Below are 56,094 nucleotides of genomic sequence, written 5' to 3'. Positions count from 1 at the left end.
GGTCCGGGTGCTCCTCCACCACGATGTCCAGCGTGTGCTCCTGCAAGCGGGCGGCGACGCGCGCGGGGTGGCCCACGCGGATGGCGCGCAGGCCCTGCTCCAGGCAGAGCTCCAGCAGGTGGTCCACCGCGGCGTTGCTGGCCGCTGTGCACAACAGTCGCTCGCCGCGCGCGACGGCCTGGGCCGCCACCTCCGCCAGCACGGTGGACTTGCCGGTGCCGGGCGGGCCGTGGATCAGGAAGAAGTCCTCCGCGGCGAGCGCGCGCTTCGCGGCGTCCTGCTGCTCCGGGTTGAGCGGGCGGGTGGGGGTGAAGTCCTTGGTGTTGTCGAAGCGCGGGGGCTCGTTGCCCAGCAGCACCTCGCGCTTGTGTCGCTCCTGGCCCTTGTCCATCGCCTTCACGCGCTGGAGGCCCGCGCGCACGCGCTCGTAGGTGACGTCGTTGGGGACGACGTCCAGGCGCAGGAGGCCTTCGGACAGGTAGGCGGGCGGCTCGCGGTCGAAGGCCAGCTGGATGCGGGTGGAGGTGGCGCGCGACACGAGCGCCTTCGCCGGGTCCTTCACCTCCGCGCGGCGGGGCAGCACCGCCACCAGGTCGCCGTTGGACACGCGCGTGGGCAGCTTGCCCCGGTCCGCGCGGGCGAGCGTGAGGAGGATGCGGCCGCCCAGGCCCACCTCCTCCTCGACGGTCTCCAGGTCCAGCACGGACAGGCCCTGCTCTTCACGCTCGCGCAGGGTGAGCCCCTGCGCGAGCGAAGTCATGCGAGCCTTCTCGGCCTCGCGCTCCTGGGCGAGCAGCGAGCCGAGCTTGTCGAAGAACGAAACGTCACGGGCCATGCCCCGGTCATGCCATCCCGGGGCGCCCGCCGTCACGGCCCGTGTGCCGGACTGTCCAGCCTACTGGCAGGAGTACGTGTACGAGGACGGCGTGCTCCAGGTGCCGTCCGGGTTGATGGCGCGCACGGTGTAGCCGCTCGCCGGGTAGGTGGTTCCCCAGCAGTCGCGGGCGCGCACGTCGTTGCGCAGGGCGGTGCCCAGGTCCCAGTTGCCCACTCGGCGCTGCTTCTCGTACGCGGCCACGCGGTCCACCGCCTCCACCCAGGTGGGGTCCGCCGCCAGCACGTCGCGGCGCTTCTCCAGGAACTTCTGGAGCCACGCCGTCTCCGTGATGCCGTTGTAGCCAATCACCGGCGCCACCTGGCCGCTGTTGCCCAGGGCCGTGTTGGCCTTGCGGATGAGGTCCTTCATGCCGTCGAAGCCGTGGTTGATGGACGCGTCGTAGAGCGCGGCCTTGGTGAGCGCCTGGGTGAGGCCCCACTTCGCGGCCTCGGTGAGGGTGGGCGTGTAATAGAGCGCGTCGCTCACCTGGTCCTGGCACTGCTTGAAGTCCGCCTTGGTGGCGGCGGTGTTGAAGCTGGCCGCCCAGTCGGAGGTCCAGTTGCCTACGGCATCCAGCTCCGCCGTGGACGCCTGGGATTGGCCGGTGGACAGGAAGCGGTTGTTGATGACGGTGAGCGCGTTCCAGTACTTCGCCAGGCGGTTGCCATTGGCTTCGGTGCGCAGGGCCCGGTAGCACTGCACCACCTGGATGGCGTCTCCCGTGCCGGTGCAGAAGCCCGCGCGCCCGTTGGTGTAGCCGCGCCCGTCGTTGATGTTCTCCGAATAGGCGTAGTCCATCGTGGGCGTGTCGTTCTCCCAGATGCTCGTCAGCCCTTCCGCCACCTTCTTCTGGTTCGCGGTGAGGCCGGAACCGCCAGGGGACGTGCCGCCGCAGCTGTCGGACTGGACCTTCACGTTGGTCGCGGTGAAGGACGTGTTGGAGGTGGAGGAGTAGTTGAACGTGTAGGACGCGTTCACGGCCACCGTCAGCGACGACGTGCGCGTGAAGGTGCACGTGCGGCCCGACTGCGTGTGCGTCCAGCCGGGTTGATCATCGTCACACGTCACGCCCGTAGGCACGTCGAGCGCGATGACCGGGTTGGCGATGGCCACCGTCCCCGTGTTCTTGAAGACGAGCGTGCCCCAGTAGTCCGGCCCGTTGTACGTGTTCGTCGTCACCGAGTGCGTGCACGCGCCCAGCGCCTGCGCTGCCTCGGCCATCGCGGGAGACTCCGCGTCTGTCGCCGGGCCACAGCCGCTGGCCAGCGCCACCGTGAGGCCCATCATCCACGTCCGTGAAGCCGCCATGTGCCTGCCCCCGCTTGGGTATGGGGATGCCCGCGCTCGGCGAGCATCCCGGATAGAGCAGGAATAGCTGTTTTTGCTGTGATTCGCCAGGGGCGCTCAGCCCTGCACGTCCGGCAGCGGCAACACCCGCCACAGCTGCGGCTTGTCGTACTGCGGCGGAATCATCCCCAGCGGCCAGCCTTCGGCGGTGAGCTCCGCGTACTGGTACCCGCGCCCTCCGAAGGGGATGCGGGTGCCGGTGCCGGGCAGTCCCACGCCGATGGCCGCGTGCGCGAGCGCATCCGAATAGAGCATCACCGCGTCCACGCCCACCTGCCTGAGCAGCATCAGCGCCAGCACCGCCTTGGAATCGCAGTCGCCCCGGTCCTGCGCGGGCACCAGTCCCGGCGGGACGATGCCGAAGGGCTCGTCGCCGGGCAGCTCGTAGCGGATGCGGCGCACGAAGCCGAGGATGAGCTCGGTGGCCTGCGCCGCGTCCAGGTCACGCTCGCGGATGGAGGTGGCGAAGCGTTCGCCCAGCACGCGCACCGGCTCCGCGTTGCTGCGCATCAGCTCCGCGTAGATGCAGCGCATGTCCGTGCCGCAGCCCGGAGGCGCCACGTAGGTGAAGCGCTCCGGGCCCATGGCTCGGTAGCGCAGTCGCACGCTGTAGTCGCGGTGGGCCTGCGCCAACCCGCGCTCCACCGTTTCGCCCAGTCCGTAGGCCAGCTGCTGACGGGCGGGCTCCATGCCTTCCACGCGCCAGTCATAGGACTTCGCGCGCTCCAGCGGCGTGTCCTCCGGCACCAGCACGATGCCCAGATCCCGCATCGCCTCCTGCGGGTCCGCCGGGGGAACCTCCGTCCCCGGCTGGGGAGGATCCGGAAGCCGGCCCGCCTTCCGGGTCAGCACGAGCTCCCAGCTGGCGAAGGCCATGAGCGCGCCCATCAGCACCAGCGACAGCAGCGTCTTCCACGAGCGCACGGCCATGGCGGCTTCAGGCGGGCGCGCGCAGCACGCCAGTGGGCAGCTGCGGGAAGGGGATGAGTCCGTTGAGCGCGGCCTGGAGGCCCGGCGCGGTGAGCAGCGCGATGACCAGCAGGAAGGCGCACAAGAGGAGCGCGGCGGCGATGTTGCCCCTGCGCACCTCCGCCAGCTCCTCGATGCCCGGCGTCATCTTGTCGAACAGCCGCACGCCCAGGGCGAGCACCGCCACGCCCACCGCCAGCGACAGCGCCACGTGCACCAGCGCCAGGCCCATCAGCTGGAGCACCGAGACGGCGGACACGGGCGGGTTCTGCACCGCCAGGTCCACCGCGTCGCTGGTGGCTTTCAGTGCGTGTTGCACGAGCAGGCCCAGCGACACGAGGCTCGTCGCGTGCACCAGCCCGGCGGCGACGTTGCCCTGGCGCAGCTCCTCCACGGGGTGGCTGTCCAGGAGGCGGCTCAGGCCGCGCATGCTCAAGCCGATGCCGAGCGCGGCCACGAGTCCACCGAGGACGACCTTTACGAGTCCGACGACGAAGAGGATGAGGTCCATGGGGCGCCGGGGGACTGTAGCGGAAGTCCCCCTCGCCGCCACGGCTCATGGCTCACCCGCGCGGCTTGCCGTCCTTCAGACGGCGGCTGAGCGTCCAGGCGAGGGCGACGAGCGCGACCCAGCCCATCGCCGACTCCGGGCTGCTGCCCACCGAGCAGCCCAGGCCCTGCCGCATGCCGCTCGTCGGGTCGTACTCCACGGTCAGCTGGAAGTTGCAGAGCGACGCGTTGCCGGCCGCGTCGATGGCGGTGACCTGCACCGAGTGCAGGCCCGGCGCGAGCGGCGTGCCCACGACGGGGCTGTAGAGGAGCTCCGCTTCGGAGACGCTGTCGCTGGCGCTGGCGGACGGGTACTCCGCGCGGGTGCCGGACATCACCGCGGTGGTGAGCGTCTGGTCCTCCGGGCAGGTGAGCACGGGCGGGCGCGAGTCGCGCACCCGGACCTGGATTTCGCACGTGCTGCTGTTGCCCGCGTCGTCCGTGCTGACGACGGCCACGCGGGTGAGGCCCAGCGGGAACAGGTCGCCGGACGCGTGCGTGCTGGTGACGGTGACCTGGCTGGAGATGCTGTCGCCAGGCGTGAGGTCCGGCCAGAACGCGTGCGCGCCCTCGGGCCCTTCCGCCTCCACGCGGACCTCGTTCACCTTGCAGGCCCGGCCGGGCGCCTGGTTGTCGCGCACGGTGATGGGGAAGGAGCAGGTGCTCTCGTTGCCGGACGCGTCCCTCGCCGTCACGTTCGCCTGGGTGGTGCCCAGGGGCAGCACGCTGCCGTTCGTCGGGCTGAAGGTGATGACGACGTCCCGGCTCGTCTCATCCCCGATGCCCAGGTCCGGATAGTAGAAGGTCGTGCCCCGGGGCGACTGCGCGTTCAGGATGAGCGCCGTCGGGCAGCTGTGGATGGCCGGCGCCGTCAGGTCCCGCGACGTCAGCACCGTGGTGCAGTACGTGAGGCGGCCCTGCGCATCCCCGGCCTGGTAGGTGATGGCGATGGGCAGGTTGAGCGGAAGCAGGTGGCCGTCAATGAAGGTGGTGCGGATCCACGCCTGCTCCGGTCCGGTGCGCAGCTCGGGCCGGTAGTGGATCAGGTCCGTGCCCTCCGGACGGTTGGATGGCATGTCCTGGGCGGCCGGGCACAGGAAGGTCGGCGCCGCTTCATCCTGCTCCATGCGCCACAGCGCATGGGGCGTCCACGGGTCTCCGGCCGTCGTCAGCAGCGCGCCCTGGAACGGCACCAGCCCCGTGGGCAGCGCGAACTCCTTGCCCGACGGCAGCCGCGTCAGCCGGGACGTGCCCGCGTCGGTGCCGTCCGTGCGCCACAGCTCGCTCGCCCCCGTTTCCGTCGTCACGATGACGGCGAGCCCTTCCTCCCACGGCGCGACGCCGCGCACGGACTCATGCCCGTACGCGGTAGGGTGCGGCAGGCGCCGGGTGCCCGCGGCTGTTCCGTCCGTCACCCACAGCGAGTCCCCAAGCGTGGCTCCCCGGGACACGAAGTAGAGGCGGTTGCCCGCCGTGACGAAGAACTGGCCAGAATAACCGTGGAGCATCGCGTTGGGCAGCTGCGCCAACTGCTGCGTCCCCGCGTCAGTGCCGTCCGTGCGCCACAGCTGGGAGGCCTCCTCCGAGCTGCGCACGAGGAAGACGAGCGCGTCGCCCAGGGCGGCGAGCACGGTGGGCATGCGGCCCGTGGCGGCGGTATTGAAGCCCTTGACGAGCACGGTGCCGGCCTCCGTGCCGTCGGACTTCCAGACCGCGCGGCCATGCTGGCCGTCATCCGCGGTGAAGTAGAGCGTGTCGCCCACCGCGGTGAGGTTCTCGGGATACGCGTCGCCGACGCCGGCCTTGATGTCGCGCACGAGCGTTGTGCCCGCTTCGGTGCCATCCGTGCGCCACAGCTCGAAGCCCAGCTCGTTCTCCGCGGCGAAGAAGACCGTGTCCCCCACGCGCGCGAAGCCCCCGGCGTTCGCTCGGGCGAAGCCCGGGTAGATGTCCTTGATGGGCACGGTGCCCTCGGCCGTGCCGTCCGACCTCCAGAGGTCGGCTTGCGTGTCCGCCGGAGCGAAGAGCACGGAGTCCCCGAAGACGAAGACGGGCGTCTGGGAGGCGATGCCATGGATCGGGCCGGGGTTGAGCTCGCGCGTGACGTAGGTGCCCTCGCGCGTGCCGTCGCTCGTCCACAGCTCGCGTCCGGTCTCCGCCGACGTCGCGATGAAGAACAGGCGGTGCGGCGTGGCGCGCAGCGAGCCCGGGTCGATGCGCGCACCCGCGGGCAGCAGCTCCTCCTGTACGGAGCGGGTGCCCGCGGACGTCCCGTCCGTCACCCACAGCTCCCGGACGTCGGATCCGGAGCCGGCGTTGCCCGGGGTGGCGAGGAAATAGAGGCGCCCGTTCAGCTCGACGGTGGGCCGCGTGTCAGGCCCCCGGGAGTCCAGCTCCAGGCGGGGCTCGGAGAGGACGTCCGCCACCCGGCGCACCGTCATCGGATCCATCTGGACGGAGGAGCTCTGCGCGAACGCCGGGGCCGCGCCCACCGCCAACGCCAACGCCGAAAGCCACGCACGACCGCTGACCATCCCCATGCCCGCCTCCACGCCCGCCTGCCCGCCAACTGTCCTGCTGGGGGCGCACCGTCATCACGCCCCCGCCGGGCTACAACCCGCGCCCGGTCCGACTGTCCGACAGCTTGCGCACTGCCGGTGTCACACCTGTTTCATGTGTTCACCACTGGCCGCCGCCCTCGCGAACCCACATGAGTGCTGCCGGCTTCTGTCGCACGCCTCCGGCCCCCACTACAGTGCGGATGACGCAGGGTGTCGTATGTCTTGTGGGGTGCTGGTGTGCCAGGGGGCGATCCTCGTGGAGGTGCTGCCGCCGGAGGCGGGAGGGCAGGACACGGTGGCGCCCATGATGGCGGCGGAGTTCGAGGCGCGAAGCCGCCTGCGCCGTCCGCCGGAGATGCCGGTGCGGGTGGTGGACGTGTTGCACCGCACGGTCTACCGCTACGCGAAGCCGGTGGAGCGCAGCTCGCACCTGTTGCGGCTGACGCCCATGCATGACCGGCTCCAGTCGCTGCTGTCGCATGACGTGACGCTGTCGGTGGGGGTGACGCTGTCGGAGTACGAAGACGTCTTCGGCAACCGCGTGCGCCGGGCGGTGGTGGACACGCCCTACACGGAGCTGGTGATGGAGGCCCGCTCGCGCGTGGAGCCGCGGGACACGGAGCCGCTGGGATACCGGCCGCTGCACATGTGCTCGGTGCTGCCGCTGGTGTGGATGCCGTGGCAGGCGAACATGCTCCAGCCGTACCTGCTGCCACCGGAGCTGCCGGACACGCAGCTGGAGGAGTTGCTGGAGTACGCGATGAGCTTCGCGCGCCGCAACGACTTCGACCTCTTGGACACGCTGCTGGACATCAACTACTCCATCTTCAAGGAGTACCAGTACGCGCAGGGCACCACGACGCTGAACACCACGGCCTTCAGCGTGTATTCGGCGCGCAAGGGCGTGTGTCAGGACTTCGCCAACGTGTTCATCTGCCTGGCGCGCCTCTTGGGAGTGCCTGCGCGCTACGTGTGCGGGTACCTCTACACGGGGCCCAAGCACGCGAACGCGGTGATGGCGGAAGCCTCTCACGCGTGGGTGCAGGTCTACCTGCCGGAGGTGGGGTGGAAGGGCTTCGACCCCACGAACGGCATCCTCACGCAGACGCACCACGTGCGGGTGGCGGTGGGGCGCCAGTACTCGGATGCGACGCCCACGACAGGCACCCTCTACCTGGGTGGTGGCGGGGAGTAGCTGGAGGTGCTGGTCCGCTGCGAACCGGTGTCTCCCGAGGGGCAGTAAGCCGGTTGTCCCAATTCAAGACCTGCTTTGATGGGTTCACTTGGGGTATGGCTGGAACGGGGTGAACATGGTCTGCTGCTCCTCTCTCGAACCCGTACGAGGAGTGATGTCCATGAAGCGCATCCTGTCATTGATGATTGCCACGTTCGCCCTGGCCTGCTCGGGCCCTGAGTTCCAGGAGCCAGGAGAGGAGGGGGCATCCGTCGAAGGGGCTGGGAGCGAATCCATCGCGACCCAGGAGAACGCCGTCACCTATTCCCTCTGCGGTTCCCATACGCTCAATTGCCCGGTCGGCTACACCCGTGTCGGTCAACTCTGTTCGTCGCACTGCTCGGCGCTGGGCTACTCGTGTTCGCCCTTGGGCTACAACGAAACCCTCTGCTTCAAGCCGGATCCCATCGTCGGAACCATCAGCGCGACGCCCACGAATGTGCGCATCAACCTGGATGTGACGCAGACGGGGACGACGAACATCTGCTTCGATGTCAGCGGCGTCACCGAGGGAGAGGTCTGGCTGAGCGTGAACAACCAGTCCGAGGTGCTCTTCGCGCGTGGCGACAACTTCTGCCAGGCCGCGCCCTGGATCACGGCGGGCAACACCTTCGCGTTCAAGCTCTACTCGGGCAGGGCGCACACCACGCTGCTCGCCACCGCGACCGTGACGGGTGAGGGCTACCGCGGAGGCACCAATCCGCCCCCGCAGTGTGGCCCCTGCCAGTCGGGCTACTCCTGCTTCTGCGGCGACCGCGTGTGCCGCCGCGAAGGCACGCTCTGTCCGTGACGTGAGTGCATTGCCACGCCCTCGGGGCTCCCGGGGGCGTGCATTGCGCGTGTCAGCTCAGTCCCTGGTGGTCTTGGATTCTCTCAGCCGCCACACCGTGAACGTGTGCAGCCGTCGCCTCCGGAAGACCCCCGTGAGCTTCACCGGGCCCTCCACGGAACCAAAGCGTTGCACCAGTTCCTCCGGAGGCGCCGCGCCGTTCTCCGAACACCACAGCACGTCCTGTCCCGGCTTCAATTCCAGCTCAGGCCAGAGGTCATACTGGCTCTTGCGCCGTGACGGCCCCACCGTGTCCGTCTCCACGCCCGCCGTGTACGCGACCTGCGAAGCCAGCTGGTACGTGGGCGCGTAGACCGCCGTGGGCCCCGGCACCATGCCCGGGAACAACTGCTCCGGCGTCCTCAGCCGCTCCAGCACGCCCCAGCCGTGCGTCCGCGCCAGCACCACGTCGCGCTCGAACGTCAGCACCGGGAACAACAGGTGCGACGTCACCGCCAGCACCACCGCCATCCCGCTCCACGCCGCCGCCCGCTGCCACACCGGCCGCATCCCCGCGACCCCAATGCACGCCGCCACGTATGCCGCCGCAGGCCAGTTCGCCTCGCCCCGCGTCTTTGCCGCCGCGTAGCCGAAGAACAACAGCGGAATCACCGCCGCCATGCGCAGCAGGAACTGCTCCCTCGGCCCGCGCACCGCGTACACCAGCGCCAGTGGGAACAGCACAGGCCCGCCCATGGCGAACTGTCCCGCCACGTACTCGCCGAACGTCGCCCACCCTCCGCGCCCGCCCAGGCCGTGGTTCAGCTGGAACTTGAAGCCCACCCACTCATGGCTCGCGTTCCACAACACCACCGGCAGGAAGCACAGCAACCCAAGCCCCGCCGTCACCCACGCTCCCGCCGGCAACCGCCGAGCCCGCAGCGCCGCGACCATGAACGCCAGCCCCAGCAGCACGGACGGATACTTGGACAGCAGCGCCAGGCCACACGTCAGCCCCGCCAGCACCCACTTCTCGCGGTAGAGCGCCCACAACCCCAGCGCCCAGAACAGCAGCATGGGCGAATCCGGCGTGGCCCAGACTCCGGAGAGGATGCCCACCGGCACCGCGCTCCACAGCGCCAGCGCCCTCCAGGCCGCGTCCCTGGACCGATACACGTCCAGCGCCAGCCCCCACACCGCCACGCCCGTCCCCAGCCCGCACAGGAGCGCCGTCCCCCGGATGCCCAGCGCGGCGATGAGCCACGCCACCATCGGCGGATGGTCGAAATATCCCCATGCGAGATGCCGGGCCCATTGCCAGTAATAGGTTTCGTCGAAGTAGACGTCCGTTCCCATCGCCAGCGCGAGCCGCACCCCCACGCCCATCGCCACCAGGACGAGGCACGCCTTCATTCCCGGGCCGGGGCTGGAGTGGGCGGACGCACGCACGCCCCTGGACAAAGCGCACCGGAGGGCCGTTGGCCAGCGGGGAGTGAGACCATTTCAGCTTGCCCCCGCGAACCCAGGCTCACAATGTGAAGGGCCGCGAAGCCGCAGCACACCGGGAGTACCCCATGGCAGACCATCCCCCCTCCGCTCATACCAACCGTCTGGCCCAGGAGCCGTCGCCGTACCTGCGCCAGCACGCCACGAATCCCGTGGACTGGTACCCCTGGGGGGACGAAGCCCTGGCCCGCGCTCGCGCGGAGAACAAGCCCATCCTGCTCTCCGTGGGCTACTCCGCGTGCCACTGGTGCCACGTCATGGCCCACGAGTCCTTCGAGCACCCGGACATCGCGCGCCTGATGAACGAGGGCTTCATCAACATCAAGGTCGACCGCGAGGAGCGCCCCGACCTGGATCAAATCTACCAGGGCGTCGTGCAGCTCATGGGGCAGGGCGGTGGCTGGCCCCTCACCGTGTTCCTCACTCCCGACCTGCGCCCGTTCTACGGCGGCACCTACTTTCCGCCCTCGGACCGCTACGGCCGGCCCGGCTTCCCGCGCCTGCTCACCGCGCTGCGCGACGCCTGGGAGAACAAGGCGGACGAAATCGAGGAGCAGGCCCGGCGCTTCCAGGAGGGCCTGGGAGAACTGTCCACCCACGGACTGGACGCCGCTCCCGCGCACCTGTCCGCGGAGGACATCGTCGCCATGGGCCAGTCCATGCTGAAACGCATGGATCCGGTGAACGGTGGCTTCGGCGGCGCCCCCAAGTTCCCCAACCCCATGAACGTGGCGCTGCTCCTGCGCGCGTGGCGGCGCGGCGGCGGCGAGCCCCTCAAGGCCGCGGTGTTCCGCACGCTGGAGCGCATGGCGCTGGGCGGCATCTACGACCAGCTGGGTGGCGGCTTCCACCGCTACTCCGTGGACGAGCGCTGGCTGGTGCCCCACTTCGAGAAGATGCTCTACGACAACGCCCAGCTCCTGCACCTGTACTCGGAAGCAGAGCAGGTGGAGTCACGGCCGCTCTGGCGCAAGGTCGTGGAGGAGACCGTCGAGTACGTCCGCCGCGAGATGACCGACCCGGACGGCGGCTTCTACGCCACGCAGGACGCGGACAGCGAAGGCGAGGAGGGGAAGTTCTTCGTCTGGCATCCCGAGGAGGTCCGCGCGGCCCTGTCCGTGGGCCAGCAGTCGGACACCGTGCTGCGCCACTTCGGCATCAAGCCCGGCGGCAACTTCGAGCACGGCGCCACGGTGCTGGAGGTCGTCGTCCCCGTGGAGCAGCTCGCGAAGGAGCAGGGCCGCTCCGTGGAGGCGGTGGAGAAGGAGCTGGCCGAAGCGCGCCGCGTCCTCTTCCTCCTGCGCGAGCAGCGCGTGAAGCCGGGCCGTGACGACAAGATTCTGGCGGGCTGGAACGGACTGATGATCCGCGGGCTCGCGCTGGCGTCGCGCGTGTTCGACCGTCCGGACTGGGCGAAGCTGGCGGCGGGCGCGGCGGACTTCGTGCTCGCGAAGATGTGGGACGGCAAGCGGCTGTTGCGCTCGTACCAGCACGGCCAGGGCCGCATCGACGGCTTCCTGGAGGACTACGGCGACTTCGCCTCCGGGCTCACCGCGCTCTACCAGGCCACCTTCGACGCGAAGTACCTGGACGCGGCGGACGCGCTCGCGCACCGCGCGGTGGAGCTGTTCTGGGACGAGGAGAAGCAGGCGTACCTGTCCGCGCCCCGGGGACAGAAGGACCTGGTGGTGGCGGCCTTTTCCCTCTTCGACAACGCCTTCCCGTCAGGTGCGTCCACGCTGACCGAGGCGCAGGTGACGCTCTCCGCGCTCACCGGTGACGTGTGCCACCTGGATCAGCCGGAGCACTACGTCGCCAAGCTGCACGACCAACTGGTGCGCAACCCCATGGGCTACGGCCACCTGGGGCTCGCGGCGGACTCGCTGGTGGACGGCGCGTCGGGCGTCACTTTCGCGGGGACTCGCGAGGCCGTGGCCCCGCTGCTGGCCGCAGCGAACCGCACCTACGCGCCCGTGTTCTCCTTCGGCTGGAACGACACGGGCTCCGCTCCGCCCGCGCGCCTCCAGGAGCTCTTCGAGGGACGCGACCCGGTGGAAGGGAAGGGCGCTGCGTACCTCTGCCGCGGCTTCGTCTGCGAGCGGCCCATTAGATCGCCGAACGATCTAATTCGAGCAATTGGTGTACCCAATGAAAATTCGGTCCCTTGATGACATCCCGAAACATATAGGCAAATGGCGCAGTGCGCCGAAAGTCAGGCGTCTGAGTCTGTTTCATCCTTTTGAAGTAGCTTGTGAGCCTCAATATATTTCTTAAGTTTCACGTAGGCACTGTCGAGCCGTCGCTCTCGTTCGGCCATGTCAAACGGAACCATAGCGGAGCCAATTGTTTCACGCCAGATTCTGCCGACTCTGGAATCCTTGATTTGAGGTTGCGTTTCAGTCAAGTGCCATTCTGAAACCGCTTCGAATTCGGCTGCGGGAGCGCGGTCGGCCATTTGTCGAAGACTACTGTCGTCGGATTTGAATGTGCCAGACGATAGGATGATCCAATTTTTATTTGACCATTCTTCGGCGTAGTTGGCCCAAAGCCCTTTTGCAATCAGGCTGTGCTTCTTGATGCGATCGTACTCGGGCTTGCTAAGAAGCAATCGTCGGCCTTGGGCGGCTAATGAGCCTAGGGGACCACAGGAACTATAGTGAGGACTCAGCATTGAGCGAATCCAACTATAGAATGAGGATGCCGAGAGCGATTGATATGGGAGAACCATATGGTTCGGTGTTTTGAGGCAGTCCTCCCAGATGCGACCGGGACGGCTTGGTGCTAGTATTGTATTGTGTTTCATCTGGGTTAATATCGATGACTCGGAAATTCCCCATCCGGACTCACTGAGCCATGTTTCGGTCCATTCTGTTGTCGGTCCGATATTTGTGGTCGAGTTGTACCGATTCCATTTGTGACTGTTGGGTGGGATTGTTGGGTGGTTTACGAGTAGGTAGGCAATGAAGTCTTTGCAGACGTCGTCGTAGAGTTCGTCATGAAAGGGAAACTTGCGTGTGGTTAGCGAAGTCCGTTGTAGGTTTAGTGGGAGATGCCCGTCGGGGTCGAAGACCGATACGCGAGGAGTTCGGAAGCCAATGCGAGGGAGTTGTTCGTATTGGTACTCTGGTTCAGGATCGTCGTGGTGGGCTTCGTCATTGTAGTCGTCGTAGTCTCTGCCGATAGGGACTTGAATCCCGTTGCAGGCTAGTGCTGGACTGGAGTTGTTGTCCCAGTATGTCCACTGGATGTCTGAAAATTGGGCATGGCTGATTCGGCGCCACTGGTGGTCGAGAGGGTCGTTGCTGTCCGGTATTTGGTGGTCTTGTTTTAGTTCTCGAGCCCCTTTGTTTTTGATTGTTCGCACTACGGAGGGAGAGTTAAGGCAGTACCAATCCCATCTGGCGTCGTAAGCTGTTAGTGCCTTTGTTTCGGCGGCGTTGCTCTTGATTCGAATGGTTGTCCCGACGGGGCGCTCAATGTAGCGCAATTCCACCAACTCATCGTCAATGCCCGCGGAAAATGATATCCCCCTGGCTTGCGAGATGTGGCGGGTTGATACCTCAATTCGCTCCCCTAGTAGGAAAGCGGCGAGTACGCCCACTCCGAAACGACCGCTCCTGGCTACTCGGGAATGGCCAGATTCATCTGTGTGTTGCTTCTTCCACGCGTCGCTGCTTCGAAATGATGCTCCGGCTTTAAGGAAGTAGTCTTTTACGATCTCGGGGGTCATCCCAATGCCGCGATCGCTGATGGTGATTGTTGCGAACTTGCTGTCTCTTTCGACGGTTATTGCGACGTCAGCGTCTTGTTGAGTTAGTTCGGGTTTGGGTGTGCTTTGGCGACTCTTTAGATAGTCAGAGAGTTCGCGGCATGCGTCGACCGAGTTTTGCATTAGCTCGCGGATGCCGACTTCTGGAGAATCGCCATATAGTGGGCCAACTAGGAGTTTAAGCAAGTCGGCGCTGGCTGTGCGAAACTCAGCTTGGCCAGGCACATACTCTGCTGTTGCAGCAAATGTCTTTTCGTCGTCAAGATTTGACCGAATGCGACGAAGCATGATTCCAAAGCTGTCTAATCCTGAGATCCGCCCATATAGCTCTCCTAGTACCGCCCAGACGTCATCGAGTTCCTTCTGGATTGATGAGAAGAGGGATTTGAGAGCTATGTATGTTCCTCCGTCAGAAGGAAGCGCTTTGATGTAGAGTGCTTCGGGATCATCATGTCTACTGTGAATGTTGTCGATGGAGTCGTGCTTCTTCCATTCACCAGTTGAGATAGGGCTTTGAAGCGCTCGTACGTTGAGTAATTTTGCAGGCGCTCGCTCTGCATGGATTTGCAGGTAGTCTGCTACCCGCAGTACGCCCATGATGAAAGGAGCATGGATGCCACGAACTTCACGACGCTCATCGATTGGCAGATGCTCGACGGCTTGTCGTAAATCCATGCCATGGCTTCGTGCAATGAGGCCGCAAATGTCTGCGGTTTTGCGTTCGATGCCTTGTAGCTTTAATGGCGTCTTGGTCGGTCCAGGAATGCCTGATAACGCAATTTCATGAGCCAGTCGTGGATGATGCCGACGAAGAAATTCTCCAATTAGGAGACGGTCTCTCCTGCTCATGTCATTGGAGTTGAGCGGAGGAGGCCTGATGGGCTCAGTATCCCCAAAGAGCTTCTTTAGTCTCCGGCCGTCGAAGCGGCTTGCCTCTTGTAGAAAATTGTTCCAGAGAACTGGCCAAGATGCGGAGTCGATAGAAACGATTGGCTTCGCCCAATCTGGATTCTTGAGCAGCGCAATGAATCCATCTTCACTTAAGTGCATTGCGCAGTCGTGAAGAAGAATGGCTAGTATGAGAGCAGATGAGTCCTCGGGTGTAATGTGCTCCCATGTGTTGTCATGTATTAGTGCTTCGGCGGTTATGAATACCTCGTTGATGTGCGTCGGTCCGTGGTCGGTATATTCGGGGAAGAATGGAAGCTTGTTGTCTGCGATCCAGGGCTCGAACTCGCCGAGACTAAGCATTATGGCGCCCTGAAGCTTGGGATTCCGGCCAAGAACACTGTTTAGTTGCTTGGGAATTTGCAGGTAATTAGTTGGCATGGCTGCCTGTATTTAAGTTGACGCAGTCCTGAGCGAGAAGCGACTGTCTTGGTGAGTACCGGTTCTTGGTGCACCGGACTACTTCACGTCCGTGACCTGGAGCGAACCGATGAGGGGCGTGATCTCCGCGTTCCCCTCGTAGCCCACGTAGAAGTGGGTGGCGTCCGCGACGGGCTGGTTGAAGGTCGGATCCAACTGGGTCCACTCGCCCACGAAAGCCTCCACCCACTCGTGCCAGTACAGCGCGGGCACGCCGTCGGAGTTCACCATGTAGATGACGCCGTCCACGCGGCGGGCGGGGATGCCGGACGCGCGCAGCATCGCCACCGTGAGCAGCGAGTGCTCCGTGCAGTCGCCCTTCTTCTGGCGCAGCACGTCCGTGGCCCGGTCCGCGCTGGCGCCGTAGTCCTTCTGCAGGTTGCTGTACACCCACGCGGACAACATCCGCGCCGCCGTGTACGCGTCCTTCTCCTCGCGGATGATGCTCTTGGCCTGCGCCTTGATGGCCGGCGCGTCCGCCTCCACCGCGAGCGTGGACTTGAGGTTCTCCCCCTTGTCGGGGTCCGCCACCGGCCGGGCCGCGCGGCCCTTGGGCGAAGGCGGCGCCGCCAGCAGCGTCACCTCCACGCGGCCGTCCGGCAGCCGCTGGTACTTCTGCCGGTACGTGTCCTGCTGGAACTTCTCCGGCAGGTTTTTCATCACCAGCTTCACCTGGCCGGGAATCTCGCGCGCCTTCGCGGGCAGCGGCTTGGGCAGCACCACGCGCGTGAGGCCGAACACCTCCACCAGGTCCATCCGCTTCGCGACGGACTCGGACTCGGCCCGCGCCTGCATCGTCTGGCCGAAGTCCACCCGCACCATCTTGCCGTCCGACGTCAGGAAGGCCGCCACCGGCACCTTCTCCTTGTCCGACAGCGTGCTCACCCGCGACAGCTTCACCTTCACGCCGCCCAGCATCTGCTCCTCGGGCGCCTCCACCGTGGTGACGGTGCGGTAGGTCTCCAGGTCCGTGCCGTCCAGCGTCGAGCCCTCCACCTTCTGGCCACGAAGCAGCGCCACGCGCGCCTGGTCCGCGTCCTCCACCGTCTCCTTCGGCAGCGGCATGGGCTTGAGCACTTCATCCGGCTGGCCCGGGCGCTTGCGCACCACGCGCAGGGAATCCCCCGTCACCGTGCCCACCAGCTCGTTGTCCCCGCCGTCGCCCTTCTGCGTGACGGTGAAGGACAGCAGCTTGCCGCCCGGCTTCGCTTCGTAGACGCGCACCTCGCGGTGCACGCGCTCCGACACGCGCGTGCCCACCTGCGCCTTGAAGATGAGCTCGTTGATGCTCTGCGCCTTGTTGCCCGGCAGCACCGTCAGGTCGGTGAAGAACCAACCCACCTTCTTGTCCATCAGGTACAGGCCGAAGTACTCGCCGCCCTTGGGGCGCGGGGCCTTCAGCGCGTCGGAGAGCTCCTGGGCCTGCGGGGCCTGGGACGTCTTCGCCTGCGCCTTGGCCGCCGCGGCCTTCACCTGGTTCTTCAGTGCGGGGGCCTGGGCCCAGGCCGCGGAGGGCGCCCCTGTCAGCAGGGCGAGCAGGCTCAACAATCCCAGACGGGTGCGTCGCATCGGTCGGTTCATGGAAGGCATCTGCTCGCTCCTGATGGGGGACTACAGGCGCTTGGTCAGGATGATGAGGTCGTCACCCTGCTTGTAGAAGTCGCGCAGGCGCGCTTCCTCGCCGTACTTCATGGACGCGTAGAAGCCGCGCGTGGGGCCGTAGGCCTCCGTGGCGCTCGTCTCCACGCGGATGAGCCGCGCCTTGCGGCGGCGCAGGTCGCCCTCCATGGAGGACACCAGCTGCGCGCCAATGCCCTGGCCGCGAACTTCCGGCGCGGAGGCAATCCAATACAGGTCGAACGCGTGCTCCGTCATCGGCGTGGGGCCGTAGCAGCAGTAGCCCACCAGCCCGCCGCCGTCCTGCCCGCGGTCCGCCACGAGGATGGAGTAGTCCCGGTTGCCCGCGGTGAGCGCGGTGTCAACCAGCTCGATGGCGCAGTCCTGCTCCTCCTGCGAGAAGGTTTCGATTCGCCGGATCAACGCGGCGAGCGGTTCCCGGTCCTTTCTTTCGAGTGTGCGGATTTCCATGGGCTCTTTCGAGAGCGACCTCCACGAGTCGCGAGGCCAGGGTCGCGTAGTCCATGCCGGCGGCCTGCGCCGCCTTCGCGTACCCCGCGCCCGGGTGAAGGTCGCAGTTGGGGTTGATGTCGATGACGTACGGCACACCCTCGGGCGACACCCGAAGGTCCACGCGTCCATAGTCCTGGCAATCCAGCGCTGCAAATGCTTCCAACGCCGTCTGGATGCAACGCGCTTCCTGCACTGCGTCGAGCCGGCAGGGCCCCGTGGGCGAGTCCCGGTACTCCGGTGACTCCGCCTCCCACTTGGCCCGGTACGACACGATGTTCGGCCGGCCGTCGAACGCGCGACCGAAGTGGATCTCCGTGAGCGGCAGCGCCTGACGCGGGCTGTTGCCGAGCAGGGGCACGTAGATTTCCCGCCCCTGGATGAACTGCTCCACCAGCGCGGGCTGGTGGAAGGTGCGCAGCACGGACTCGCACGCCCGCACGAGCGCCGAGCGCTCCGTCACCACGGAGTCGAAGTCCATGCCCACGCTGGCGTCCTCGCGCGCGGGCTTCACGATGAGGGGCCACGGCAGGTCCACCGCCAGAGCGTCCTCTCGCTTGCGCACCACGAAGGAGGCGGGGGTGGAGACGCCGTGGGCGCGCAGGATGTCCTTGGCCTTGGGCTTGTGCAGCGCCAGCCCCAGCGACAGGGCGGACGAGCCGGTGTACGGCAGGCCCAGCGCGTCCAGCAGGCAGGGGACGGCCATCTCTCCGCGGCTGTCCGCGGCCAGCGACTCGCAGAGGTTCACCACGAGGTCGGGCTGGAGGAAGCGCAGGGCCTCCACGAAGTCCAGCTTGTCTCCTTCGATGGCGAGCGGCTCGGCGACCACGCCGTCCCGGCTGAGCGCGTGGGCCAGGCTCTCGGCCACCCGGACCACGTCCTCGCGGGCTTCGCGCCCGGGGTCGTCCTCGAGGAGGTCGTGGTCACGATTGTGCAGCAGGATGATGTGCATTCGGAGTGCCCCGAGGGTTAGCACGTCCCCACGGACCTTCCCAGCCTGTGGCGTGGTGGCCGGTCGGTCCCTCACAGGGCTACCGCCTGCCAGGGTATGCGCTACGGTGGGTGGACCCGTCGGAGCGGAAACCGGCCACCCCCGGCTTCAGGTCCCGACAAGGACGACATGCGGATTCGCGACCCCATCCACGGCGTCATCCCGGTGAGCGACCCGGAGAAGGCCGTCATCGACAGTCGCTTCTACCAACGTCTTCGCTACGTCCGGCAGCTGGGCTTCGGGGACATGGCCTTCCCCGGCGCCACCCACACCCGCCATGCCCACTGCCTGGGCGCCATGTTCGTCGCCTCGCGCGTCTTCAACGCCGTGGCCAGCCGCTCCGACCTGCCGGACGATGTGCGTGAACATTTCTGCACCGCCGTGCGCCTGGCGGTCCTCTGCCACGACCTGGGCCACATGCCCCTGTCGCACGCGTCCGAGCGCATCGCGCCCCGGCGGTCGCTGCTGCGGCTGCCTGGTTGGCTGGACTCCGTGGCGGAAGGGGAGCAGGCGACCCACGAGGACTACACGGCGAAGCTGCTCCTGGACAGCTCGCTGACGGAGATCATCCAGAAGGAGTTCGGCTCGCGCGGCATCACCCCCATGGCGGCGGTGGCGCTGATTACCGGTGCGAAGCCTCCCAAGGATCCAGGCTTCACGTACAAGGGCGTGGACTGGACGCCGCTCTTGCGCGCCATCGTCTCTGGTGAGCTGGACGCGGACCGGATGGACTATCTGCTGCGCGACTCGTTCTACACGGGCGTGAACTACGGCCGGTATGACATGGATTGGATCGTCTCCAACCTGAACCCGGCGGTGAAGGATGGCAGGGCGGTGCTGGCCCTGTCGCGCGCGGCGGCGTTCGCGTTCGAGGACTTCCTGCTCAGCCGCTACCACATGTTCGTGTCGGTGTACCTGCACCACACGTCAGTGAACTTCGACCACATGCTGCGCCGGTACTACGAGGAGACGCCCGGCGAGTTCGAGATTCCCCACGACCCGGAGGCCTTCCTCCTCTGCGACGACGCGGCGCTCTGGTACACGCTGCGCCGTTCGAAGAACCGGTGGGCGGAGCGCATCAGCCGCCGCCAGGGCTTCAAGCTGCTGGCGCAGTTCACGGAGCGCGACACCGGCTACGACCTGGAGGTGCTCAACAGCGCGCTCACCAGCGGCGGCTTCGAGCACTACACCGTGCTGTCCAAGGGAGCGCTCAGCAAGTACGTGGGGTCCTCCGGGGCAGGCGGCAACCCGGGGTTGTTCATCCTGGATGTGTCCACGGGGCGGCTGACGGAGGTGGCGCGCTACACGCCGCTCTACCAGCGCTACAGTGGCGCGGTGCGACTGACGCGGCTCTACGTCCGGCCAGACCAGGCGGAGCGGGCGCGCGAGATGATGGGCCGGCTGCTCGGCCAGACGACGCAATCCTGAAGGACGACGGTGCAACCATGAGCGAGCCCCTTCCTGGCATGGGCCTCTTCGCGCCCCACACTCCCGTGGAGCCCCGGCCCTCCTCGGTGGTCATCCTCTACCGGCGCATGCACGCCAGCGTGGAGGTGTTCTGGGTGAAGCGCGAGCGCGCGCTCACCTTCGCGGGCGGTTTCTATGCCTTCCCCGGCGGCAAGCTGGACAAGGACGACCACGACGTCCCCGTGCAGGGCGCCCAGGGAGAAGAGGCCGCGCTGCGCTCCGCCGCGGCGCGCGAGCTGTTCGAGGAGGCGGGCGTGCTGGTGGCGGAAGGCGCGCGTGCGCTGTCTCCGGAGGCGCTGGAGGAGGGGCGTGCGGGGCTGCTCGCGGGCACGGTGAAGTGGAGCGAGTGGCTGACGCGCCACACGCTGTCCCTGCGCGCGGAGGACCTCAAGCCCGCGGGGCGCTGGGTGACGCCGCCGGCCATCCCGGTGCGCTTCGACACGCGCTTCTACCTGGTGGAGCTGCCGGAGGGCGCGGCGGCGAGCATCATCCCGGGCGAGCTGACGGAGGGCGCGTGGATCCGCCCGGAGGACGCGCTGTCTCGCTGGAGCGACGGCACGGCGCTGCTGCATCCGCCCGCGCAACACGCGTTGCAGGTGCTGTCGGATTTCACGAACGAAGCGGACGCGCGCGCGAAGCTGAGCACGCCGCCGTACTGCCCGGGCTACGTGGCCCAGCGCATCGAGTTCCAGCGCGGCGTGCGCGTGGTGGCGCTGGAGACGCCCACGCTGCCTCCGGCGACGCACACCAACGCATACGTGCTGGGCACGGGCGACCTGCTCATCGTGGACCCGGGTTCGTCGGACGTGAAGCAGTACGCGAAGCTGCTGTCGCTGGTGGCGGGCCTGAAGGCGGAGGGCGCTCGTCCGGTGGCGGTGGTGCTCACCCACCACCACGGCGACCACGTGGGCGGGGCGCTCGCGGTGAAGGAGCGGCTGGGCATTCCGCTCTGGTGCCATGCGCGCACGGCGGACCGGTTGGACTTCCCGGTGGAGCGGCTGCTGGAGGACGGCGAGGTGCTGAACCTGGACGGGCCGATGGTGCAGCGCTGGCACGTGCTGCACACGCCGGGGCACGCGCGTGGGCACCTGTGCCTGGTGGATTCGCGCAGCAAGGCGGCCATCGTGGGCGACATGGTGGCGAGCGTGGGCTCCATCGTCATCGACCCGCCGGAGGGCAACATGGTGGAGTACCTCACGCAGCTGAAGCGACTGCGTGACTGGCCCGTCACCACGCTGTACCCCGCGCACGGGTCTCCAGTGCCGGATGGCCCGGGCAAGCTGAACGAGTACCTGCGTCACCGCGCCCAGCGCGAGGCCCTCATCCTGGAGGCCGTACCCGCGACGGGCGCGACGCTCGCGGAGGTGGTGGCCACGGCCTACGCGGACACGCCGCCCCTGCTGCATCCGGTGGCGGAGCGCAGCGCCCTGGCCTCGCTGGAGAAGCTGGTGGCGGAGGGCCGCGTGCGCGAGGAGTCCTTCACCTGGTTCCGCGTCGGGGCTTAGCTAGAAGCTGCCCATCAGGCCCAGGTGCGGGCCCTTGCTGCTGTAGGTGGCCACGGGCATCAGGCGCACGGTCGGAGCGGGGGCTGCCTGCATCGCGGCCTCCTGGCGCAGGGCATTGGCATTGGACAGTTCGAAGCCAGCGCTCGCGCCCACCACCGGCAGGATGAAGAGGGCGGCGTTGAGGGCCGGCGGCGCCTCCGTGCCTCCGCTGTTCACCAGCGTGAGCGCCAGGAACGTCGCGCCCCAGCCCACCATGCTCCCGGCCACCGTCGCGCCCACGCGGCCGCGCCCGCCCATGAACCGGCCGCCCGCGTAGGTGCCCACCGGGATGCCGATGATGCCTCCCGCCGCGGCGCCCGCGACGGCCATCACCAGGCACTCGTCACAGCCCACCGTGGCGGACCCCAGCAGGTACCCCACCGAGCCCAGCACCGTCGCGCCCACGACGCCGCCCGCCGTGCCGCTCAGCACCTCCACCGCCACGCGCGGCACCGGGTCCTTCGCGGCGGGCGGCGCGGACTTCACGGAAGGCAGCGCCTGGGAGGGGACGGAGGTGCGCGTCGGGACCTCGTCACCCTGGGTGACGTCCGGGGGCGGAGGCACGTCCTCGTCCGGCGCGCCCACCAGCGGTGGGGGCGTGAGGCTCCCGGCGGGAACCTGTGCCGGCTCGGCCGGGGTCTCCTGGGCGGAGGCCAGGCCCGACACGAGCAGCAGGGCGAGAAGTGTGGACAGACGTGTGCGCTTCACCAGGACTTGAGGCTACCGCAAGGGCTGCGTCGGCGTCGCGCTGTCACCGGAAGTGGGCGTCTCCTCGCGAGGGCGGCGGCGCAGGGCCCGGTAGACGAGCGGCGCCACGGCCAGCAGCGCCTGCGGCACCAACGACAGCGCATCCGGATACAGGCCCAGCATGTCCACGTAGATGAAGCGCACCGGCACCAGCGGCAGCGCGCCTACCTCCTGCAACGAGTGGATGCCCTTGCCCAGCAGCATCACCGCCGTCACCACCATCACCACCGTGGAGAGGTTGAAGAGCGTCTTCATGGGCAGCCGGTAGCCCATGCGGTTGATGAAGAGCACCAGCACCGCCAGGGCCACGATGCCGCCCACCACGCCCCAGACCACGCCCGCCGCGGAGTCCACCGCCAGGCCCTGGAGGAAGATGGCCGTCTCGAAGCTCTCACGCAGCACGGACGTGAACGCGATGACGAACAGGCCCACCGTGCTGCCCCGGCCCAGCGCGCCCTGCATCTTCTGGCGCAGCTCGCCCATGAAGTGGCTCACGTTGGCGCGCGCGTTGAGCCACAGCGCCGCGTACAGCAGCATGCCCACCGCCACCAGCGCGGTAATTCCCTCCAGCCACTCGCGCTGCGCGCCCGCCAGCAGCTTGCGGCCCACGATGTACGCGAGGGCACCCGCGATGAGCGCGGACACCCAGCCCGCGTGCACCACGCGCACCTGGTCCATGGCCTTCATCTTCTTCAGCGCGGCCAGCAGCGCCGTGACGATGATGGTCGCCTCGAAGCCTTCACGCAGCAGGATGAGCAGCGTGAGCCACGCCACGGACAGTAGGTCCGTGGTGCTCCCGGTCGTCTTTCGCGCCTGGTCCAACAGCGACAGCAGTTCACGCCCCTCGTCTTGAAGGTGCGGGCTCTTGCGCTCCGCGGCGAGCCGCGCCTGCATGAAGGCCTCTTCCAGCTTCTGGGTGAGCTCCGGATCGCGCCCGCGCAGCTTGGGCTCCACCGGCTCCAGGCCGTTGAGGTACGCGTCCAGGAGCGCGTTCTTCGCGCCCACGTAGTCGCCCTCCGCGCCCATGCGCATCGCGTGGCCCACCGCCGCGCGCGCGTTGAGCAGCACCTTCTCCTCGTCCGCGTCCGGCATGTTCTGGCGCAGGCACGCCACCTTGTCCGCGCCGAACGTCTTCGCCAGCTCCGCGTCCGTGGACGTGGCCAGCCGCTCCAGCGACACGTTGGGCGGCTCGCCCTGGCACGGCGGCTGGCGCAGGGTGAAGACGAAGAAGGCCAGCGACCAGCGGTCGTCCTCGGTGAGCGTGGGGAAGGCCGGCATCGCCGTGCCGGGCACGCCGAAGCTGGTGGTGTTGAAGGCCTTGTAAGGCGTGAGCCCGTCCTCCATCAGCTCCGGGTCGTGGAAGTTCGCCGGCCGAGGCTCCATGTTGGCCGCGATGGCCACGTCCGCCTTGCCCTCCACGCCGTGGCACGCCGTGCAGTTGGCCTGGAACAGCTTCTTGCCGTGCTCCAGGTCCGGAGCCACGCGAGGGCTGCGCGCCAGGCCACCCGCCAGCACCAGGCTCTCCACCAGCTCACCGCAGTCGCGGCTCACGCCCTCCGGGTCCTTCGCCTCGTTGACGCGCGCCTGGATGGCCTCCACGCGGGGCACGAACGTGGCCGCCGCCGGGCCCAGGTCCTTCGCCGCTGACAGTGCCTCCGCCGCGAAGCTCTTCTGCTCCGTCAGCTCGAACTCCGACTGCGACGACACCGCCGCCGGATAGTCCGCCTGGAGGTACTGGAGGATGCCCACCAGCCGGTGCCAGGTGCGCCCCTCGTCGGTGGCCGGAGCTTCAGCCCGGGCAGAAGAGGACAGCGCGAGCAGCAGGCACAACGTGAGGGAGGCGGCGTGTTTCACGGCCGTCTTCTACCAACCACGTCACGGGTGTTCAATTCTGCGAATCAAGATCAATTTATGAGACCCCCCTCAGGAACCGAGGGGGGCACACGGGTCAACACCCGGGGTGTTCCCGGGGACGACTCAGCGCTAATCGAGCTCGCAGTACTGCGGGTACTGCCGGCACGGATAGCAGGCGCCGCCCGGGCCGAAGTAGCAGACCTCACCGGCGGGACAGATTCCGCTGTCCGGGCAGAGCCGCAGCTCCTGCTCCTGCGCCCCCAGCTCCGCGGCCGTGCCTTCCTCGATGGGTCCGCCACAGCCCGCCAGGCCCAGCGCCGCGAACAGCCCCAGTCCACGAACCAGACGACGACGCATGCACGCTCCTTCGGTGAGAGGAACCCGCACGGTAAGTCAGCCAGAGAACGCCAGGAATAAGGGCTAGCCCTGACGCTCGTAGGTGAAGAAACCGAAGGGCAGGTCACCCTCCGGGTATCGGTCCTCCTCCACCAACCTCCATCTGCCGAGGTCCACGGATGGGAAGAAGGCGTCGCCGGGGACGTCCCGTTCGAGGCGGGTGAGGTAGATCCGCTGCCACAGCGCTTGTGTCTGCGCGTAGATGTCCGCGCCGCCCGCGATGAAGACCTCGCTGTCGCCGCGCGCCTGCTCCAGGGCTTCGTCCACGGAGTGGGCCACACGGACACCTGCCGGAGCGGCCCAGTCGCGCTGGCGGGTGAGGACCACGGTGGTTCGGCCGGGCAGGGGACGTCCGATGGAGTCGTACGTCTTGCGACCCATGACCAGGGTGTGGCCCATGGTGAGGCGCTTGAAGCGGGCCAGGTCCGGCGGCAGGCGCCAGGGCAGGGTGTTGCCCTGACCGATGACGCGGTTCGCTGCCATGGCGACGATGGCGGAGATGCTCGGGCTCATACGGCGACGGGCGCCTTGATGGCGGGGTGCGGGTCGTAGCCTTCCAGCGTGAAGTCCTCGTAGCGGAAGGCGAACAGGTCCTTCACGTCCGGGTTCAGGCGCATGCGCGGCAGGGGGCGCGGTTCGCGCTTCAGCTGCTCCTGCGCCTGCTCCACGTGGTTCAGGTACAGGTGTGCGTCACCAATAGTGTGGATGAACTCGTGCGCGGTGAGGCCCGTGGCCTGCGCCACCATCATCGTGAGCAGCGAGTACGACGCGATGTTGAAGGGCAGCCCCAGGAAGATGTCCGCGCTGCGCTGGTAGAGCTGGCAGGAGAGCTTCCCGTCGGCCACGTAGAACTGGAACATCACGTGGCAGGGCGGCAGCTTCATGGAGGGCACGTCCGCCACGTTCCACGCGCTCACCAGGTGCCGGCGCGAGTCCGGGTTCTTCTTCAGCCCGTCCACCAGTTGCCGCATCTGGTCTACGTGGCCGCCGTCCGGCGTGTTCCAGGAGCGCCACTGGTGTCCGTATACGGGGCCCAGGCTTCCGTCCGCGGTGGCCCACTCGTCCCAGATGGTGACCCCCACCTCCTGGAGCGAGCGCACGTTGGAGTCACCCCGGAGCATCCACAGGAGCTCATGGATGATGGACTTCACGTGGAGCTTCTTCGTCGTCACCAGGGGGAAACCCTGGGTGAGGTCGAAGCGGAGCTGGTGGCCGAAGAGGCTCAGCGTCCCCGTGCCGGTCCGGTCGCCCTTCTTCGTCCCATGCTTCAGGACGTGCTCCATCAGACTCAGGTAAGGCTGCATGGGCCCCTTTTTCCCTAGGAGGGGTCGGGCAGGCGAGCAAAATATCGGCCGCTGTCCACCCGCGCACGGCGTCACCGTGTCGCATCGTTAAACAAGGGCTGCGATGAAGATCTACACGAAGACCGGCGATGCAGGAGAGACGGGCCTCTTCGGCGGCGGCCGCGTGGCGAAGGACGACGCGCTGGTGGACGCCTACGGCGAGGTGGACGAGCTCAACGCCACGCTGGGCCTTGCTCGCACGTTCCCGCTGCCGGCGGACCTGGAGCACTTCCTCCAGCGCATCCAGGACCAGCTCTTCACGGTGGGCGCGGTGCTGGCCACACCGCCGCACACCAAGGCGGCGGCCCACATCCCGGAGCTGCGCCCGGAGTGGGTGGAGGAGATGGAGCGCCACATCGACCGCTACGAGGAGGAGCTGCCGAAGATGACGCACTTCATCCTCCCGGGAGGCTCGTCCGCGGCCGCGGCGCTGCACCTGTCCCGCACGGTGTGCCGCCGCGCCGAGCGCCGGGTGGTGACGCTGCTTCGCGAGGACAAGGCCCCGCCCGCCGTGGCCATGTACCTGAACCGCCTGTCGGACCTGCTCTTCGTGGTGGCCCGGCTGGTGAACTTCCGCGCCGGGCTGCCGGACGTGAAGTGGATCCCCGAGAAGCCGACGAAGTAAGCCGTGTACGCGACACAACTGCCCACTGCCCGGCTCCGGCAGCTCGCCCAGGACGTGGGCTTCGACCTCATCGGCTTCGCCCGCGCGGAGCCCATTCCGCCGTCGTCGCTGATGTCGTGGCTGGAGGCCGGCTACGACGCGGACATGGACTGGATGGGGTCGCGCGCGGAGGAGCGGCTCGACGTATCGGTGCTCCTTCCGGGCGCGCGCACGGTGCTGTCCTTCGCGAACAACTACTGGCGGGATGATGAGCCCTCGCAGGGCTCGCCCATCGCGCGCTACGCGAGGGGCCGCGACTACCACTCCACGCTGCGCGACCGGATGAAGGCGTTCCGGAAGACCATCAACGCCTGGTACCCGGGGCTGGGCACCTACGGCGGCGTGGACAGCGGGCCGATGATGGAGAAGGTCTGGGCCGCTCGCGGCGGCCTGGGCTACGTGGGCAAGAACGGCTGCCTCATCACGGAGTCGCACGGCTCGTGGGTGCTCCTGGCCACGCTCATCCTGGACGCGGAGGTGGACGCGTACCCGGATGGACCGGTGGCGGACCGTTGCGGCTCCTGCCGGCGGTGTCTCATGGCGTGTCCCACGGGCGCGCTGGTGGGCAACCGGCAGGTGGATGCGCGCGCGTGCCTGTCGTACCAGACGATTGAAAACCGCGACCGTGACGTGCCGGAGGCGTTCCGGCTCAAGTTCGACAACCTCATCTTCGGCTGCGACATCTGTCAGCAGGTGTGCCCGCTGAACCGCAAGCCGGTGTTCGCGGAAGACGAGCGCTTCGTGCCCCGCGCGGTGGCGTCGCTGGGCACGCTGGAGCTGGCGGGGCTGACACCCGAGCAATACAAGGAACTCATTCCAGGCACGGCGCTGGCGCGCGCGCGGTACGACGGTTTGAGGCGCAACGCTGTGTATGCACTCGGCGTCGCACGGCAGGTGCACGCCCGGCCGCTGCTCGAAAAACTCAGCGGCGACGACAGCGAGCTGGTACGCAGCGCCGCACGATGGGCGCTTCTGCAACTGGAGCCGTGACGCCGTCCTCCGCGACGCCGCCGCTCGGGCGGGTGTACGCGGCGCTGACGGTGCAGGTGCTGATCAGCGCGGGCACGTACCTGGCCGCCAAGCGGGCGATGACGGAGCTGTCGCCGTTCACGGTAGTGCTGTGGCGCTTCCTCGTCTGCGGCGTCGCGTTCGTGACGCTGCTAGCGGTGACGCCGGGGCCCAAGCTGCCGCCGCGCCATGCGTGGCCGCGCATCGTGCTGCTGGGGTTGATGGGCGGGCCGGTGAACCAGACGTTGTTCTTCTCCGGCCTGTCGCGCTCCACGGCGGCGCACGCGGCACTGTTCTACGCGCTCACACCGCTGGGCGTGTACGTGGCCAGCCTGGTGCTTGGACGGGAGCGCGCGTCCACGCGGACGACGGCGGGCATCCTCACTGCATTGGTGGGCGTGGTGGTGCTGCTTCTGGGCCGGGGACTCGCGAGCGCGCGGGGCACGCTGGGGGGAGACCTGCTCATCCTCGCGGCGGTGGTGGCGTGGGTGGTCTACACGACAGAAGGAAAGCCCCTGGCCACCGAGCATGGACCGCTGCGCGCGACGGCCTGGACCATGACGGTCGCCACGGTGTTGCAGCTGCCGCTCGCCCCATTCGTGCTGGAACCCGAGGCGCTGTGGGCCTCCAGCGCCGCGGCGAAGGCCTCCATCGTGTACGTGGGGCTGATGACGTCGGTGGTGGCGTACCTGCTCTGGTCCTACGCGCTGTCGAAGGTGCCCGCGTCGCGCGTGGCCATCTTCTCCAACCTGCAGCCGGCGGTGACGGCGCTCGTCGCGTGGCTGTTCCTGGACGAAGCGCTGCACTGGGAGCTGGCGCTGGGTGGCGCGCTGGTGCTCGTGGGCGTGCGGCTGACGCAGGGCGCGCCGGTGAAGGCCGCGCCGGTGGTGGTGCGCGCGGGCTGAAGCACGAAGCCCCCCGAAGGCAGGATGCCTCGCGGAGGGCCTCTGGCTGCGTGCTGTGCGGGAGACGGCGTCAGTCGCCGTTGGGGTCCCACTCGGAGATGTCCTTCCGGGCGGGCTCCGCCGGAACGGTGGGACGCGGCGGCGCGATACGGGGCGGCGGCTCCTTCTTCGCCACCGGCGGAGGCGGAGGGGCGGGCGCGTCGTCGTCGTCCGAGCGGCTCGGCTGCACGGGCTCGGCTACCACGGGCTTCGGCTCGGGCTTGCGCGGGGGCGGATCCGCGCGGGGCGGCGGCTCCGCGAAGGCGTCAATGTCCGGGGCCTCCGAGCGACGGGGCTCCGGGTCGGGCGCCACGGCCGGAGAAGGCGGGGGCGGCGTGCGCTCCGGCTCCCGAGCCTTCGCCGGGACGGCCGCCTGCTGCCGCCCGTTGTTCCTCGCGGGCTTCTCGTCCGACGCGCGGTAGCCCGTGCGCTCCGGGGGCGGCTCCGGCGGATCATCGTAGGAGTCGCGCACCGGCCTCGCGCGCGGCTGCTTGTTCTCCTCGTCGCCGAAAGGATCCTCCTCGCGGCGGCGGTCCTTCTCCTCGATTTCGCGCAGCTTGGCCGCTTCCGTCTTGCTCGTCCGGCGCTCGGGCGCGGCCTCCGGTGCGTCCGGCGCCCGGTTGTTCACCGCGTTGAACTGGCGGGTGCACTGGGTGCGCTTGTCCAGGCAGCTGTCGAAACAGCGCGTCAGCTTCTTGATGGCGGCGCCGTTGCCGCCGTACTCGATGGTGCAGTCCTCCTTGCACATGGTGGCGTCCTCCTCGCATCCGGGCGGGACGGGACCGGCCAGGGCAGGGGTTCCAAACAGGAAGCTGAGGACGACGAGGCGCGGAAGAAGACGCATGGCAAATGTGAAAGCTACCAGTCTTCCGAGCTTCCTGGGCGAGCCCCCCGCGATATCGTCAGGCCTACGCCCGGCGACCGGGCGAGAGGAGACGCATGGCGGCGGTCAAGGTGGGCATCATCGGGGGCCAGGCCCTCTACCAGGCCCTGGGACTCCAGGGGCGCGGCGAACACCTCTCCGTGGAGACGCCCTTCGGGCCCCACAGCGCCCCACTCATCGCCACGGAGCTGGACGGCGTCCCCATCCTCTTCGTCTTCCGCCACGGTCAGGGTCACGTCCACAACGCCACCCGCGCCCCCTACCGCGCCAACCTCTTCGCCCTGAAGACGCTCGGCGTCACCCACGTCCTCGCCACCGGCACCGTGGGCAGCCTGCGTGACTCCATCCAGCCGCTGCACCTGGCCCTGCCGGATCAGGTCATCGACCGGACCTACCGCCGCCCCTGCACGTTCTACGACGACGTCGCCGTGCACGTGGAGCTGGCCCAGCCCTTCTGCGCCACCCTGCGCCAGACGCTCATCGACGCGGCCCCCAAGAGCGATACGACGAGCGACACGGAGGTGCACACCTCCGCCACCTACGTCTGCATCGAGGGCCCCTCCTTGAGCACCCAGGCGGAGAGCCAGCTGTACCGCACGTGGGGCGGGGACCTGGTGGGGCTCACCGCCATGCCGGAGGCGCGGCTCGCCCGCGAGGCGGAGCTGCACTACGCCCTCATCGCGCTGCCCACCGACCACGACTCCTGGCGCTCGCAGCCCGTGGGCCAGGAGCCCGAAGCGCTCCTGCCGCAGTTCACCCAGCGGCTGGACGCCGTCACCGCCCACGGCGCCGCGCTCCTGCGCCGCGCGCTGCCCCGCATCGCGAGCACGCCCACCACCTGCCGCTGCGCCAGCGCGCTCGCGCTGGCCATCTTCACCGACCGCACCCGCATCCCCGCGGACGTGAAGAGCCGCCTGCGCCCGCTGCTGGGCCGCTACCTGCCCTCCGGGCTCGTCTAGCGTTCAACACCCGGCACGTCGCCAGCGCCTCTGACCGTGAGCGCTCGGCCGCCTGCCTGCTGCCGAATGCCCGGACCGACCCCACATTGGCTCCCCACAGACCCGGAGGGGGAAGCACATGGGGCTGCCACGGCTCAAGTACCTGACGTGGAGGGAGTTCGCGCGTCGCTTCTGGAAGGAGATTGAAGAGGACACCGTCACCGACGTGGCGGCGCAGCTGTCCTACTACTTCATCTTCTCCCTGTTCCCCTTCCTGTTCTTCCTGGTCACTCTGGTGGCGTACATGCCGTTCGCGCCCGGCGCCGTGGACGCGATGATGGAGCGCATCCGCCCGCTGGTGCCCGGCGACGCGCTGGGCGTGGTGAGCCAGCACCTGACCTCCATCGTCGGGGAGACGCGCCCCAGGCTGCTCACCGTGGGTCTCGTCGTGGCGCTGTGGACGGCGTCACGCGGCGTGGATGCCCTGCGCAAGGCGCTCAACCTGGCCTACGACGTGTCGGAGTCCCGGCCCTACTGGAAGACGCAGGGCCTGGCGCTGCTGGTCACGCTGGTGGGCGGCCTGCTGATTCCCCTGTCCTTCGCCATCCTGCTGTTGGGCGGGCAGGTGGGGGCATGGGTGGCGGACAAGCTGGCGCTCATCGACGAGTTCCACCTCGTCTGGTCCTGGCTGCGCTGGCCCTTCACCGCGGCGCTGGTGATGCTGATGCTGTCGCTCTGTTACTACCTGCTGCCGGACGTGAAGCAGCGCTTCAAGTACATCACCCCGGGCTCCGTGCTTGGCACGCTGGCGTGGCTGGGCAGCACCTGGGGCTTCACCCAGTACGTGGAGCACTTCGGCAAGTACGACGTCACCTACGGCTCCATCGGTGGCGTGGTGGTGCTGCTGCTGTGGCTCTACATCTCCGGGCTCATCTTCATCCTCGGAGGGGAACTCAACGCCATCCTCGAACACGCCTCCGCGCAGGGGAAGGCCAAGGGGGCGAGGGACTTCGGCCAGCCCGCGCCCCTGGAGCCGCCCCTCAAGACGCCCGGCGCGGCCAAGAGCGCCGCCAGCGCCCGGAAGACGCGGCTCGCGCTGTTCAAGCGCAAGCGCCGCGTGGCGGAGGGCAAGGATCCGGAGCCCCCGGGGCTCGAGCAGGACGGGAGTGACAACCCGTCCGTGCACTGAGAGCGCCGGGGACCGGAGAAGGGGTGACTACTGCTTGGGCAGCTTCGCCTGGATGGCCGTCAGCCCGCCCGCGGTGTTGCGGTCACCCTTGAGGCCCTGCTGCGCGATGATCTTCCGCAGGTGCGCGATGCGGTCCTCGTTGGTGGGGTGCGTGGACAGCCACTTGAGCACGCCCGGCGTGGAGCCCTGCTCCTTCTGGAGCTTCTGGAAGAAGGTGATGAGGCCGTTGGGGTCGAAGCCCGCGGCGGAGGAGTACTTCGCGCCGTACTCGTCCGCTTCCGTCTCCTCGCTGCGGCCGTGCGCCAGCTGCAGTCCGCCGCCCGCCAGCTGCGCGGCGATCTGCGCGGCCGTGCCCGGGTTCTGGCCCAGCGCCACCTGGGTGATGGCCTGCAGGCCGTAGGCGTTCACCATGGCGCGCGCGGAGTGACGGCCCACCACGTGGCCCGCCTCGTGCGCCATCACGCCCGCCAACTCCGCCTCCGTGTCCGCCGCGAGCAGCAGGCCCGTGTACACGTAGAGGAAGCCGCCCGGCGTGGCGAAGGCGTTGACCGTCTTCGGGTCATTGATGACGTTGACCTTCCACTTCACCCCGGAGCGGTCCTTGTTGGCCTGCGCGAGGATGGGCCCGGAGATGCCGCGGACGTACTCCAGCACCTGCGGGTCCTCCACGTATTTGATGTTCTCCTTCGTCTCCAGCTCCTTCTTCACCTGGAGGCCGAGCTGGTTCTCCTGCTCGTCGGAGATGAGGACACTGGCAATCGCCTTCTCCGCGCCCACGCGCTGCTTGGCGCAGCCCGTGGAGAGGCCCGAGGCCAGGGTGAGGGTCAGGAGTGCGGTGACCATCCGTTGCATGGGCGAGTCGTCCTTCTCTTGGGGGTTGGAGGCCTTCGCGGCCCGTCGTAGCCGTGCCGCCACGTTCCGGGCAAGCACCTTCCCGGCGCGCCATCCACCGGGGGACATGCACCGGAGACAGTCCGGTGGTATGCCCCGGCGCCTGGATGCCTGAACTACCGGAAGTGGAGATCGCCCGGCGCAACCTGGAGCGCTGGTTCAAGGGCCACCGCATCGTGCGCGCGGAAGCGGACCCCACCCGCGTCTTCCGGGGGGCGGAGCTGCCCCACTTCACCCGGCTCACCGGACGCGTCACCGCCCTGGAGCGCAAGGGGAAGTACCTGCTGCTCAGCCTGGAGGGCGGCCACGGCCTGATGGCCCACCTGGGCATGACGGGCAAGTTCGTGCGCCGGAAGGAAGGCGAGCCCGTCCCCCACAGCCGCGCCCGCTTCCACCTGGATGACGGCCACGTGGTCCACTTCAGTGATCCACGCCTCTTTGGCCGCATGGAGCCCGTGCCCGCGAAGGAGTTGTGGGAGCTGCCCTCGGTGAAGGCCCTGGGGATAGACCCCCTGACGGAAGGGCTCACCGGCCCCCAGCTCCAGGAGGCGGTGGGGGACTCCAAGCAGGACTTGAAGGTGGCGCTGATGGACCAGGGCCGCGTGGCGGGCCTGGGCAACATCCACGCCGCGGAGGCGCTCTTCCGCGCGGGGCTGCACCCGGCGCGCAAGCCCGGCACCCTCACGCCTGACGACTGGAAGCACCTGGCCAGGGCCATCCACGCCGCGTTCGACTTCGCCTTCAAGGAGCAGGAGGGCGAGGACATCACCTATCTAGAGGAGGCGGGCTCCGTGAACCGCTTCCGCGTCTACGGACGGGCGAACGGGCCGTGCTCGAAGTGCGGAACGACGGTGGAGTCCTTCACCCAGGGTGGGCGCACCACGCATTTCTGTCCGAAATGTCAGCCGCTCTCCATGGTTGCTGTCCGCGCGTCCCGGAAGGGGACGGCGGCGGGGAAGGGGCCGGCTTCCGCCGTCATCGGCCCGAAACCCCGATCCCGTAGACGTTGACACCCCAGGGGGGCATGGCTTGAATCGCCCGCCCTTTACACCCGGCCGCGTCATGTCGCGGCCCCGGAGACCGTTGACCATGTCTCACGTCCTGCTGGCGGCGCTGCTCGTCGCCTCGTCCACGGCCACCGCGCAGACGCCGGTGCCCGATGGTGGCACCACGCCTTCGGCACCCCAGGAGTCGGCTCCCGCCGCGGCTCCCGCGGCTCCGGCCGCCGTTTCCCCCGCCCCCACCACGGAGGGCTCCGTCAGCCGCGAGGAGTTGGAGCAGCGCCTGGAGGCCACGCGTCAGGAGCTGCGCGAGGACATCCGCGCGCAGACGGCCACCCAGGCCGTGGCCAACAATGACTGGCAGGAGGAGTGGACGGAGGAGAAGCGCAAGCTGGAGCTGTTCACGCTGGACGGCTACCTGCGCGTCCGCCCCGTGCTCTTCTACAAGTTCGACCTGGGCAAGCCCGCTCTGCCCTCCGGCACGCCCCTGGGCCGCCAGCTGTGGACGCGCTCGCCGCGCTCCGCCTCCGAGCAGACCCAGGCGGGCGCCAACATGCGCTTCCGCCTGGACCCGTCCTTCAACGTCTCCGAGGACGTGCGCATCAAGGCGCAGGTGGACGCGCTGGACAACGTCCTCCTGGGCTCCAACCCGGACAGCGCCTACAGCGGAGATGGGCGCAACAACTTCACGCTCTTCTCCGAGAACGAGTCCCCGTCCAACTCCGCCGTCAACGCGTTCAAGGACTCCGTCATCGTGCGGCGCGCGTACGGTGAGGTGACGACGCCGGTGGGCATCCTGCGCTTCGGCCGCATGGGCAGCCACTGGGGCCTGGGCATGCTGCGCAACGACGGCAACTGCCTGGACTGCGACTACGGCGACACGGTGGACCGCATCCAGTTCGTCACCGAGCCGTTCGCCGGCTGGTACGTGACGCCCATGCTGGACTTCAACTCGGAGGGCCTGTCCACGGAGAAGGCCAACACCCTGGGCGAGCCGGTGGACCTCACCCAGTCCGACGACGCGCACAGCCTGGTGCTGGCCATCGCGCGGCGCGACACCGAGCAGCAGCAGAAGGCCAAGCTGGACAACAACCAGGGCGTCCTCAACTACGGCCTGTACTTCACCTACCGCACGCAGCGGTACTCCACCCTGTCGGAGACGGGCGTCCCGTTCGACGTGGCGAACCCCTCCAACCCGATCACCGTCACCACGCCGGCGTTCGTCCCGCGCGGCGGCACGCTCTACATCCCGGACCTGTGGTTCAAGTACGAGGAGAAGAAGTTCCGCGTCGAGGCCGAGTTCGCCGCGCAGCTGGGCTCCATCGACGGGCGCGCCCTCACGGCCAACGACCCCACCACCCAGTCGCTGCGCATCGCGCAGTTCGGCGGCGTGCTCCAGTCGGAGTTCCACGTCATCGAGAACAAGCTGCACCTGGGCATCGAGATGGGCTTCGCCTCCGGTGACAGGGCGCCGGGCTTCGGCAACTACCCGGGCCGCCAGGGCTCGGGCTCGGATGGCAACACCGCGCCGGGCGACGTGGAGGGCCGTCAGTACAGCTGCGACAACGGTGGCTGCAGCGACAACGCCATCCGCAACTTCCGCTTCAACCGCGACTACCGCGTGGACGTCATCCTGTGGCGGTCCATCCTCAATGGCGTCACGGACGCGTTCTACGTGAAGCCGGGCCTCAAGTACTCCATCGCGGAGGGCTTCGACGTCTACGGCAGCGTCATCTACTCGCAGGCGTTCTACGCGGAGTCGACGCCGTCCTACATCAGCAAGAGCCTGGGCCTGGAGGCGGACATCGGCGCGCGCTACATCACCGAGGACGGCTTCGTGGCGGGCATCGACTACGGCATCCTCTTCCCGCTGGACGGCCTCAAGGACCTGAACCTGCCGGGCCAGGAGCTCAGCACCGCGCACGCCATCCGCGGCATGCTGGCCATCCGGTTCTAGCCCATGCGCTCCTCCCTCCCGCGGCTGTTCGCCGCCGCCAGCCTGACGTTCGCGCTGGTGGCGTGCGGCATCAAGGGCAGCCCCCGCGCGCCCCGGCCGGCGCCGCTGCCCGCGCCCACGGCGGAGACGATTCCCGCGCAGCAATCGCCACGCGGACCCGTGGAGCCCTCCGGCCCCACGGTGCCTCCGTCCACCGTGGACGCCGGGCTGCCCGAGTGAGCTTCTTCCACCACCAGAAGGGCGTGCTGCACGCCGAGAAGGTGCCGCTGCCCGCCATCGCGGACGCGGTCGGCACCCCCACGTACGTCTACTCCACCGCCGCGCTCACGGAGCGCTTCCAGGCGGTGACGGAGGCGTTCCAGGGGCAGAAGCACCTCATCTGCTACTCGGTGAAGGCCAACTCCAACCTGGCCATCCTGGGCCTCTTCGCCAGGCTGGGCAGCGGCTTCGACATCGTGTCCGGCGGCGAGCTGGCGCGCGTGAAGCAGGCCAGCGGCGAGCCGGGCAGGACGGTGTTCGCGGGCGTGGGCAAGACGCCGGACGAGATGGCCCAGGCGCTGTCCCAGGGCCTCCTGCTCTTCAACGTGGAGAGCGCGGAGGAGCTGGAGGCGCTGGATGCCGTGGGGCGCAAGCTGGGCAAGCGCGCGCCGTTCGCCCTGCGCGTGAACCCGGACGTGGACGCGCGCACGCACCGCTACATCTCCACCGGCCTGAAGACGTCCAAGTTCGGTGTGCCCTTCGAGGAGGCGGTCGCCCTCTACGCGAAGGCGAAGAAGATGAAGGGGCTGAAGGCGCTGGGGCTGGACTGCCACATCGGCTCGCAGCTCACGCGCACCGCCCCCATGAAGGCTGCCCTCACCAAGGTGGCGGACCTCTACGTCACGCTCAAGGACCGGGGCCACGCGCTGGAGTACCTGGACGTGGGCGGTGGGCTGGGCATCACCTATTCGGATGAGACGCCGCCCAGCCCCCAGGAGTACGCGCGCACGGTGCTGAACGCGACGGAGGCCACCGGGGCCACGCTGCTCCTGGAGCCGGGGCGGGCGCTCGTGGGCAACGCGGGCGTGCTGCTCACGCGCGTGCTGTACCGCAAGCCCACGGAGGCGCGGACCTTCGTCGTCGTCGACGCGGGCATGAACGACCTGATGCGCCCGGCCCTCTACGAAGCGCACCACGACCTGCAGCCGGTGGTGAAGCGCCGCGGCCGGGACGTGGAGGTGGACGTCGTGGGGCCGGTGTGTGAGTCCACGGACGTGCTCGCGCGGGCGCGCCCCCTGGTGCTGCCCCGCCAGGACGACCTGTACGCCTTCATGAGCGCCGGGGCTTACGGGATGAGCATGGCTTCCACCTACAACTCGCGGCCCCGGCCGGCGGAGGTGCTGGTGGACGGAGCGGCCTGGCGTGTCGTACGGGAGCGCGAGCGCGTCGAGGACCTCTGGCGCGGTGAGCGGGCCTGAACGTATAAGCGCCGGAATGAAGACCTTCGAAGGCTCCATGACGGCGCTGGCGACTCCGTTCCTCGACGGCGCGCTGGACGAGGGGGCCTTCCGGGCCCTGGTGCGCTTCCAACTGGACGGCGGCACGAACGTGCTGCTGCCCATGGGCACCACCGGCGAAGCCGTGACGATGGACGCGGACGAGCGCGCGCGCGCCATCGCCGTCGTCGTGGACGAGGTGAAGGGCCGCGTGCCGGTGGTGGCGGGCGCGGGCAGCAACAGCACGCGTGAAACCATTGATTCCGTGCGCCGCGCGCGCGAGGTGGGCGCCGACGGCGCGCTCATCGTCACGCCCTACTACAACAAGCCCACGCAGGCGGGCCTGGTGGAGCACTACCGCGCCATCGCGAAGGCGCACCCGGGCTTCCCGCTCATCGCCTACAACGTGCCGGGCCGCACGGGCGTGGACCTGCTGCCGGAGACGGTGCTCCAGCTGTGTGACATCCCGGAGGTCGTGGCGCTGAAGGAGGCCACGGGCAACCTCATCCGCGCGGTGGACCTGGTGGAGAAGTGCGGCGACCGGATGACCTTCCTGTCCGGCGACGACTTCACGGTGCTGCCCTTCATCGCGTGCGGCGGCAAGGGCGTCATCTCCGTGTCCTCCAACGTCGCGCCCCGCATGATGGCGGACCTGGTGGCGGCGGCGCGGAGCAACGACATCGCGAAGGCGCGCGGCCTCCAGGTGCGGATGAACGCACTGCACCGGCTGCTCTTCGTGGAGTCCAACCCCATCCCGGTGAAGTGGGCGCTGCACCTGATGGGCATGTTCGGCCCGGAAGTCCGGCTGCCGCTCGTGCCCATGGGCGAGGCGAACGCCGCGAAGTTGAAGGCCGAGCTGTCCGGGCTGGGCCTGCTGAAGGCTTGAAGGGAAAGCGCGCCATGACCCGCACCGTCATCACCGGCATCTCCGGCCGCATGGGCAGCACGCTGGTGCGCCTGGCGAAGGCCGCCAGCGACCTTCCGGTGGTGGGCGCCACGGTGCGCCCGGGCAGCCCCCTCTCCGGTCAGGACGCGGGGCTCGTGGCCCGGCTGGGCGCGCCGCTGGACGTGATTGCGCACGACGACCTGGGCCGCGCGCTGGACGGCGCGAAGGCGGACGTCGTCGTGGACTTCACCGGCCCGGAGGCCACGCTGCAGCACGCGCGCATCTGCGCCGAGCGCGGCGTGGCGCTGGTGGTGGGCACCACGGGCTTCACGCCGGAAGGGCGCGCGCAGCTGGAAGCGCACGCGAAGCGGATTCCCATTGTCGCGGCGCCCAACATGTCCGTGGGCGTGAACCTGGTCATCCGCATGGCGGCGGAGCTGGCGCGCGTGCTGGGCCCGTCGTTCGACGTGGAGGTGCTGGAGGCGCACCACCGCATGAAGAAGGACGCGCCCAGCGGCACCGCGCTCAAGCTGGCGGAGGTGCTGATGGACGCGCTGGGCCGCACGAAGGACGACCTCACCTTCGCGCGCGAGGGGCAGACGGGCGCCCGCCCGCCGGGTGAGATTGGCGTGCAGGCGCTGCGCGGCGGGGACGTCGTGGGCGAGCACACGGTCTACTTTTTCGGCGAGGGCGAGCGCATCGAGCTCACCCACCGCGCGACGAACCGTGATCAGTTCGCGCAAGGGGCGCTGAGGGCCGCGCGCTGGGTGGCGGGCCGCGCTCCGGGACTCTATGACATGGCCGACGTGCTCGGCCTCCAGGGGAAGACATGACCGCCCGTTACTGCCGCTTCCAGGTCGAGGGCCGTGCCAGCTACGGCCGCGTCGACGGCAACGAGGTGGTGGTGCTCACCGCCGCGCCGTGGGCCGGCGGCAAGGAGACCGGCCTGCGCCGTTCGCTCAAGGGCCTCACGCTGCTCACGCCGTCGGACGCGTCGAAGGTCGTCTGCATCGGCCAGAACTACCGCAAGCACGCGGAGGAGATGGGCAAGCCCATCCCCACGGAGCCGCTCATCTTCACCAAGCCCTCCACCGCGCTCAACGGCCCGGGTGCGCCCATCCGCCTCCCCAAGGCGAGCCAGGAAGTGCACTACGAAGCGGAGCTGGCGCTCGTCATCAGTGAGCGCCTGAAGAACGCCGACGAGGCCACCGCCGCGCGCGCCATCTGGGGCCTCACCTGCTTCAACGACGTCACCGCGCGCGACATCCAGCGCAAGGAAATCCAGCACACCCGCGCCAAGGGCTACGACACCTTCGCCTGCGCGGGCCCCTGGGCCGTGACGGGCCTGTCCCCCGCGGACCTGCGGGTGGTGTGCCGGGTGAACGGACAGGTGCGCCAGGATGGCCGCACGTCCGACATGGTGTTCAGCCCCGCCCGCCTGGTCTCCTTCATCTCCCACATCATGACGCTGCTGCCCGGCGACCTGGTGAGCACGGGCACTCCGTCCGGCGTGGGCGCGCTCAAGGCCGGGGACACGGTGGAGGTGGAGCTGGAGGGAATCGGAACCCTGGTGAACCCGGTTGAGATGGAGCCTTGAGCGCTACCGTCTATGTAGGACTGGGTTCCAACGAGGGCGACCGCGAGTCCCACCTCGTGGCCGCCCTTGCCGCGATGTCGTGCATCGACGCGGTGTCGGTGCTGGGCTGTTCCTCCCTCTATGACTCGGCCCCGGTGGGGCCCGCGCAGCCGCGCTTCCTCAACGCCGTGGTGGCGCTGGAGTGCGACCTGACGCCGCAGCGCCTGCTGTGCATCCTCCAGCGGATTGAGCAGGACCTGGGCCGCCGCCGGATGCAGCGCTGGGGCCCGCGCACCATCGACCTGGACATCCTCCTGTGGGACGAAGAGGACCACTCCGTCGTCGCGGACGCGAACCTCCAGGTGCCCCACCTTGAACTGCACAAGCGCCGCTTCGCGCTGGAGCCCCTGGCGGAGCTGGCCCCCGACGCCCGCCACCCGGTGCTGGGCGTGACGGTGCAGGAACTGCTCGCGAAGCTCGCCCCCCAGGACGTCCGCAAGCGCGAGGCCCTCTTCTGGCCCGACATGGGCGCCCGTTTCCCCGTCCACGAACTATGAGCCTGTCCCTCGTCCTGGCCACGACCGCGCTGCTCGCGGCCGAGCCCACCTCCCTGCCTCCCGGCCACCCCACGATTCCGCCCGGCACCCAGGCGTCGCCTACCGGCATGGGCGCCGCCCCCAACGGCGCATTGCCCGCCGGCCACCCCACGATGCCCGCGGGCTCCCCCGTGGCGCCGGGCACGCCGCTGCCGTCGGGCCACCCCACGGTGGACACGAACAAGCTGCCGCCCTCCGCCGAGGAGCTGATGAAGCAGCTCGACTCGTCCGAAGGCCTGCGCGAGCGGGAGAAGACCTTCGAGATCGCCTCGTCGCTGGGCAAGCTCTACTACATGAACGGCCGCAACGCGGAGGCGCTGTCCTACCTGGGCCAGGCGCAGGCCAAGGCGGACGGCGCGCGCGCGCTGTTCCTCGCGTCCCGCAAGAAGCTGGGCAATGCCGCCATCCCCACCCCGGAGGCCGCCAACTGCGGCTTCACGCCGGGCCAGGCGCTGGACTCCATGGCGGCCGTGGCGCAGGCCCGCGCGAAGTCCGGGGACGCCGCCGGCGCCGCCGCGTGCGCCCTGGCCGCGCTGGTGCCCGCGCTGGACGTGGACGTGCTGCGCGGCAACGCGCTGTACCTGAGCGGTGACAGCGCCAACGCGCTGAAGGCGTACGCGCGGGTGCTGGAGGTGGCGCCCCGCCACGAAGAAGCGCTCTATGCCCACTCGTCGCTGCTCTTCGAGACGAAGGGCGAGGACCTCCAGGCGCTCAAGTCCGCGCGCGAGGGCTTCGACGCGCTGGTGACGTCGCACCCGGAATCCCAGCGCGCGGCCATGGCCCGCGAGCTGAGCGTGCGCATCGAGGAGACGGTGAAGGCCGGCGGCCGGAAGAAGTGGCTCGCGTCGCGCGCCGCGGACCGCAAGGTGCGCCTGTCCCAGTCCACCGCGCAGGCCGCCGCGATGCCGTCGGACGCGCCGCGCCCGCTGTCGCCGGAGATGGTGGACGCGGTGAAGAACACCGAGCGCACGCCGGAGCTGGAGGCGGGCCTCACCAAGCTGGTGGATGAAGGCGAGGAGCACCTGGCGCGCGGCCGCTACCAGGAGGCCCTGGCCAACTACACCCGCGTGGTGCCCTTCCAGCCGGAGAACGGCCGCGCCAAGGCGGGCATGGCCTGGGCGCTGGTGGGCCTGGGCCGTCCCATGGGCGCGCGCGTGTGGAGCGTGGCGCTGGAGTCCGACGCGGGCGCGGTGGAGAAGCTGGGCGACACGCTGCTCGCCAAGGGCGACGCGAAGGGCGCCAAGGCCCTCTGGGAGAAGCTGGCCCAGGACGTGCCCAACTACCCCAACAAGGCCGCGCTGCAGGCGAAGCTGTCGCAGTAGCTAGACGAACTTCGCCGCCAGCAGATCCTGGACGTCGAGCAGGCCCACCGCGCGGCCCTCGACGTCCACCACGGGCAGCTGGTCCACCCTCAGCTCGCGCATCTGCGTGGCGGCGGTGAGCACCAGCGTGTCCGGGGTGATGCAGCGCGGGCGCTTGCCCATCACCTGCCGCACCGGCACCTCGAAGTCCGTGTGGCCCCGCTCCACCAGCCGGCGCAGGTCTCCGTCCGTGAAGATGCCCTCCAGCTTCCCGTCGCGGTCCACCACGCACGCGGCGCCCGGCCGGCCCGGCGTGTTGGTCATCACCACCACCGCCTGGGACAGCCGCGCGGTGTCCAGCACCAGCGGGTTCGCGGGGCCCGTGCGCATCAGCTCGAAGACGCGCAGCACGGAGCGCCCCAGCTTTCCGCCCGGGTGCAGCAGCGCGTAGTCGTCCCGCCCGAAGGGGCGCGAGCGCAACAGCGTCATCGCCAGCGCGTCGCCCACGGCGTGCAGCGCGGCCGTGGACGCGGTGGGCACCAGCCCCATGGGGCAGGCTTCTTCAATCCGGCCGATGTCCAGCACCACCTCCGCGCCCTTCGCGAGCGGGCTGTCCGCGTCCCCGGTGAGCGCCACCACCGGCGTGCCCATGCGCTTGAAGAGGGGCAACAGGCGCAGCAGTTCCTCCGTGCTGCCGCTGTTGGACAGCGCGAGGATGACGTCGCCCGCGCCCACGCGGCCCAGGTCTCCGTGCACGGCCTCCGCGGGGTGGAGGAACACGGAGCGGATGCCGGTGGACGCCAGCGTGGAGGACAGCTTCTGGCCGATGTGGCCCGCCTTCCCCATGCCCGTCACCACCACCTGGCCCGGGCAGTCGCGCACCAGCTTCAGCGCGCGCAGGAACGCGTCCCCCAGCCGGTCCGTGACGCCCAGGATCGCGCGGGCCTCCGCCTCCAGCACGCCGCGCGCGTACGTGAGCGCGGCCTCGTCATCCGCGTCCCGGGCCCGAGGATTGACGGGCGCAGGGGACGGCGCGCGGCCGGGGAGGGCACGCAGTTTGGGCTTCTTGGCGGTGGAGCGGGGAGCGCGGGCCATGGATGGGCGCTACCTCTACTCCGCCACGCCGTGGGCGGCCATCCTTGACGCATGGGGGGGCCTGGGCTACGGCCTGCCCGCCCGGCCGCCCGTGGCCGGGGAAACCTTCTTCACCACCGGAAACCGAGGGGACGGCATGAAGTTCTTCATCGACAGCGCGGACGTCGGCGAAATCCGCAAGGCCCACGAAATGGGCTGCGTGGACGGCGTCACCACCAACCCGTCACTGCTGGCCAAGGTCGGCCGCAACCTGGAAGAGACCATCCGGGAGATCTGCTCCATCGTGGACGGTCCCATCAGCGCCGAGTGCGTGTCGCTGACGGCCCCGGAGCTCATCAAGGAAGGCCAGGGCCTGGCGAAGATCCACGACAACGTCGTGGTGAAGATTCCCATGGGCGTGGAGGGCATGAAGGCCGTCAAGGCGCTCACCGCCGACGGCATCCGCACCAACGTCACCCTCTGCTTCTCCGCCAACCAGGCCCTGCTGTGCGCCAAGGCCGGCGCCACGTACGTGTCGCCCTTCGTGGGCCGGCTGGATGACATCTCCCAGGACGGCATGGAGCTCATCGCCCACATCCTGGAGATCTACCAGAACTACGACTTCACCACGCAGGTGCTGGTGGCCAGCGTGCGCAACCCCGTCCACGTCCTCCAGGCCGCGCGCCTGGGCGCGGACGTGGCCACGCTGCCCTACAACGTCATCACCCAGCTGGCGAACCACCCCCTCACCGACGCGGGCATCCAGAAGTTCCTCGCGGACTGGGAGAAGGTCCCCAAGCAGGGCAAGCCCGCCGGGAAGTAGCCACCCGGGCTTCCGAGCCTCCCCCTCGCCGTTCCGGTGTCCCTGGAACGACGGGGGGACCCTCGCGGGGGCTGGCGCCTGGACGGCGGGAGCGGTATGGCAGGAGGAGCGGATTGATATTTGAATCAACCCTCCCGGAGCACGCCCCATGGATTTCCAGCTCAGCGAGTCCCAGCGCGCCTTGCAGGACGCCGCGCGCAAGTACGCCCGTGACGTGGTGCGCCCCAAGGCCCCGCACTACGACGAGACCTCCGACTTCCCCAAGGACCTCATCTCCGCGGCCTTCGAGCTGGGTCTGCTCAACATGGCCATCCCGTCCGAGTACAACGGCGTGGGCCTGACGCACCTGGAGCAGGTCATCGTGTGCGAGGAGCTGGCGTGGGGCTGCGCGGGCGTGGCCACGTCCCTCATCGCCAACGACCTGGCCAACCTGCCCATCATCCTCCACGGCACGGACGACCAGAAGAAGCGCCTGCTGGCCCCCTTTGGGGAGAAGCTCAAGCTCAGCTGCTTCTGTCTCACGGAGCCCGCCGCGGGTTCGGACGTGGCGGCCATGGGCACCACCGCGCGCCGCGAGGGTGACGAGTACGTCCTCAACGGCAGCAAGTGCTTCATCACCAACGCCGGCTACGCGGATCAGTTCACCGTGTTCGCCACGCTGGACAAGGGCAAGAAGCACAAGGGCATCACCTGCTTCGTCGTGGAGGGCCGTCCGCAGGGCCTGACCACCGGCAAGCACGAGAACAAGATGGGCCAGCGCGCCAGCAACACCACCACCGTCACGTTCGACGAGGTGCGTGTCCCGGTGGCCAACCGCATCGGCGAGGAGGGCGAGGGCTTCAAGATCGCCATGGCCACGCTGGACAACAGCCGCCCGCTCACCGCGAGCATCTCCATTGGCATCGCCCGCGCGGCGCTGGAGCACTCGCTGGAGTACTCCGCGCAGCGCCAGACGATGGGCAAGCCCATCCGCGAGCACCAGGCCGTCCAGTTCATGCTGGCGGAGATGGCCATGAACACCCACGCCGCGCGCCTGCTCACCTACGAGAGCGCGCAGGTGCTGGATGAAGGACAGCGCAACACCCTCCAGTCCAGCTATGCGAAGTGCTTCGCCGCGGACATGGCCATGAAGGTCGCCACGGACGCCGTGCAGGTGTTCGGCGGCTACGGCTACATGAAGGAATACCCCGTGGAGAAGCTGATGCGCGACGCCAAGCTCATCCAGGTCTACGAGGGCACGAGCCAGGTGCAGCGCCTGGTCATCGCGAAGGAACTGTTCAGGTAGAAAAGCAAAACTGTGCCCGGCGGGGCTTTCCCGTTGCCGCCGCCGTGTGCGGATGTCTATTACTCCGGCCCTGATGCGCGACGCGTCAAGCCGCCCCGATTTCCAAACACTCCCCACTGAGGAGAGCCCGCCGTGAAGATTCTCGTCACCGCCAAGCGCGTGGAAGATCCCGAGTCGAAGATCAAGGTGAAGCCGGACGGCTCGGACATCGTGAAGGAGGGGTTGAAGTACAAGATCAACCCCTTCGATGAAATCGGCGTGGAAGAGGGCCTGCGCCTGGCCGCGGCCCATGGCGGCGAGGTGGTGGTCGTCTCCATCGGGCCCAAGGAAGTGCAGGAGCAGCTGCGCCACGCGCTGGCCATGGGCGCGCACAAGGCCGTGTGGGTGAACCACACGGGCCCGCTGGATCAGCTGGGCATCGCCGGTCTGCTCCAGAAGGTCGTGGAGCTGCAGAAGCCGGACGTCGTCCTCCTGGGCAAGCAGTCCATCGACGACGACCAGAACCAGGTGGGCCAGTACCTGGCCGAGTTCCTGGGCTGGGGCCAGGCCACGTTCGCCTCCAAGGTGGAGTCGCTGGAGAGCGCGGAGGAGAAGGCCAAGGCGCCGGCGGTGAAGCTGACCGCGGACAAGAAGAGCGTCCAGGTGGTGCGTGAAGTGGACAACGGGCTCGCGACCCTGGAGGTCCAGCTGCCCGCCATCGTCACCACGGACCTGCGCCTGAACCAGCCGCGCTACGCCAGCCTCCCGGGTATCATGAAGGCGAAGAGCAAGCCCATCGAGGAGCTGACGCCGGAGAAGCTGGGCGTGGACGTGACCCCGAAGATCCAGGTGCTCAAGCTGGCGTCGCCTCCGGCGCGCAAGGCGGGCATCAAGGTGCCGGACGTGGCCACCCTGGTGGAGAAGCTGCACAACGAGGCGAAGGTCGTCTGACCGCGCTCCCAACCCTTCCAACGATTCCGGAGACAGACACCATGTCCATCGTCCTCATCGTCGCCGAGCAGCAGCCGGACGGGAACCTGCGCAAGGCCTCCCTGAACGCCATCGCCGCGGGCAAGCAGCTGGCCGACAAGGCCGGCGCCGAGCTGCACCTCGTCCTGTTGTCCAAGGACCCGTCCAAGCTGGCGGAGGAGCTCAAGGGCTCCGGCGCCAAGGCCATCCACACCGCCGCCGCTCCTGAGTTCGAGCACTACCTCGCGGAGGTCTACGCCCCCGTCATCGCCGGGCTGGCGCAGGAGCTGAAGGCCACCTTCGTGGGCGCGGCCTCCACGGCGCAGGGCAAGGACCTGCTGCCGCGCGTCGCCGCCCGGCTGAAGGCCGCCATGGCCACCGACATCACCGCCATCAACGGCGGTGGCGCGGACATCACGTTCACCCGTCCCATGTGGGCCGGCAACGTGTTCGCCGAGGTGAAGCTCAACACGCCGGTGCAGGTCATCAGCATCCGCGCCACGGAGTTCTCGGTGGTCGCCGGCGCGGGCGCGTCCGCGGAGGTGAAGTCCTTCCAGCCGAAGCTGGAGGCCTCCAAGACGAAGTTCGTGTCCTTCAACGAGGTGAAGAGCGCCCGTCCGGAGCTGACCGAGGCCAGCGTGGTGGTGTCCGGTGGCCGCGGCACCAAGGGCGACTTCAAGGAAGTCGAAGCGCTGGCGGACCTGCTGGGCGCCGCGGTGGGCGCGTCCCGCGCGGTGTGCGACGCGGGTTGGGTTCCCAACGACCTGCAGGTCGGTCAGACGGGCAAGGTCGTCGCGCCGAAGCTGTACATCGCCGCGGGCATCAGCGGCGCCATCCAGCACCTGGCCGGCATGAAGTCCTCGAAGACCATCGTCGCCATCAACAAGGATCCGGAGGCGCCCATCTTCCAGGTGGCCGACTACGGCCTCGTGGACGACCTCTTCAAGGTCCTGCCCGCGCTGCGCGAAGGCATCCAGAAGCTGAAGTAGTCCGCACCGCCGTCTGACGGCGGGCCGTGACACCGTGGGGCGCGTCACCGGGACATCCCGGGGCGCGCCCTTCGTCATTTCCGACGGAGCCCTACAGCTCGATGTCGGTGTCCTTGCCGGGCTTCTTCTGCGCGGGCGGCTCCGACGGCTCGGCGTCTTCCGGCTCCAGCTCGTGGGGCACCTCCGGCTCCGGCGGCTCGGCGGAGGGCTCGCCCGTGTCGAGCAGGTCGATGCGCTGTCCGTCCTCCACCTGCACGTAGAGGGTGCGGAAGATCCACGCCTCGCCGTTCTTGTCGGCCACGGCGTGGAGGTTGCCGTCCGCCTTGGGGCCGTCCAGCGGGACGGTGAACTCCGCGTGGGTGCGGCCGTTGCGGGTGCTCACCTGGGTGTTGCTGGGGAAGCCGGGCTTGAAGGTGCCGCCCAGGGCCTGCTGCACGTGCGGATCCTCCTGGGCCTCCGCGATGGCGTCCGTGTACGCGCCCATGTCCTTGAACGACGAATAGCCCCAGCCCACGGCGATGGCCGCGAGGCAGAAGCACGAGCCCAACATCCCCAGACAGCCCACGGGCACCGCCCACTTCCAGTTGCGGCTCCACCACCCCTGGCGGGGCACGGGTGCGTAGTCACCCTCGGGCATCGTCGGCGGCATGGGCCCTCCTGGCCTGGACCTGGGGCCGTGTCATAGCCGGTTCCGGACGAAGCGGGGGTGGGGCCTGCACCGGGGACGGGTTTCGGGGGCGCCTTCATGACAGAGTGGGTGTCATGCCCTCTGGTGGCGTCTCGACGGCCGAGCTCGCGGACCTGCTTGCGGCGCTGCCCTTCGGCCACCGGCTGTGGGTGCGCGGCATGGGGCGGTGTCTCTACCCGCTGTTGCGCAGTGGGGACGCGGTGCGGCTGTTGCGCTGCGGGCCGGAGCGGCTGGCGCGCGGAGACGTGGCGCTGGTGCGGCACGGGCCCCGGCTGGCCGCGCAAGTGGTGCTCTCCACGGATCCCTGGGTGACGGAGTCGCTCTTGGGCGGCACCGACGTGGCGGGCGGGGAGCTGGTGGGGCGCATCGTCGCGCTCAAGCGCGGGCGGTGGGTGATGCGGCTGCCCCGGCCCACGCGTCCGGCGCTGTTCCTCCTGCAGCGCACCCTGTCCGGGGTGTGGACGCAGCCCGCGTCCCGGGCGGTGTTCCGCCACCTGCGCGACCTGTTCTCCGGTTGGACGAAGCCGCTGCGCCGCCAGTTCGTGGGCCCGCTCGAAATCCGGCTGGTGCGCCCGGACGACCTGGACCCGCTGCTCGCCTTCGCCACGGAGCGGCTGGTGGTGTCCGGCACCTTCCTGCGCCGGCAGCTGCGCGACCGCTGGGGCCTGCCGCAAGACAGGCGCGTGGGCGCGGCGGCGGGCGCCTTCGATGCCCAGGGGCACCTGCTCGGCTTCGCCTGGGCGGACGACTACCACCAGGAGGGGCTGTCCCTGGATGGCTTCTGGGTGCGCTCGCTGGTGGTGTCCCCCAAGGTGCGGCGCATGGGCGTGGCCACCGCGCTGGTGCGGTGCCTGGTGGAGGAGATCCACCGGCAGGGCGCGGACCGGCTCCACGCGGACATCGACGAGGACAACACCGCCTCCCTGCGGACCTTCTCCGGCCTGGGGTTCCGTCCCGCGCCGGACGCGCTGACCGTCGCCACGAACCAGCAGTGGGACGCGGCCGGGGGGAGCAAGCGACTGGTCGTGCTGGTGCGCCCGCTTCCCGCCTGACGCCCCACGGGGGTTGCGCTTCTCCGGTGGCTGGGCCAAACGGCAGGGCGTCCTGCTTCATGCCGTGGGCAGGGAAGGGTGGAGCCGGTGTCTGAAGGGCGTGAGGGTGCGCAGTGGAAGGCGGACGGAGCGCTGGTGCTCCTCACCGTCTTCTGGGGCCTGACGTTCGTGGTCGTGAAGGACGCGCTCGCGTTCGCGGACCCCTTCACCTTCCTCACCCTGCGCTTCGTGGTGGGCGCGGCCGTGATGGCGCTCATCGCGCGCGGGCGGATGTTCGCGCCCGGCATCCTCTCCAAGGGACTGCTCCTGGGCGTGGTGCTGTTCCTGTGCTTCGTGCTCCAGACGGTGGGGCTGACGGACACCACGCCGTCGCGCGCGGCGTTCCTCACCGGCCTCAACGTCCTCTTCGTTCCGCTGATGTCCATGGTGCTGCTCAAGCGGCTGCCCCGGTGGGGCACCGCCGTGGGCGTGGTGCTGGCGGCGGTGGGGCTGTACTGGCTGACGCGGCCCACCGAGGAGGCCCTGCCGGGGGACCTGGGGGGCTTCCGCCTGGGGGACTGGCTCTCCATCGGGTGCGCGGTAGCGTACGCGGGCCACATCCTGCTCACCGAGCGCTTCGCGACGAAGGACAACGCCGTGGGCCTGGTGTCCGTGCAGCTGGTCGGCGTGGCGGTGATGTCCGCGCTGTGCCTGCCCTTCGTGGAGCGCAAGCTGGAGTGGACCCCGCCGCTCGTGGGGGCGGTGCTCGCGTGTGGCGTGCTCGCGAGCGCGGTGGCCATCCTGGTGCAGACCTGGGGCCAGGCGCGCACCAGCGCGGTGCGCGCGGCGCTCATCTTCGCGCTGGAGCCGGTGTTCGCCTCGGCCTACTCCGTGGCGGTGGGCCGCGAGGTGCTGGGCCCGAAGGAGTGGCTGGGCGGTGCGCTCATCGTCGTGGGCGTCTTCGCGTCGGAGCTGGGCACGGCGGTGTGGGACGGATGGCGGGCACGGGGCCGCACGCCCGCCGCCTGAGCATCCGACGCGGCCCTGGCAGGAGCACGAGCGGCCGGGCCGCGTTATGACAGCGCCCATCCCATGAGCGTGGAGCTGAGACGCAACGGCCTGCACCTGACGGGCACGCCCCTGTCGCTGGACGCGAAGCGCAAGTCGCCGCTGTCCTTCGTCAGCCACGGGCACTCGGACCACATCGCCCGTCACGAGAGCACCATCGCCACCGCGGCCACGCTGCGCTTCATGGCCCACCGGCTGGGGCCAGTGGCGGCCCCGCTGTCCGTGCCGTTCCGCCGTCCGTTCGAACTGGGGCCGCTGCTGTTGGAGCTGCTTCCCGCGGGCCACATCCTGGGCAGCGCGCAGCTGCGCGTCACCCGCGCGGATGGCAAGCGCATCGTCTACACGGGGGACATCAACACCGCGCCGTCGCTCACCGCGGAGGCCACGGAGGTCGCGACCTGCGACACACTGGTCATCGAGTCCACCTTCGGTCATCCGCGCTACCGCTTCCCGCCGCGCCCGGAGGTGCTGGGGCAGGTGGAGACGTGGCTGCGCGCGCAGCTGAACCGGGGCGTGACGCCGGTGCTGCTGGGCTATCCGCTGGGCAAGAGCCAGGAGGCGATGAAGCAGCTGGCCCTGCGCGGCTTCCACCTGGTGGCGCATCCGTCCATCTTTGAAGTCGCGGAGCTGTACGCGGAGCTGGGCGTCCCCATCGAGAGCCTGCGCCGCTACGACGGCCGCGTGGAGCCGGGCGAGGTGCTCTTCTTCCCGCCGCACCTGGCGCGGGGCGGGGCCCTGGCGCCGCACTGGCCCCGGGCGACGGCGGTGCTCACCGGCTGGGCCATGGACCCCGGCGGCGCGCGGCGCTATGGCGCGGACGTGGCCTTTCCGCTGTCGGACCACGCGGACTTCCCGTCCCTCATGCGCTACGTGAAGGACACCGGCGCGCGGGACGTCATCACCTGCCACGGCTTCGCGGAGGAGCTGGCGCAGGCGCTGCGCGACGCGGGCACGGACGCCCGCCCGCTGGGCAAGCCGCAGCAGATGACCCTGTTTTGATTTTGTCGCGGCCGCGTGTTGGAACGGGCGCCCGATATGCCCACTCCTGCTCCCTCGCTGACCGGACACCTGGCCAACGTGCTGCTGTGCACGGACGCTGAACCCAAGCGCTTCGTCACCCGGGAGGTCCCCGAGCTGAAGGTCACCTTCGAAGGCATCGAGGGAGACCGGCACGCGGGCCTCACGCGCAAGGCGGACGTGCGGGTGCCGTGGTTCCCCAAGGGCACGCTCATCCGCAACACGCGGCAGCTCTCCATCGTGTCGCGTGAGGAGATGGTGGAGGTGGCGCGCACGCTGGGCGTGCCGCACGTGCTGGCGTCGTGGCTGGGCGCGAACCTGGAGCTCGTGGGCGTGCCCCGGCTGACGCACCTGCCGCCGGGGACGCGGTTGTTCTTCCCGGAAGAGGCCACACTGGTGATGGAAGGGGAGAACCTGCCCTGCGTGGGTCCGGGCCGCGTGATTGAGGCGCACCACCCGGACATGAAGGGTCTCGCGGGCCGCTTCGTGAAGGCCGCGTGGCAGAAGCGCGGGCTGGTGGGCTGGGTGGAGCGCCCGGGCCTCATCCGCGCGGGCGACGAGGTGCGCGTGATGCTTCCGCCGCCGGTGACGTACTCGCTGCCCTCCGCGCCGTCGTCGGAGGCGGTGGGCTGAGCGTCCCCTGCCTTCAGTGCAGGGACAGGAAGATGCGCAGCTGCCAGGTGTCCTTCGTCACGGTCGGGAAGGAGTCGAAGCGGCTGTGGCGCCGGAAGAAGTTCAGCTGCGAGCCCATCCCCAGGTTCTTGTACACGGGGAGGTCCACCTGCAGCTGGGCCTGGTGCACCCGGTGCGCGCCGCCCGAGCCGTCCACTACCAGCACGTGCAAGGCGCCCGCCTCCAGCGTGACGAGCTCCCAGTCCTCGCGCAGGTACGCCATCTGGAGCTGGAAGCCCAGGCCGGGGCCGTAGTCGTAGTCGCGGCCCTCGTTGCCCTCGCTGTCGGTGTGCTCGGAGGTGACGCCGGTGAGGAGGCTGCCGTCCACGAGCAGCGCGGTCCTCAGCCGGGAGCGGTTGAGGAACCGGTGCTCGTGCAGCAGGCCCAGGTCCAGGGACTGGCCGCCCACTTCATATGCGAGCGTGTCCGTGTAGCCGAGCTGCTGGAGCAGGCCCAGGCGCAGCTCGTCGCGCTCGGCGCTCCAGAGCGTGGACTTCACGAGCAGGCCCTGCAGCCGCGCGTTGGTGACGAGGCTGGTCTCCCGGGTGGTGAACTGGACGCGCGCGTCGAAGGCGTCGAAGGGGCGGTGGAAGTCGCCCCGGTACATGTCGCCGTAGCGCAGGGCGCCCTGGATGAAGAACTGATCCTCGCCCCAGGCCAGGGACTTGCCGTCACCCAGCTTGAGGTAGCCCAGCGAGGCCCAGCCCGCGATGTCGTCCGGCCACCACTCCGTCGGTGAGGGGCCATGGTACGAAACGTCGCCGCGCACCACGCGGTTGATGCCGCGCACAGGGCTGATGGCGCCGGCGGTCAGCTCGCGGACGAAGCGCCCGCGGCCCTGGGCCTCCGTGTCCAGCACCAGCGAGGACAGCCGGTAGAGGGCCTCGCCCATGGCCACGCCGCCCACGGTCGTGTTGATGAGATCATTGGCGGATGGGGGCTCGTTCTCCGCGAACATCTCCCACTGCAGGCTGCCCAGGAAGGTGAGCGGCACCGCGGCCGCGAACGGCAGGCCGTTGTCGCGCGCGGCCGTGTAATAGAGGCTGCCGTGATACGGGTGGGCGAACTGGTTGGTGGAGAAGCCGTCCTGGTCCCAGACGAAGCCGGTGCGGAAGTTCTCCTTCCACACGGCCGCGGAGATGTACGCCCAGTCCTTTTTCGCGATGTAGCGGTCATACGTCCAGACGACCAGGTTGATGGCCGTCACTTCACCCAGCGCGAGCCACGGGTGGGGCCCGGGGTTGTCCCGGATCTCGTCCTCCCTCACGGGCGCATCCGCCGGCAATGCGGCGTACTCCTCGGCCACGGGAGTGCAGGGCTCCCACCGGGTCTCCTGGCCGGGCGATAGCCGCGCCGCGCAGAGTGCCATGACGTTGGACGGGACGGAGCGCACCATGTCCTGTGGCGAACCGTCCGCGGCGGCGACGCAGGCGCGCAGGGCGCACGCCAGCGCCACGCCTCGCGGCAGCCACGGCCCCCGGAGTCCGCCGCGCCATGCCCCCCGCCCGCCGTACCCCATCCGGTCCGCCCGCACCTCCGCGCACGGCCCCATGCCGCGCTTCCGGAAGGTAAGCAGCCAGGTGTTGGAAAGCGCCCCCGGGTCTCACCCTCGAGGGCGACGGCTAGTAGTGCACGGAGACGAAGACGCGCAACTGGTACGCGTCCTTCAGCACGTCCGGGTAGGTGTCGAAGCGGCTGTGTCGGTGGAACCAGTTCAGCTCCGAGCCCAGCCCCACGTGCTTGAACACCGGGATGTCCGCCTGGAGCTGGCCGGTGAACACCTGGTGTGAACCGTCGGAGCCATCCAGCACGAAGACGTGGGAGGTGCTCGCCTCCAGCGTGACGACCTCCCAGGCGCCGCGCATGTACGCGAGCTGGAGGTTCAAGCCCACGCCGGGGCCGTAGTCGTAATTGCGGTGCGCCTTGCCGCTGTGCTCGGAGGAGATGCCGGTGAGGAGGCTGCCGTCCACGAGCAGCGCGGTCCTCAGCTTCGCGCGCTCGTTGAAATGGCGCTCGTGCAGCAGGCCCAGCTGCAGGGACTGTCCGCCCAGTTCGTACGCGTTCGTGTCCACGTGGCTGATCTGCTGGAGGAAGCCCAGGCGCAGCTCGTCTTTCTCCGTCTTCCAGAATGACGATTTGGCGATCATCCCCTGGAGCCGCGAGTGGCTGATGAGGCTGCTCTCCGCCGTGGTGAACTGGACCCGCGCGTCGAAGGCGTCGAAGGGGCGGTGGAAGTCGCCCCGGTACATGTTGCCGTAGCGCATGTCGAGCTGGAGGAAGAACTGGTTCTCGCCCCAGATCAGCGGCTGTCCGTCGCCCAGCTTGAGGTAGCCCAAGGCCCCCCAGATGGACAGCTCGCGCGGCCGCCACTCCGCGGGCGTGGGTTCCTGGCGCGTCACGTCGCCGCGCACCACGCGGTTGAAACCGCGCACGGGGCTCATGCCGGCGGCGACGAGCTCGCGCACGAAGCGCTCGAAGCCCCGGGACTCCGTGTCGAGCACCAGCGAGGACAGCCGGTAGAGCCCCTCGCCAATGGCCATGCCGCCCACGGACGTGTTGATGAGATCGTTGGCGGACGGCGACTCGTTCTCCGCGAACAGCTCCCACTGCGCGCTGCCAAACAGCGTGAAGGGCAGGGCGGCCAGGTAGGGCACGCCGTTGTCGCGCGCGGCCGTGTAGTAGAGGCTGCCGTGGTACGGGTGCGCGAACTGGTTGGTGAGGAAGCCGTCCGCGTCCCAGACGAAGCCCGTGGTCAGGTTCTCCTTCCACGTGGACGGGCTCACCTTCGCCCAGTCCTTGTTCGCGAGGACCCGGTCCCACGTCCAGACAAACAGGTTGATGGCGGTGATCTCCCCCACCGCGAGCCACGGGTGGAACTTCTTCCGGGACGCGTCCTCGCGGACGGTCTCCTCGTTCAGCGGGGCATCCGCTGGCGGCGAGGGCGGCTCGGCCCGCGCGGGAGCGTCAGCGGGAAGAGGAGGGGCGTCCTCGCACCGCTCCTCCTGGGCGAAGGCAGGCCCGCCCAGCAGCAGCCCGCAGGCGAACAGCACGCCACCCAGAGGCCACGGACTTCCCTCTCCGCAGTGCCCCCGTCCGCGCCTGGCTCGCCCCATATCCCGCCCGCCGCACCCTCGCTCGCGGTGCCACGCCGCGTGCCCTGAAGGTAGGGAGCCGGGCGCGGGATGAACGCCTCCCCCGGGGATGAGAGAGGCACGGCTTCCTGCACACAGGCGGCGCACGACATGAAAAGGCCCGGAGGGATGCGCGCGGGGCGCTCCGACCGGGCCTTCTCCTGCTTCAGCTCCCGCGCCGCGGGAGGTGGGGCACTACGCCTCCGGCGACTGGACGATGAGCTTCTCCTTGCCGCACACGTCGCACCGCACGTGCACGAACAGGTCGTCGTCGCTCTCCTCGGGCACCTCGCCCTCGGGCACGCCCAGCTCCGCCTTGCCCAGCGCCGGCACCTTGGCCGGGATGTCCTGCGCCTTGAGCGACTGCACGTAGGTCATCTCGCGCTCGTGGCACTCGCGCACTTCCGGGCCGGACAGCCACTGCGGCTCCATGCCCTCCGGCAGCCGGCTGAGCAGCTCCAGGTTGGTCACGGACTCCGCCAGGTACGCCAGGCGGCGCAGCCGCGCCTCTTCCGGCAGGGCCGCGAACACCTGGAAGCCCTCCAGCAGCGTCTGCCGGTCCTCGCCCGTGGCCGCGTTCGCCAGCTCCAGCGACGCGTCCGCCGACTCCAGCGCCTCGTCCCAGTTGTTCTCCGGGTTGAAGCCCGCCTCCAGCAGCGACGAGTACAGCTGCGCGGCCGCCAGCCGGCGACGCACCTCGTGCAGGTGCTCCACCACCTCGTGCGTCAGGCGCAGCTCCAGCAGCGCCCCCGTGGTGCGGGGATCCACGGAGCCCGTGAGGTCGTCCACCTCCACCTCGGTGCGCAGCTCCGCCTTGAGCTGCTTCGCCGCGGCGAAGCGGAACAGGGGCAGCACGCCCACCTCGCGCAGGTACACCGCCGCGACGTTGGCCTCCTTGCCGCCCATGCGCAGCGCCTTCTGCGCGCGCTCCACCGCGCCGGGGTCCGCCGCGGGCTTCTTGTTCTCCAGCCGCGTCTTCACCGCCTCGCGGTACAAGGTCTCCAGGGAGCTGCCCGGCGGCAGCCGCTGCGGCAGCAGCGGACGCAGGCCCGGCACGTCCAGCACCCAGAGCGGGGGCGCGCCCACGCGCTTGAGGGCGCGGAAGAAGAGCGAGCCCGGCGGATCCTGCGGCCGGAACGGGGGCAGCTCGTCCGGGTGCGGGGAAGCCGCGCCGTCCATCGCGCCGCCCAGGTGCGACTGGCCGAGCATCTTCTCGCGCTGCTCACGGGTGAACGCCGTGATGCCCTGGACCGGCGGGGGCGGCGGCGGCGGGGCTTCCTCGCCGTCCAGGCCCGTCACGCGGTCCATGTCCACGTCGTCCATCTCCAGGTCTTCCAGACCCTTGGCGCCCGTGAAGTCACAGCGCAGGAGCTTGAGCTTCTCGAAGACACAGCCTTCCAGGTTGGCGCCCCGGAAGTCGCAGTCCTGGAGGCGGCCCCCGTGGAAGTAGGCGTTGGTGAGGTCCGTGTCCCGGAAGTTCATCTTCGACAGGTCACAGCGCTCCCACTCGGAGCCCACCAGCTCCAGTCCGGAGAGGTCGGCGTTGGCGGAGAACAGCTGCGTGAACGTGGCGCCCGTCTGGCCGGTGGGCGCCTGGCCGGATTTGCGCAGCTTGTTCCATTCGGCGGAACCGTTCTGCAGCAGCTTCTCGATAGTTGGGGCTTTCGGCATGGACCGCGAATTATTCGTGTGGTCTGGTCCAGGCGCCAGCACAAATGATCGAGTACCGAATCGAAGCCGACACAGTCGGGATGCGGCTGGACAAGCACCTGCGCAAGCGGATGCCCAACGTCCCGGTCAGCCACCTCTTCAAGATGATCCGCACCAAGAAGGTGCGAGTGAACGGCAAGCGCGCGCAGCCAGAGCAGTTGCTTGTCGAAGGAGACGTGCTCACCATCCGCGGCACCGAAGAGCAACTCACCCTCGCGGAGCGTCCGAAATCGGACCGTCCGCCTCCCCCGCCACCACCGGTAGACCCCTCCCGGCTGGTCATCCTGTTGGAAGACGACTGGCTCATGGCCGTGGACAAGCCCAGCGGAATGGCCGTCCATACCGGTAGCGGCATCACCGGGGGCACCCTGGTGGACTACGTACGCGCCTACCTGGGCCCCAAGGCCACCCGCAACGACTTCACCGCCTCACCCGCCCACCGCCTGGACCGGGAGACCTCCGGCGTCATCCTGGTGGCCAAGCGGCGCCCGGCGATGGTGCATTTCACGGAAATCTTCACCCACGGCCACCCGAAGAAGCGCTACCTGACCCTGGTGAAGGGGAAGATGCCCAGGGATTCGGGTGTCATCGACCTGCCGCTCGCCGAGCACCAGCAGACGGCCGAATCCAAGGCCCGTCGGGGAGTGAACATGCAGGAGGCCGTCACCCGGTGGAAGGTCGTGCGCCAGTCGAGCGAGGCAGCCCTCCTCTCCTGCACCATCGAGACCGGGCGCACTCATCAGATAAGAAGACACCTGGTCGCCGTGGGCCACCCGGTGGCGGGTGACAAGAAGTACGGAGACTTCGCCTTCAACCGCGACGTGCGGGCGCGCTGGGGGCTCAAACGTCTGTTCCTGCACGCCGAGCGCATCGAATTTCCGCACCCCGAGGATGACAGGAGGGTCGTCGTGGAGACCCCCATGCCAGCCGA

The 56,094-nt window shown here is 69.0% G+C and carries 50 protein-coding genes (2 of these 50 only partly in view); 28 read left to right on the top strand and 22 right to left on the bottom strand.

All coding sequences use genetic code 11. The features are described 5' to 3' along the window. From GTZ93_RS14260 to GTZ93_RS14240, 5 genes are all read right to left on the bottom strand, one after another. On the bottom strand, window positions 1–835 hold the beginning of the coding sequence (locus GTZ93_RS14260) for an AAA domain-containing protein (RefSeq protein WP_139921922.1). It extends 1,085 nt beyond the left edge of the window; the window shows 835 of its 1,920 coding nt (coding positions 1–835); it begins with the start codon at window positions 833–835; its stop codon lies off the left edge, out of view. A gap of 60 nt (window positions 836–895) precedes the next feature. Beyond that, a complete protein-coding gene (locus tag GTZ93_RS14255; protein ID WP_139921921.1) occupies window positions 896–2,185 on the bottom strand; it encodes a chitosanase in 1,290 nt (429 codons plus the stop codon). 96 nt (window positions 2,186–2,281) lie between these two features. After that, complete coding sequence (locus GTZ93_RS14250; protein WP_139921919.1) at window positions 2,282–3,154, bottom strand: hypothetical protein; 873 nt, start codon at window positions 3,152–3,154, stop codon at window positions 2,282–2,284. Window positions 3,155–3,161: 7 nt separating this feature from the next. Beyond that, window positions 3,162–3,704 (bottom strand): DUF350 domain-containing protein, encoded by a 543-nt coding sequence (locus GTZ93_RS14245; RefSeq protein WP_139921918.1) that lies wholly within the window; start codon window positions 3,702–3,704, stop codon window positions 3,162–3,164. Between the two features lie 52 nt (window positions 3,705–3,756). Beyond that, on the bottom strand, window positions 3,757–6,282 hold the full coding sequence (locus GTZ93_RS14240; RefSeq protein ID WP_139921916.1) for an HYR domain-containing protein: 2,526 nt from the start codon (window positions 6,280–6,282) through the stop codon (window positions 3,757–3,759). A gap of 238 nt (window positions 6,283–6,520) precedes the next feature. Between GTZ93_RS14240 and GTZ93_RS14235 the strand changes: the two genes are divergently transcribed. Continuing rightward, on the top strand, window positions 6,521–7,498 hold the full coding sequence (locus tag GTZ93_RS14235) for a transglutaminase family protein (RefSeq protein ID WP_257979435.1): 978 nt from the start codon (window positions 6,521–6,523) through the stop codon (window positions 7,496–7,498). A 160-nt stretch (window positions 7,499–7,658) separates the two neighbouring features. After that, entirely contained in the window at window positions 7,659–8,327 is a 669-nt protein-coding gene (locus GTZ93_RS14230; RefSeq protein ID WP_139921914.1) for a hypothetical protein, read from the top strand. Window positions 8,328–8,384: 57 nt separating this feature from the next. On the opposite strand, the gene GTZ93_RS14225 is transcribed toward GTZ93_RS14230, so the two are convergent. Further along, window positions 8,385–9,719 (bottom strand): ArnT family glycosyltransferase, encoded by a 1,335-nt coding sequence (locus GTZ93_RS14225; RefSeq protein ID WP_161662816.1) that lies wholly within the window; start codon window positions 9,717–9,719, stop codon window positions 8,385–8,387. A 161-nt stretch (window positions 9,720–9,880) separates the two neighbouring features. Between GTZ93_RS14225 and GTZ93_RS14220 the strand changes: the two genes are divergently transcribed. Further along, on the top strand, window positions 9,881–11,980 hold the full coding sequence (locus tag GTZ93_RS14220) for a thioredoxin domain-containing protein (RefSeq protein WP_139917997.1): 2,100 nt from the start codon (window positions 9,881–9,883) through the stop codon (window positions 11,978–11,980). A 44-nt stretch (window positions 11,981–12,024) separates the two neighbouring features. Here the strand turns inward: GTZ93_RS14220 and GTZ93_RS14215 are convergent, their stop codons facing one another. The 4 genes from GTZ93_RS14215 to GTZ93_RS14200 form a co-directional block, all read right to left on the bottom strand. Further along, window positions 12,025–14,910, bottom strand: a complete 2,886-nt coding sequence (locus GTZ93_RS14215; protein ID WP_139917995.1) for an HD domain-containing protein — start codon at window positions 14,908–14,910, stop codon at window positions 12,025–12,027. A gap of 78 nt (window positions 14,911–14,988) precedes the next feature. Then, window positions 14,989–16,518 carry a transglutaminase-like domain-containing protein gene (locus GTZ93_RS14210; RefSeq protein ID WP_257979146.1) on the bottom strand — a complete coding sequence of 510 codons (1,530 nt, stop codon included), beginning with the start codon at window positions 16,516–16,518 and terminating at the stop codon, window positions 14,989–14,991. Between the two features lie 42 nt (window positions 16,519–16,560). Then, window positions 16,561–16,989 carry a GNAT family N-acetyltransferase gene (locus GTZ93_RS14205; protein ID WP_233597048.1) on the bottom strand — a complete coding sequence of 143 codons (429 nt, stop codon included), beginning with the start codon at window positions 16,987–16,989 and terminating at the stop codon, window positions 16,561–16,563. Next, window positions 16,928–18,028 (bottom strand): D-alanine--D-alanine ligase family protein, encoded by a 1,101-nt coding sequence (locus GTZ93_RS14200; RefSeq protein WP_139917991.1) that lies wholly within the window; start codon window positions 18,026–18,028, stop codon window positions 16,928–16,930. The genes GTZ93_RS14205 and GTZ93_RS14200 overlap by 62 nt, the downstream gene beginning before the upstream one ends. Window positions 18,029–18,196: 168 nt before the next feature. Between GTZ93_RS14200 and GTZ93_RS14195 the strand changes: the two genes are divergently transcribed. Both GTZ93_RS14195 and GTZ93_RS14190 read left to right on the top strand, forming a co-directional pair. Next, on the top strand, window positions 18,197–19,495 hold the full coding sequence (locus tag GTZ93_RS14195; protein ID WP_120577252.1) for an HD domain-containing protein: 1,299 nt from the start codon (window positions 18,197–18,199) through the stop codon (window positions 19,493–19,495). A 17-nt stretch (window positions 19,496–19,512) separates the two neighbouring features. Next, entirely contained in the window at window positions 19,513–21,039 is a 1,527-nt protein-coding gene (locus tag GTZ93_RS14190; RefSeq protein WP_139917989.1) for an MBL fold metallo-hydrolase, read from the top strand. Here the strand turns inward: GTZ93_RS14190 and GTZ93_RS14185 are convergent, their stop codons facing one another. The 5 genes from GTZ93_RS14185 to GTZ93_RS14165 form a co-directional block, all read right to left on the bottom strand. After that, entirely contained in the window at window positions 21,040–21,786 is a 747-nt protein-coding gene (locus GTZ93_RS14185; protein WP_257979145.1) for a GlsB/YeaQ/YmgE family stress response membrane protein, read from the bottom strand. A 12-nt stretch (window positions 21,787–21,798) separates the two neighbouring features. Next, window positions 21,799–23,679, bottom strand: coding sequence for an FTR1 family protein (locus GTZ93_RS14180; protein ID WP_120577255.1), 1,881 nt, complete (start codon window positions 23,677–23,679; stop codon window positions 21,799–21,801). Window positions 23,680–23,808: 129 nt separating this feature from the next. Next, window positions 23,809–24,036 carry a hypothetical protein gene (locus tag GTZ93_RS14175; RefSeq protein WP_139917985.1) on the bottom strand — a complete coding sequence of 76 codons (228 nt, stop codon included), beginning with the start codon at window positions 24,034–24,036 and terminating at the stop codon, window positions 23,809–23,811. Window positions 24,037–24,099: 63 nt separating this feature from the next. Continuing rightward, the gene (locus tag GTZ93_RS14170; RefSeq protein ID WP_139917983.1) at window positions 24,100–24,588 is read right to left on the bottom strand and encodes a dihydrofolate reductase; all 489 of its coding nucleotides are present in this window, start codon (window positions 24,586–24,588) and stop codon (window positions 24,100–24,102) included. Continuing rightward, window positions 24,585–25,379 (bottom strand): thymidylate synthase, encoded by a 795-nt coding sequence (locus GTZ93_RS14165; protein WP_139917981.1) that lies wholly within the window; start codon window positions 25,377–25,379, stop codon window positions 24,585–24,587. Before GTZ93_RS14165 ends, GTZ93_RS14170 begins: the two co-directional genes overlap by 4 nt. Window positions 25,380–25,482: 103 nt before the next feature. Here GTZ93_RS14165 and GTZ93_RS14160 point away from each other — a divergent pair, with 103 nt between their 5' ends. From GTZ93_RS14160 to GTZ93_RS14150, 3 genes are read left to right on the top strand one after another with little or no spacing between them, the layout of a single operon-like run. Further along, on the top strand, window positions 25,483–26,043 hold the full coding sequence (locus tag GTZ93_RS14160; RefSeq protein WP_120577259.1) for a cob(I)yrinic acid a,c-diamide adenosyltransferase: 561 nt from the start codon (window positions 25,483–25,485) through the stop codon (window positions 26,041–26,043). Window positions 26,044–26,046: 3 nt separating this feature from the next. After that, on the top strand, window positions 26,047–27,072 hold the full coding sequence (queG, locus tag GTZ93_RS14155) for a tRNA epoxyqueuosine(34) reductase QueG (RefSeq protein WP_139917979.1): 1,026 nt from the start codon (window positions 26,047–26,049) through the stop codon (window positions 27,070–27,072). Continuing rightward, the gene (locus GTZ93_RS14150; RefSeq protein WP_139917977.1) at window positions 27,045–27,995 is read left to right on the top strand and encodes a DMT family transporter; all 951 of its coding nucleotides are present in this window, start codon (window positions 27,045–27,047) and stop codon (window positions 27,993–27,995) included. Before queG ends, GTZ93_RS14150 begins: the two co-directional genes overlap by 28 nt. A gap of 70 nt (window positions 27,996–28,065) precedes the next feature. Here GTZ93_RS14150 and GTZ93_RS14145 read toward each other — a convergent pair whose 3' ends face one another. After that, window positions 28,066–28,782, bottom strand: coding sequence for a hypothetical protein (locus GTZ93_RS14145; protein ID WP_126934687.1), 717 nt, complete (start codon window positions 28,780–28,782; stop codon window positions 28,066–28,068). A 191-nt stretch (window positions 28,783–28,973) separates the two neighbouring features. On the opposite strand from GTZ93_RS14145, the gene GTZ93_RS14140 reads away from it, so the two are divergent. After that, window positions 28,974–29,876: an MTAP family purine nucleoside phosphorylase gene (locus GTZ93_RS14140; RefSeq protein WP_126934688.1), complete on the top strand. Its 903-nt coding sequence runs from the start codon at window positions 28,974–28,976 to the stop codon at window positions 29,874–29,876. Between the two features lie 118 nt (window positions 29,877–29,994). Further along, window positions 29,995–31,044, top strand: a complete 1,050-nt coding sequence (locus tag GTZ93_RS14135) for a YihY/virulence factor BrkB family protein (RefSeq protein ID WP_139917975.1) — start codon at window positions 29,995–29,997, stop codon at window positions 31,042–31,044. Window positions 31,045–31,071: 27 nt separating this feature from the next. Here the strand turns inward: GTZ93_RS14135 and GTZ93_RS14130 are convergent, their stop codons facing one another. Next, entirely contained in the window at window positions 31,072–31,896 is an 825-nt protein-coding gene (locus tag GTZ93_RS14130; RefSeq protein WP_120577265.1) for a M48 family metallopeptidase, read from the bottom strand. A 146-nt stretch (window positions 31,897–32,042) separates the two neighbouring features. Here GTZ93_RS14130 and mutM point away from each other — a divergent pair, with 146 nt between their 5' ends. From mutM to GTZ93_RS14085, 9 genes are all read left to right on the top strand, one after another. Beyond that, a complete protein-coding gene (mutM, locus tag GTZ93_RS14125) occupies window positions 32,043–32,945 on the top strand; it encodes a bifunctional DNA-formamidopyrimidine glycosylase/DNA-(apurinic or apyrimidinic site) lyase (RefSeq protein WP_139917973.1) in 903 nt (300 codons plus the stop codon). A gap of 79 nt (window positions 32,946–33,024) precedes the next feature. Further along, entirely contained in the window at window positions 33,025–34,893 is a 1,869-nt protein-coding gene (locus GTZ93_RS14120; RefSeq protein ID WP_257979144.1) for a TIGR04551 family protein, read from the top strand. Between the two features lie 3 nt (window positions 34,894–34,896). Further along, on the top strand, window positions 34,897–35,112 hold the full coding sequence (locus GTZ93_RS14115) for a hypothetical protein (protein WP_120577268.1): 216 nt from the start codon (window positions 34,897–34,899) through the stop codon (window positions 35,110–35,112). Further along, on the top strand, window positions 35,109–36,350 hold the full coding sequence (gene lysA, locus GTZ93_RS14110; RefSeq protein WP_139917969.1) for a diaminopimelate decarboxylase: 1,242 nt from the start codon (window positions 35,109–35,111) through the stop codon (window positions 36,348–36,350). The genes GTZ93_RS14115 and lysA overlap by 4 nt, the downstream gene beginning before the upstream one ends. A gap of 16 nt (window positions 36,351–36,366) precedes the next feature. Continuing rightward, a complete protein-coding gene (gene dapA / locus GTZ93_RS14105; RefSeq protein ID WP_139917968.1) occupies window positions 36,367–37,254 on the top strand; it encodes a 4-hydroxy-tetrahydrodipicolinate synthase in 888 nt (295 codons plus the stop codon). A 14-nt stretch (window positions 37,255–37,268) separates the two neighbouring features. After that, window positions 37,269–38,087, top strand: coding sequence for a 4-hydroxy-tetrahydrodipicolinate reductase (gene dapB, locus GTZ93_RS14100; protein WP_120599241.1), 819 nt, complete (start codon window positions 37,269–37,271; stop codon window positions 38,085–38,087). Beyond that, a complete protein-coding gene (locus tag GTZ93_RS14095; RefSeq protein WP_120599242.1) occupies window positions 38,084–38,851 on the top strand; it encodes a fumarylacetoacetate hydrolase family protein in 768 nt (255 codons plus the stop codon). Before dapB ends, GTZ93_RS14095 begins: the two co-directional genes overlap by 4 nt. After that, complete coding sequence (gene folK, locus GTZ93_RS14090; protein WP_120577273.1) at window positions 38,848–39,387, top strand: 2-amino-4-hydroxy-6-hydroxymethyldihydropteridine diphosphokinase; 540 nt, start codon at window positions 38,848–38,850, stop codon at window positions 39,385–39,387. The genes GTZ93_RS14095 and folK overlap by 4 nt, the downstream gene beginning before the upstream one ends. Next, complete coding sequence (locus GTZ93_RS14085; protein ID WP_161662815.1) at window positions 39,384–40,748, top strand: tetratricopeptide repeat protein; 1,365 nt, start codon at window positions 39,384–39,386, stop codon at window positions 40,746–40,748. Before folK ends, GTZ93_RS14085 begins: the two co-directional genes overlap by 4 nt. Here GTZ93_RS14085 and GTZ93_RS14080 read toward each other — a convergent pair whose 3' ends face one another. Further along, window positions 40,749–41,822, bottom strand: coding sequence for a KpsF/GutQ family sugar-phosphate isomerase (locus GTZ93_RS14080; RefSeq protein WP_120577275.1), 1,074 nt, complete (start codon window positions 41,820–41,822; stop codon window positions 40,749–40,751). Between the two features lie 136 nt (window positions 41,823–41,958). Here GTZ93_RS14080 and fsa point away from each other — a divergent pair, with 136 nt between their 5' ends. The 4 genes from fsa to GTZ93_RS14060 all read left to right on the top strand — a co-directional run bounded on the left by fsa (window position 41,959) and on the right by GTZ93_RS14060 (window position 45,846). Next, on the top strand, window positions 41,959–42,624 hold the full coding sequence (gene fsa, locus GTZ93_RS14075) for a fructose-6-phosphate aldolase (protein WP_014399257.1): 666 nt from the start codon (window positions 41,959–41,961) through the stop codon (window positions 42,622–42,624). Window positions 42,625–42,772: 148 nt separating this feature from the next. Next, window positions 42,773–43,909 (top strand): acyl-CoA dehydrogenase family protein, encoded by a 1,137-nt coding sequence (locus GTZ93_RS14070; RefSeq protein WP_128799014.1) that lies wholly within the window; start codon window positions 42,773–42,775, stop codon window positions 43,907–43,909. A gap of 132 nt (window positions 43,910–44,041) precedes the next feature. Continuing rightward, a complete protein-coding gene (locus tag GTZ93_RS14065) occupies window positions 44,042–44,839 on the top strand; it encodes an electron transfer flavoprotein subunit beta/FixA family protein (protein WP_139921565.1) in 798 nt (265 codons plus the stop codon). A gap of 41 nt (window positions 44,840–44,880) precedes the next feature. Further along, complete coding sequence (locus GTZ93_RS14060; RefSeq protein ID WP_139921563.1) at window positions 44,881–45,846, top strand: electron transfer flavoprotein subunit alpha/FixB family protein; 966 nt, start codon at window positions 44,881–44,883, stop codon at window positions 45,844–45,846. 91 nt (window positions 45,847–45,937) lie between these two features. Here GTZ93_RS14060 and GTZ93_RS14055 read toward each other — a convergent pair whose 3' ends face one another. After that, window positions 45,938–46,495 carry a cytochrome c oxidase assembly factor Coa1 family protein gene (locus GTZ93_RS14055; RefSeq protein WP_139921561.1) on the bottom strand — a complete coding sequence of 186 codons (558 nt, stop codon included), beginning with the start codon at window positions 46,493–46,495 and terminating at the stop codon, window positions 45,938–45,940. A gap of 113 nt (window positions 46,496–46,608) precedes the next feature. Between GTZ93_RS14055 and GTZ93_RS14050 the strand changes: the two genes are divergently transcribed. The 4 genes from GTZ93_RS14050 (at window position 46,609) to GTZ93_RS14035 (ending at window position 50,283) form a co-directional block, all read left to right on the top strand. Beyond that, the gene (locus tag GTZ93_RS14050) at window positions 46,609–47,586 is read left to right on the top strand and encodes a GNAT family N-acetyltransferase (RefSeq protein WP_180946147.1); all 978 of its coding nucleotides are present in this window, start codon (window positions 46,609–46,611) and stop codon (window positions 47,584–47,586) included. 87 nt (window positions 47,587–47,673) lie between these two features. Continuing rightward, the gene (locus GTZ93_RS14045; protein ID WP_257979414.1) at window positions 47,674–48,594 is read left to right on the top strand and encodes a DMT family transporter; all 921 of its coding nucleotides are present in this window, start codon (window positions 47,674–47,676) and stop codon (window positions 48,592–48,594) included. Window positions 48,595–48,657: 63 nt separating this feature from the next. Continuing rightward, complete coding sequence (locus tag GTZ93_RS14040; protein WP_139921557.1) at window positions 48,658–49,632, top strand: MBL fold metallo-hydrolase; 975 nt, start codon at window positions 48,658–48,660, stop codon at window positions 49,630–49,632. Window positions 49,633–49,668: 36 nt separating this feature from the next. Beyond that, complete coding sequence (locus tag GTZ93_RS14035) at window positions 49,669–50,283, top strand: MOSC domain-containing protein (protein ID WP_121760566.1); 615 nt, start codon at window positions 49,669–49,671, stop codon at window positions 50,281–50,283. Window positions 50,284–50,296: 13 nt separating this feature from the next. Here the strand turns inward: GTZ93_RS14035 and GTZ93_RS14030 are convergent, their stop codons facing one another. The 3 genes from GTZ93_RS14030 to GTZ93_RS14020 all read right to left on the bottom strand — a co-directional run bounded on the left by GTZ93_RS14030 (window position 50,297) and on the right by GTZ93_RS14020 (window position 55,124). Beyond that, on the bottom strand, window positions 50,297–51,874 hold the full coding sequence (locus GTZ93_RS14030; protein ID WP_161662814.1) for a DUF3943 domain-containing protein: 1,578 nt from the start codon (window positions 51,872–51,874) through the stop codon (window positions 50,297–50,299). A gap of 70 nt (window positions 51,875–51,944) precedes the next feature. Continuing rightward, window positions 51,945–53,372 (bottom strand): DUF3943 domain-containing protein, encoded by a 1,428-nt coding sequence (locus tag GTZ93_RS14025; RefSeq protein ID WP_257979066.1) that lies wholly within the window; start codon window positions 53,370–53,372, stop codon window positions 51,945–51,947. Between the two features lie 276 nt (window positions 53,373–53,648). Next, window positions 53,649–55,124, bottom strand: coding sequence for a pentapeptide repeat-containing protein (locus GTZ93_RS14020; protein WP_167548061.1), 1,476 nt, complete (start codon window positions 55,122–55,124; stop codon window positions 53,649–53,651). Between the two features lie 44 nt (window positions 55,125–55,168). Between GTZ93_RS14020 and GTZ93_RS14015 the strand changes: the two genes are divergently transcribed. After that, on the top strand, window positions 55,169–56,094 hold the 5' portion of the coding sequence (locus GTZ93_RS14015; RefSeq protein ID WP_121781816.1) for an RluA family pseudouridine synthase. It continues 37 nt past the right edge of the window; the window shows 926 of its 963 coding nt (coding positions 1–926); its start codon is at window positions 55,169–55,171; its stop codon lies beyond the right edge, outside the window.

The sequence above is a fragment of the Corallococcus exiguus genome (genome assembly GCF_009909105.1).
Lineage (GTDB): Bacteria > Myxococcota > Myxococcia > Myxococcales > Myxococcaceae > Corallococcus > Corallococcus exiguus.
This window is presented reverse-complemented; position numbering and strand designations above follow the sequence as displayed.

Bases quoted from the DNA above. Each gene is read 5' to 3' on its own strand.
- GTZ93_RS14255 (WP_139921921.1), bottom strand. From the start codon at position 2,185: ATGGCGGCTTCACGGACGTGGATGATGGGCCTCACGGTGGCGCTGGCC.
- GTZ93_RS14250 (WP_139921919.1), bottom strand. From the start codon at position 3,154: ATGGCCGTGCGCTCGTGGAAGACGCTGCTGTCGCTGGTGCTGATGGGC.
- GTZ93_RS14245 (WP_139921918.1), bottom strand. From the start codon at position 3,704: ATGGACCTCATCCTCTTCGTCGTCGGACTCGTAAAGGTCGTCCTCGGT.
- GTZ93_RS14240 (WP_139921916.1), bottom strand. From the start codon at position 6,282: ATGGGGATGGTCAGCGGTCGTGCGTGGCTTTCGGCGTTGGCGTTGGCG.
- GTZ93_RS14235 (WP_257979435.1), top strand. From the start codon at position 6,521: ATGTCTTGTGGGGTGCTGGTGTGCCAGGGGGCGATCCTCGTGGAGGTG.
- GTZ93_RS14230 (WP_139921914.1), top strand. From the start codon at position 7,659: ATGAAGCGCATCCTGTCATTGATGATTGCCACGTTCGCCCTGGCCTGC.
- GTZ93_RS14225 (WP_161662816.1), bottom strand. From the start codon at position 9,719: ATGAAGGCGTGCCTCGTCCTGGTGGCGATGGGCGTGGGGGTGCGGCTC.
- GTZ93_RS14220 (WP_139917997.1), top strand. From the start codon at position 9,881: ATGGCAGACCATCCCCCCTCCGCTCATACCAACCGTCTGGCCCAGGAG.
- GTZ93_RS14215 (WP_139917995.1), bottom strand. From the start codon at position 14,910: ATGCCAACTAATTACCTGCAAATTCCCAAGCAACTAAACAGTGTTCTT.
- GTZ93_RS14210 (WP_257979146.1), bottom strand. From the start codon at position 16,518: ATGCGACGCACCCGTCTGGGATTGTTGAGCCTGCTCGCCCTGCTGACA.
- GTZ93_RS14200 (WP_139917991.1), bottom strand. From the start codon at position 18,028: ATGCACATCATCCTGCTGCACAATCGTGACCACGACCTCCTCGAGGAC.
- GTZ93_RS14195 (WP_120577252.1), top strand. From the start codon at position 18,197: ATGCGGATTCGCGACCCCATCCACGGCGTCATCCCGGTGAGCGACCCG.
- GTZ93_RS14190 (WP_139917989.1), top strand. From the start codon at position 19,513: ATGAGCGAGCCCCTTCCTGGCATGGGCCTCTTCGCGCCCCACACTCCC.
- GTZ93_RS14175 (WP_139917985.1), bottom strand. From the start codon at position 24,036: ATGCGTCGTCGTCTGGTTCGTGGACTGGGGCTGTTCGCGGCGCTGGGC.
- GTZ93_RS14170 (WP_139917983.1), bottom strand. From the start codon at position 24,588: ATGAGCCCGAGCATCTCCGCCATCGTCGCCATGGCAGCGAACCGCGTC.
- GTZ93_RS14165 (WP_139917981.1), bottom strand. From the start codon at position 25,379: ATGCAGCCTTACCTGAGTCTGATGGAGCACGTCCTGAAGCATGGGACG.
- GTZ93_RS14160 (WP_120577259.1), top strand. From the start codon at position 25,483: ATGAAGATCTACACGAAGACCGGCGATGCAGGAGAGACGGGCCTCTTC.
- GTZ93_RS14150 (WP_139917977.1), top strand. From the start codon at position 27,045: ATGGGCGCTTCTGCAACTGGAGCCGTGACGCCGTCCTCCGCGACGCCG.
- GTZ93_RS14145 (WP_126934687.1), bottom strand. From the start codon at position 28,782: ATGTGCAAGGAGGACTGCACCATCGAGTACGGCGGCAACGGCGCCGCC.
- GTZ93_RS14140 (WP_126934688.1), top strand. From the start codon at position 28,974: ATGGCGGCGGTCAAGGTGGGCATCATCGGGGGCCAGGCCCTCTACCAG.
- GTZ93_RS14135 (WP_139917975.1), top strand. From the start codon at position 29,995: ATGGGGCTGCCACGGCTCAAGTACCTGACGTGGAGGGAGTTCGCGCGT.
- GTZ93_RS14130 (WP_120577265.1), bottom strand. From the start codon at position 31,896: ATGCAACGGATGGTCACCGCACTCCTGACCCTCACCCTGGCCTCGGGC.
- mutM (WP_139917973.1), top strand. From the start codon at position 32,043: ATGCCTGAACTACCGGAAGTGGAGATCGCCCGGCGCAACCTGGAGCGC.
- GTZ93_RS14120 (WP_257979144.1), top strand. From the start codon at position 33,025: ATGTCTCACGTCCTGCTGGCGGCGCTGCTCGTCGCCTCGTCCACGGCC.
- GTZ93_RS14115 (WP_120577268.1), top strand. From the start codon at position 34,897: ATGCGCTCCTCCCTCCCGCGGCTGTTCGCCGCCGCCAGCCTGACGTTC.
- dapA (WP_139917968.1), top strand. From the start codon at position 36,367: ATGAAGACCTTCGAAGGCTCCATGACGGCGCTGGCGACTCCGTTCCTC.
- dapB (WP_120599241.1), top strand. From the start codon at position 37,269: ATGACCCGCACCGTCATCACCGGCATCTCCGGCCGCATGGGCAGCACG.
- GTZ93_RS14095 (WP_120599242.1), top strand. From the start codon at position 38,084: ATGACCGCCCGTTACTGCCGCTTCCAGGTCGAGGGCCGTGCCAGCTAC.
- GTZ93_RS14085 (WP_161662815.1), top strand. From the start codon at position 39,384: ATGAGCCTGTCCCTCGTCCTGGCCACGACCGCGCTGCTCGCGGCCGAG.
- GTZ93_RS14080 (WP_120577275.1), bottom strand. From the start codon at position 41,822: ATGGCCCGCGCTCCCCGCTCCACCGCCAAGAAGCCCAAACTGCGTGCC.
- fsa (WP_014399257.1), top strand. From the start codon at position 41,959: ATGAAGTTCTTCATCGACAGCGCGGACGTCGGCGAAATCCGCAAGGCC.
- GTZ93_RS14070 (WP_128799014.1), top strand. From the start codon at position 42,773: ATGGATTTCCAGCTCAGCGAGTCCCAGCGCGCCTTGCAGGACGCCGCG.
- GTZ93_RS14060 (WP_139921563.1), top strand. From the start codon at position 44,881: ATGTCCATCGTCCTCATCGTCGCCGAGCAGCAGCCGGACGGGAACCTG.
- GTZ93_RS14055 (WP_139921561.1), bottom strand. From the start codon at position 46,495: ATGCCGCCGACGATGCCCGAGGGTGACTACGCACCCGTGCCCCGCCAG.
- GTZ93_RS14050 (WP_180946147.1), top strand. From the start codon at position 46,609: ATGCCCTCTGGTGGCGTCTCGACGGCCGAGCTCGCGGACCTGCTTGCG.
- GTZ93_RS14040 (WP_139921557.1), top strand. From the start codon at position 48,658: ATGAGCGTGGAGCTGAGACGCAACGGCCTGCACCTGACGGGCACGCCC.
- GTZ93_RS14035 (WP_121760566.1), top strand. From the start codon at position 49,669: ATGCCCACTCCTGCTCCCTCGCTGACCGGACACCTGGCCAACGTGCTG.
- GTZ93_RS14030 (WP_161662814.1), bottom strand. From the start codon at position 51,874: ATGGGGCCGTGCGCGGAGGTGCGGGCGGACCGGATGGGGTACGGCGGG.
- GTZ93_RS14020 (WP_167548061.1), bottom strand. From the start codon at position 55,124: ATGCCGAAAGCCCCAACTATCGAGAAGCTGCTGCAGAACGGTTCCGCC.